The sequence below is a fragment of the Nocardia brasiliensis genome (genome assembly GCF_042691675.1).
Lineage (GTDB): Bacteria > Actinomycetota > Actinomycetes > Mycobacteriales > Mycobacteriaceae > Nocardia > Nocardia brasiliensis_D.
Map to the genome: position 1 here is coordinate 2,785,354 of NZ_CP170507.1, position 57,671 is coordinate 2,843,024.

Annotated in this window: 45 protein-coding genes, 3 rRNA genes and 2 pseudogenes (2 of these 50 only partly in view); 29 read left to right on the top strand and 21 right to left on the bottom strand. The window is 66.4% G+C overall.

Annotated features, from left to right (window positions below; translation table 11 throughout):
* The 4 genes from ACFK0J_RS13000 to ACFK0J_RS13015 form a co-directional block, all read right to left on the bottom strand.
* Positions 1 to 1,006, bottom strand: partial view of an RNA polymerase sigma factor gene (locus ACFK0J_RS13000; RefSeq protein ID WP_378739751.1) — the 5' portion only. The gene continues 224 nt to the left of window position 1, outside the view; 1,006 of the gene's 1,230 nt are visible here — the first part of the coding sequence; it begins with the start codon at positions 1,004 to 1,006; its stop codon lies off the left edge, out of view.
* Positions 991 to 1,347 carry a YciI family protein gene (locus ACFK0J_RS13005; RefSeq protein ID WP_378739753.1) on the bottom strand — a complete coding sequence of 119 codons (357 nt, stop codon included), beginning with the start codon at positions 1,345 to 1,347 and terminating at the stop codon, positions 991 to 993. Before ACFK0J_RS13005 ends, ACFK0J_RS13000 begins: the two co-directional genes overlap by 16 nt.
* Positions 1,348 to 1,655: 308 nt before the next feature.
* Entirely contained in the window at positions 1,656 to 2,426 is a 771-nt protein-coding gene (locus ACFK0J_RS13010; RefSeq protein WP_378739755.1) for an isocitrate lyase/phosphoenolpyruvate mutase family protein, read from the bottom strand.
* Complete coding sequence (locus ACFK0J_RS13015) at positions 2,423 to 3,112, bottom strand: hypothetical protein (protein WP_378739757.1); 690 nt, start codon at positions 3,110 to 3,112, stop codon at positions 2,423 to 2,425. The genes ACFK0J_RS13010 and ACFK0J_RS13015 overlap by 4 nt, the downstream gene beginning before the upstream one ends.
* A 64-nt stretch (positions 3,113 to 3,176) precedes the next feature.
* Between ACFK0J_RS13015 and ACFK0J_RS13020 the strand changes: the two genes are divergently transcribed.
* The gene (locus ACFK0J_RS13020; RefSeq protein WP_378739759.1) at positions 3,177 to 3,938 is read left to right on the top strand and encodes an ArsR/SmtB family transcription factor; all 762 of its coding nucleotides are present in this window, start codon (positions 3,177 to 3,179) and stop codon (positions 3,936 to 3,938) included.
* On the opposite strand, the gene ACFK0J_RS13025 is transcribed toward ACFK0J_RS13020, so the two are convergent.
* Positions 3,889 to 4,089: a hypothetical protein gene (locus tag ACFK0J_RS13025; RefSeq protein WP_378739761.1), complete on the bottom strand. Its 201-nt coding sequence runs from the start codon at positions 4,087 to 4,089 to the stop codon at positions 3,889 to 3,891. The two genes, ACFK0J_RS13020 and ACFK0J_RS13025, sit on opposite strands and share 50 nt — an antisense overlap.
* Before the next feature lie 157 nt (positions 4,090 to 4,246).
* Here ACFK0J_RS13025 and argC point away from each other — a divergent pair, with 157 nt between their 5' ends.
* The 6 genes from argC to ACFK0J_RS13055 all read left to right on the top strand — a co-directional run bounded on the left by argC (position 4,247) and on the right by ACFK0J_RS13055 (position 10,334).
* Positions 4,247 to 5,320, top strand: a complete 1,074-nt coding sequence (argC, locus tag ACFK0J_RS13030; protein WP_378739762.1) for an N-acetyl-gamma-glutamyl-phosphate reductase — start codon at positions 4,247 to 4,249, stop codon at positions 5,318 to 5,320.
* Positions 5,317 to 6,543 carry a bifunctional glutamate N-acetyltransferase/amino-acid acetyltransferase ArgJ gene (gene argJ / locus ACFK0J_RS13035; RefSeq protein WP_378739764.1) on the top strand — a complete coding sequence of 409 codons (1,227 nt, stop codon included), beginning with the start codon at positions 5,317 to 5,319 and terminating at the stop codon, positions 6,541 to 6,543. The genes argC and argJ overlap by 4 nt, the downstream gene beginning before the upstream one ends.
* Positions 6,540 to 7,472 carry an acetylglutamate kinase gene (gene argB / locus ACFK0J_RS13040; RefSeq protein ID WP_378739766.1) on the top strand — a complete coding sequence of 311 codons (933 nt, stop codon included), beginning with the start codon at positions 6,540 to 6,542 and terminating at the stop codon, positions 7,470 to 7,472. The genes argJ and argB overlap by 4 nt, the downstream gene beginning before the upstream one ends.
* The gene (locus ACFK0J_RS13045) at positions 7,469 to 8,692 is read left to right on the top strand and encodes an acetylornithine transaminase (RefSeq protein ID WP_378739768.1); all 1,224 of its coding nucleotides are present in this window, start codon (positions 7,469 to 7,471) and stop codon (positions 8,690 to 8,692) included. The genes argB and ACFK0J_RS13045 overlap by 4 nt, the downstream gene beginning before the upstream one ends.
* Positions 8,689 to 9,663 carry an ornithine carbamoyltransferase gene (gene argF, locus ACFK0J_RS13050; protein ID WP_378739770.1) on the top strand — a complete coding sequence of 325 codons (975 nt, stop codon included), beginning with the start codon at positions 8,689 to 8,691 and terminating at the stop codon, positions 9,661 to 9,663. The genes ACFK0J_RS13045 and argF overlap by 4 nt, the downstream gene beginning before the upstream one ends.
* 167 nt (positions 9,664 to 9,830) lie before the next feature.
* Entirely contained in the window at positions 9,831 to 10,334 is a 504-nt protein-coding gene (locus tag ACFK0J_RS13055; protein ID WP_378739772.1) for an arginine repressor, read from the top strand.
* Positions 10,335 to 10,361: 27 nt separating this feature from the next.
* Here ACFK0J_RS13055 and ACFK0J_RS13060 read toward each other — a convergent pair whose 3' ends face one another.
* The gene (locus tag ACFK0J_RS13060) at positions 10,362 to 10,514 is read right to left on the bottom strand and encodes a hypothetical protein (RefSeq protein ID WP_378739774.1); all 153 of its coding nucleotides are present in this window, start codon (positions 10,512 to 10,514) and stop codon (positions 10,362 to 10,364) included.
* Positions 10,515 to 10,772: 258 nt separating this feature from the next.
* Between ACFK0J_RS13060 and ACFK0J_RS13065 the strand changes: the two genes are divergently transcribed.
* From ACFK0J_RS13065 to ACFK0J_RS13075, 3 genes are read left to right on the top strand one after another with little or no spacing between them, the layout of a single operon-like run.
* Positions 10,773 to 11,975 carry an argininosuccinate synthase gene (locus ACFK0J_RS13065; RefSeq protein WP_378739779.1) on the top strand — a complete coding sequence of 401 codons (1,203 nt, stop codon included), beginning with the start codon at positions 10,773 to 10,775 and terminating at the stop codon, positions 11,973 to 11,975.
* A 50-nt stretch (positions 11,976 to 12,025) separates the two neighbouring features.
* Positions 12,026 to 13,447, top strand: a complete 1,422-nt coding sequence (argH, locus tag ACFK0J_RS13070) for an argininosuccinate lyase (protein WP_378739781.1) — start codon at positions 12,026 to 12,028, stop codon at positions 13,445 to 13,447.
* 15 nt (positions 13,448 to 13,462) lie between these two features.
* Positions 13,463 to 13,786: a multidrug efflux SMR transporter gene (locus ACFK0J_RS13075; protein WP_218476216.1), complete on the top strand. Its 324-nt coding sequence runs from the start codon at positions 13,463 to 13,465 to the stop codon at positions 13,784 to 13,786.
* Between the two features lie 63 nt (positions 13,787 to 13,849).
* Here the strand turns inward: ACFK0J_RS13075 and ACFK0J_RS13080 are convergent, their stop codons facing one another.
* On the bottom strand, positions 13,850 to 14,407 hold the full coding sequence (locus ACFK0J_RS13080; protein WP_378739783.1) for a Uma2 family endonuclease: 558 nt from the start codon (positions 14,405 to 14,407) through the stop codon (positions 13,850 to 13,852).
* A gap of 415 nt (positions 14,408 to 14,822) precedes the next feature.
* On the opposite strand from ACFK0J_RS13080, the gene ACFK0J_RS13085 reads away from it, so the two are divergent.
* From ACFK0J_RS13085 to ACFK0J_RS13095, 3 genes are read left to right on the top strand one after another with little or no spacing between them, the layout of a single operon-like run.
* Entirely contained in the window at positions 14,823 to 15,629 is an 807-nt protein-coding gene (locus ACFK0J_RS13085; protein ID WP_378739784.1) for an ATP-binding cassette domain-containing protein, read from the top strand.
* A 55-nt stretch (positions 15,630 to 15,684) separates the two neighbouring features.
* The gene (locus ACFK0J_RS13090; protein WP_378739785.1) at positions 15,685 to 16,734 is read left to right on the top strand and encodes an ABC transporter permease; all 1,050 of its coding nucleotides are present in this window, start codon (positions 15,685 to 15,687) and stop codon (positions 16,732 to 16,734) included.
* Between the two features lie 30 nt (positions 16,735 to 16,764).
* Complete coding sequence (locus ACFK0J_RS13095; protein ID WP_378739786.1) at positions 16,765 to 17,730, top strand: ABC transporter substrate-binding protein; 966 nt, start codon at positions 16,765 to 16,767, stop codon at positions 17,728 to 17,730.
* Between the two features lie 1,737 nt (positions 17,731 to 19,467).
* Here ACFK0J_RS13095 and ilvA read toward each other — a convergent pair.
* The 3 genes from ilvA to ACFK0J_RS13110 form a co-directional block, all read right to left on the bottom strand.
* Entirely contained in the window at positions 19,468 to 20,697 is a 1,230-nt protein-coding gene (ilvA, locus tag ACFK0J_RS13100) for a threonine ammonia-lyase (protein ID WP_378739787.1), read from the bottom strand.
* Positions 20,698 to 21,042: 345 nt separating this feature from the next.
* Positions 21,043 to 22,212 carry a serine hydrolase domain-containing protein gene (locus ACFK0J_RS13105; protein WP_378739789.1) on the bottom strand — a complete coding sequence of 390 codons (1,170 nt, stop codon included), beginning with the start codon at positions 22,210 to 22,212 and terminating at the stop codon, positions 21,043 to 21,045.
* 162 nt (positions 22,213 to 22,374) lie between these two features.
* Positions 22,375 to 22,725, bottom strand: coding sequence for a hypothetical protein (locus ACFK0J_RS13110; RefSeq protein ID WP_378739791.1), 351 nt, complete (start codon positions 22,723 to 22,725; stop codon positions 22,375 to 22,377).
* Positions 22,726 to 23,023: 298 nt separating this feature from the next.
* Here ACFK0J_RS13110 and ACFK0J_RS13115 point away from each other — a divergent pair, with 298 nt between their 5' ends.
* Entirely contained in the window at positions 23,024 to 23,548 is a 525-nt protein-coding gene (locus ACFK0J_RS13115; protein WP_378739793.1) for a hypothetical protein, read from the top strand.
* On the opposite strand, the gene idi is transcribed toward ACFK0J_RS13115, so the two are convergent.
* Genes idi through ACFK0J_RS13135 form a run of 4 tightly spaced genes read right to left on the bottom strand, consistent with a single transcriptional unit; the run spans position 23,526 to position 27,844 of the window.
* Complete coding sequence (idi, locus tag ACFK0J_RS13120; protein ID WP_378739795.1) at positions 23,526 to 24,098, bottom strand: isopentenyl-diphosphate Delta-isomerase; 573 nt, start codon at positions 24,096 to 24,098, stop codon at positions 23,526 to 23,528. The genes ACFK0J_RS13115 and idi overlap by 23 nt on opposite strands.
* Positions 24,095 to 24,967 carry a geranyl diphosphate 2-C-methyltransferase gene (locus ACFK0J_RS13125; protein ID WP_378739797.1) on the bottom strand — a complete coding sequence of 291 codons (873 nt, stop codon included), beginning with the start codon at positions 24,965 to 24,967 and terminating at the stop codon, positions 24,095 to 24,097. The genes idi and ACFK0J_RS13125 overlap by 4 nt, the downstream gene beginning before the upstream one ends.
* Positions 24,968 to 25,015: 48 nt before the next feature.
* The gene (locus ACFK0J_RS13130; RefSeq protein ID WP_378739799.1) at positions 25,016 to 26,422 is read right to left on the bottom strand and encodes a family 2 encapsulin nanocompartment cargo protein terpene cyclase; all 1,407 of its coding nucleotides are present in this window, start codon (positions 26,420 to 26,422) and stop codon (positions 25,016 to 25,018) included.
* Between the two features lie 15 nt (positions 26,423 to 26,437).
* Complete coding sequence (locus tag ACFK0J_RS13135) at positions 26,438 to 27,844, bottom strand: family 2B encapsulin nanocompartment shell protein (protein ID WP_378739801.1); 1,407 nt, start codon at positions 27,842 to 27,844, stop codon at positions 26,438 to 26,440.
* A gap of 541 nt (positions 27,845 to 28,385) precedes the next feature.
* Here ACFK0J_RS13135 and ACFK0J_RS13140 point away from each other — a divergent pair.
* Both ACFK0J_RS13140 and ACFK0J_RS13145 read left to right on the top strand, forming a co-directional pair.
* Positions 28,386 to 31,370, top strand: a complete 2,985-nt coding sequence (locus ACFK0J_RS13140; RefSeq protein ID WP_378739803.1) for an acyl-CoA synthetase — start codon at positions 28,386 to 28,388, stop codon at positions 31,368 to 31,370.
* A 129-nt stretch (positions 31,371 to 31,499) separates the two neighbouring features.
* Positions 31,500 to 32,102, top strand: coding sequence for a class I SAM-dependent methyltransferase (locus ACFK0J_RS13145; RefSeq protein ID WP_378739805.1), 603 nt, complete (start codon positions 31,500 to 31,502; stop codon positions 32,100 to 32,102).
* 63 nt (positions 32,103 to 32,165) lie between these two features.
* Here ACFK0J_RS13145 and rffA read toward each other — a convergent pair whose 3' ends face one another.
* The gene (gene rffA / locus ACFK0J_RS13150) at positions 32,166 to 33,305 is read right to left on the bottom strand and encodes a dTDP-4-amino-4,6-dideoxygalactose transaminase (RefSeq protein WP_378739807.1); all 1,140 of its coding nucleotides are present in this window, start codon (positions 33,303 to 33,305) and stop codon (positions 32,166 to 32,168) included.
* The gene (locus ACFK0J_RS13155; RefSeq protein WP_378739810.1) at positions 33,295 to 34,389 is read right to left on the bottom strand and encodes a glycosyltransferase; all 1,095 of its coding nucleotides are present in this window, start codon (positions 34,387 to 34,389) and stop codon (positions 33,295 to 33,297) included. The genes rffA and ACFK0J_RS13155 overlap by 11 nt, the downstream gene beginning before the upstream one ends.
* Positions 34,390 to 34,860: 471 nt before the next feature.
* Here ACFK0J_RS13155 and ACFK0J_RS13160 point away from each other — a divergent pair, with 471 nt between their 5' ends.
* From ACFK0J_RS13160 to ACFK0J_RS13175, 4 genes are all read left to right on the top strand, one after another.
* Entirely contained in the window at positions 34,861 to 36,987 is a 2,127-nt protein-coding gene (locus tag ACFK0J_RS13160; protein ID WP_378742817.1) for a hypothetical protein, read from the top strand.
* A 15-nt stretch (positions 36,988 to 37,002) separates the two neighbouring features.
* Positions 37,003 to 39,246 (top strand): hypothetical protein, encoded by a 2,244-nt coding sequence (locus ACFK0J_RS13165; RefSeq protein ID WP_378739813.1) that lies wholly within the window; start codon positions 37,003 to 37,005, stop codon positions 39,244 to 39,246.
* A 152-nt stretch (positions 39,247 to 39,398) separates the two neighbouring features.
* The gene (locus tag ACFK0J_RS13170) at positions 39,399 to 40,010 is read left to right on the top strand and encodes a GtrA family protein (protein ID WP_378739815.1); all 612 of its coding nucleotides are present in this window, start codon (positions 39,399 to 39,401) and stop codon (positions 40,008 to 40,010) included.
* A gap of 10 nt (positions 40,011 to 40,020) precedes the next feature.
* Entirely contained in the window at positions 40,021 to 40,251 is a 231-nt protein-coding gene (locus tag ACFK0J_RS13175) for a Trm112 family protein (protein WP_218476237.1), read from the top strand.
* A 67-nt stretch (positions 40,252 to 40,318) separates the two neighbouring features.
* Here the strand turns inward: ACFK0J_RS13175 and ACFK0J_RS13180 are convergent, their stop codons facing one another.
* The 5 genes and pseudogenes from ACFK0J_RS13180 to ACFK0J_RS13200 all read right to left on the bottom strand — a co-directional run bounded on the left by ACFK0J_RS13180 (position 40,319) and on the right by ACFK0J_RS13200 (position 44,758).
* Entirely contained in the window at positions 40,319 to 40,954 is a 636-nt protein-coding gene (locus tag ACFK0J_RS13180) for a TetR family transcriptional regulator (RefSeq protein WP_378739817.1), read from the bottom strand.
* The gene (locus ACFK0J_RS13185; RefSeq protein WP_378739819.1) at positions 40,951 to 41,745 is read right to left on the bottom strand and encodes an ABC transporter permease; all 795 of its coding nucleotides are present in this window, start codon (positions 41,743 to 41,745) and stop codon (positions 40,951 to 40,953) included. The genes ACFK0J_RS13180 and ACFK0J_RS13185 overlap by 4 nt, the downstream gene beginning before the upstream one ends.
* 76 nt (positions 41,746 to 41,821) lie before the next feature.
* Positions 41,822 to 42,552: pseudogene (locus ACFK0J_RS13190) on the bottom strand (ABC transporter ATP-binding protein).
* Positions 42,553 to 42,642: 90 nt separating this feature from the next.
* The gene (locus ACFK0J_RS13195) at positions 42,643 to 44,166 is read right to left on the bottom strand and encodes a multicopper oxidase family protein (RefSeq protein WP_378739822.1); all 1,524 of its coding nucleotides are present in this window, start codon (positions 44,164 to 44,166) and stop codon (positions 42,643 to 42,645) included.
* A gap of 103 nt (positions 44,167 to 44,269) precedes the next feature.
* A complete protein-coding gene (locus tag ACFK0J_RS13200) occupies positions 44,270 to 44,758 on the bottom strand; it encodes a MarR family winged helix-turn-helix transcriptional regulator (protein WP_378739824.1) in 489 nt (162 codons plus the stop codon).
* A gap of 91 nt (positions 44,759 to 44,849) precedes the next feature.
* Here ACFK0J_RS13200 and ACFK0J_RS13205 point away from each other — a divergent pair, with 91 nt between their 5' ends.
* From ACFK0J_RS13205 to ACFK0J_RS13245, 9 genes and pseudogenes are all read left to right on the top strand, one after another.
* Positions 44,850 to 45,545: an NAD(P)-dependent oxidoreductase gene (locus ACFK0J_RS13205; RefSeq protein WP_378739827.1), complete on the top strand. Its 696-nt coding sequence runs from the start codon at positions 44,850 to 44,852 to the stop codon at positions 45,543 to 45,545.
* A 104-nt stretch (positions 45,546 to 45,649) separates the two neighbouring features.
* Positions 45,650 to 46,816, top strand: a complete 1,167-nt coding sequence (locus ACFK0J_RS13210) for an NAD(P)/FAD-dependent oxidoreductase (protein WP_378739829.1) — start codon at positions 45,650 to 45,652, stop codon at positions 46,814 to 46,816.
* A gap of 100 nt (positions 46,817 to 46,916) precedes the next feature.
* Positions 46,917 to 47,807: an RNA polymerase sigma-70 factor gene (locus tag ACFK0J_RS13215; RefSeq protein ID WP_378739831.1), complete on the top strand. Its 891-nt coding sequence runs from the start codon at positions 46,917 to 46,919 to the stop codon at positions 47,805 to 47,807.
* A 58-nt stretch (positions 47,808 to 47,865) separates the two neighbouring features.
* On the top strand, positions 47,866 to 48,492 hold the full coding sequence (locus tag ACFK0J_RS13220) for a DNA-3-methyladenine glycosylase (RefSeq protein WP_378742819.1): 627 nt from the start codon (positions 47,866 to 47,868) through the stop codon (positions 48,490 to 48,492).
* Positions 48,493 to 48,602: 110 nt separating this feature from the next.
* Entirely contained in the window at positions 48,603 to 49,880 is a 1,278-nt protein-coding gene (gene tyrS, locus ACFK0J_RS13225) for a tyrosine--tRNA ligase (RefSeq protein WP_378739834.1), read from the top strand.
* Positions 49,881 to 50,421: 541 nt separating this feature from the next.
* Positions 50,422 to 51,940, top strand: a 16S ribosomal RNA gene (locus ACFK0J_RS13230).
* Positions 51,941 to 52,279: 339 nt separating this feature from the next.
* Positions 52,280 to 55,416, top strand: a 23S ribosomal RNA gene (locus tag ACFK0J_RS13235).
* 196 nt (positions 55,417 to 55,612) lie between these two features.
* Positions 55,613 to 55,729: ribosomal RNA gene (rrf, locus tag ACFK0J_RS13240) — 5S ribosomal RNA — on the top strand.
* The 16S, 23S and 5S rRNA genes sit together here, the layout of an rRNA operon.
* A 1,416-nt stretch (positions 55,730 to 57,145) precedes the next feature.
* A pseudogene (locus ACFK0J_RS13245) lies at positions 57,146 to 57,671 on the top strand (tetratricopeptide repeat protein); its annotated part runs 464 nt beyond the window's last position; the annotation flags it as partial.

Here is a 57,671-nt window from a genome sequence, read left to right on the forward strand (position 1 = left end):
CGACGGCTCGATGGAGGGACACGATCGGGCTCGGCGCCAGCGCGGACAACTGGTCGTAGAGCCGCACGATCTGCGGCCAGTCGGTGGCCGCCGCGCTCGGCGCGTCCTTGTGTACGGCGTTGATGGCGGCTTGGATCTGATATGGGCCAGGTTGGTTGCGGCGCAGGCACTCTCGGACGATGACGTGGCCCTCCGCGATGAGCTTCCGGTCCCACCGGCCGCGGTCTTGTTCCGGCAGTGGCACCAGAGATCCATCCGTGCTGATGCGAGCGGCCCGGCGTGCCTCGGTCAACAGCATCAGGGCGAGCAGCCCGGCGGCTTCCGGCTCGTCGGGCATGAGCTCGGTGAGCAGGCGACCGAAGCGGATCGCTTCGGCGCACAGGTCGGCCCGGACGAGTCGTTCGCCGGAGGTGGCCGTGTGACCTTCGGTGAAAATCAGATAGATGACGGCGAGTACGGCGGGCAGCCGGGCCGGGAGGTCGGCGTCGGCGGGCACCCGGTAGGGGACGCGGGCGTCCCGAATCTTGCCCTTGGCGCGGACAAGTCGTTGCGCCATAGTCGATTCCGTCGTCAGGAAGGCGCGGGCGATCTCGGCGGTGGTCAGCCCGCCGAGCAGCCGCAGGGTCAGCGCCACTTGCGCGGTGCGGGCCAGCGCGGGGTGGCAGCAGGTGAAGATCAGCCGCAGTCGGTCGTCGCGCACCGCGCCCGCCGCCGGGGGTTCGTTGTCGGCGTGCAGCAACGCGGCCTGTGCGTGCCGGTCGGCACGCGCGGCCTCCCTGCGGAGCCGATCTATCGCGCGGTTTCGTGCGGTGGTGATGATCCAGCCCGGTGGGCTCGGCGGTAGCCCGTCGGCGGGCCAGCGCGCCACCGCGGCCGTGAACGCGTCCTGCACCGCGTCTTCGGCGACACCGATGTCACCGAAGACGCGGATCAAGCTGGCGACCGCGCGGCCGTAGTGTTCGGAGAACACTCCTTCGATCACCGCCGTGGTCACGGGTGCGTGCATACGCCGTCCTGCAGTGGGCGGACCTCGATCGGCAGGGTGATCGCCTCGGCCAGTCGGCGCCCCCACGTCAGCGCCTCGTCGAGATCGGCGGCCTGGATGATGGTGAAGCCGCCGATGTGCTCCTTGCCTTCGACGTACGGGCCGTCGGTGACCAGCACGTCGCCGTCCTTGGCGCGCACTACCGTCGCGGTGCTCGGGGCATGCAGACCCGCCGCGAACACCCAGGCGCCCGCGGCCCGCATGTCGGTGTTGACCGCGTCGACGTCACGCATGATCTCGTCGATATTGTCGGGCACATCGTCGCCGTCGGGCTGGTAGATGCTGAGCAGGTATTGCTTCATCGGTTGCTCCCTCCTCATCCGCGCAGGTAGGTGACGTCGGTCGGAACGGCAGTGATTCTGTCCATGTCTGCTCCTTCGAAAAGGGCGACCCGCTGTCGCCTTCACCCTCTACACGAACCACCCCCCAAAGAATCGACACCTCCCCCCAAACTTTCCACCGATTCCCGAACGGGACATGGACGAGCCGCCTCTCGACGTTTGCCTCGTCCATGTCCCGTACGCGGCTAGGCCTCGGTGGGTTGGGCTGGCGAGCGGGACATGGGGGAGCGTGTTCTGGACGTTTGGCTCCGCCATGTCCCGTTCGTGGGTCAGGTTAAGGCTTGGATTTGGCCGTAGGTGGGGGGTTGGAGGGGGAGGGGTGTGTCGTTGTGGGCGGCGTGGGCGGCTTTGACGGCCGCTGCTAATGCGGTGCGGTACAGGAGGGAGCCGGTGCTTACTCGGCGGACGCCCAAGTCGGTGAGGGTTGCCAGGGATGGGCCGGTCGGCGAGTACAGGATGTTCACGGGTAGCGGGATGGCGGCGACCAGTTGGGCGATTTCGTCGGGATCGGTGAGTCCGGGAACGAAGATGCCGTCGGCGCCTGCCGCGGTGTACTGCTCGGCTCGGGCGAGGGTGGAGTCGGTGTCGAGCTTCAGCCAGTGGGTGTCGACCCGGGCGTTGACGAAGAGTTCCGGCGTGCGCGTCTTGATCGTGGCGATCAGCTCGGATTGGTGATCCGGCTCGGCCAGTGCGGTTTCGGTGCGGCCGTCCTCCAGATTGACCCCGGCGATACCGAGTTCGGCCAACCGGGCAGTGTATTCGCCTACGGAGGTGGGGTTTTCACTGAAGCCACCTTCGATATCGACCGTCACGGGCACCGGCAGCCGGGCGAGCAACCGGGCCAGCGCCAGGGTCGCCTCGCCGGTGACTCCGGCTCCGTCCGGGAGGCCCGCTGCGACGGCAACGCCGAGGCTGGTGGTGCCGATCGCCGGAAACCCTTCGGCCGCAAGAACAGCCGCGGAGCCGAAGTCCCAAGCGTTGGGCAGGACCAGCGGGCGGTCGCCGTGGTGCAGTTCGTGGAAGATCTTCGTCTTGTTCATTTCGACCCCTCGATGATTCCGGCGGCGACGGCAATGGCGTGTTCTCGACCAGGGCAGGCATGCGGACCCACACCGAAACCGAGGCCGGGGTGCCGCATGTCGAGCTCGACGACCTCGCCGTCGACGACCCGTCTGGTGGAGCGAAGCGGCGGGTTCTCGTGCATGGTCCGCGCGATGATCTCCTCGGCGGAGCCGTCCGCGTCCAGCTGTCGAGCATTGGCGACCAGTGCGCTTGTCGCGGCACAAGCCTGCAACAGCAGGCAGATTCGTGCCGCCGCGACGTCGTCGGCCGCACCGCCGCAGGCCGCCACCAATGCCGCCACGGCTTCGTCGGCTGCGGGGTCATCGGGCTCGAACGGCTGATAGTGGGCAGCGACCAGCGCCACCGCATCCACGGAAATGTCTTGCATGCCAATGGCTTCCGCCAATGCACGGACATGGGGCAGCGGGCCGACGGCAGTGCGCGCCCGCTCGCGCAGATCGGCAGGCGAGAGGCGGTCCAGCTCCGCTGTGACCAGTGCGCGCAGCCGCTGGTGCTCGGCCCCATCGCAGAAGCGAGGCACATGGGCGCGCAGCCAAGCGATGCCGACCGGTGCGTCCACCGACGGCACGGCGGGCACCGGGGCGCCGATCAAGGCGGCGCGCACTTGATCGGGATCGGTGATCTCAGGAACTGTCCGATTCATGCCGTGACCGTATCCCCGGGTCGTTTCGGTCGCCGCCGAAACAATCGCGCACCATCATGGGGTGGTGACATCTCGTGGAGCCGAATTAGCCGGTCTGGCAGCCTTGCTCGCCGACCGCACCCGCGCCGACATGTGCCTAGCACTCGTCGACGGCCGCGCCTGGACCGCGGGTGAGCTCGCCCGGCACACCGGCGTCGCCCCCTCCACCGCGACCGAACATCTGAACCGCCTCCTCGACGGCGGCCTGCTCATCGAACGTCGGCAGGGCCGCCACCGCTATGTCCAACTGGCGGGCCCGCGGGTGGCCGAACTGCTGGAGTCGATGGTCACCCATCTCGACCCACCCCGTCCGGTCGTGACCAACCTCCGGACCTCGACCGCCGCCGCGGCTTTGGCTCGCGGCCGCACCTGCTATGACCACTTGGCGGGTCGCCTCGGCGTCGCCATCACCGACGCGATGACAAATCGGGCGCTGCTGGACCAAGACGGCGGTTTCGCACTCACCGAAGCGGGCCTGGCCTGGCTCACCGGTCCACTGGGCGTCCGGCCCGCCGCCTTGCGCACCACCCGCCGTCCCCTCGCACGCCCCTGTCTCGACTGGACCGAACGCCGCACTCATCTCGGCGGTGCCGCCGGAGCACAGCTCTGCCGCCGCCTCCACGAACTCGACTGGATCACCCGCGTCGGCACCGGCCGCGCCGTCCGCGTCACCCCGAAGGGCGAATCCGGTCTGCATACCCTGCTAGCCATCGAACCGTCCGAACTCCAACTCGGCGCTACGCCAGATCCCGCAACTGCCGAAGCCGATAAGCCACCCGTCCGATGAGCCCCGCCAGCATCCGCGCCCCCGACTCCAGCCGATCCAACAGATCCACCAACTCTTCCTCGGTAGCCCGCGAAACGTCGAGCCCGCGCAGCCCGGCGATCGCCCGCTCCAGGGCGCTGACCTGCTCCTCAAAGGCTCCGTTCGAACGCATGTTCTAATGATAGCGCATGGCGGCCGCGCAGCCGAGACGGTGTTTGCGGCCCGCCTGCTCGGGTATCAACGCCGGGAAGCGTTGGGTTTTCGCCGTGCGACCGAATCATGGGGGACCGGCTTGTGAATGAGCTTGCATAGTCGTGCATAATCATCACATGGTTGATTCGGTGCACGCGCCGGAACCGACCGGGCCCGCGCTGCGGGTCGCGGTGGCCGGGGCGAGTGGGTACGCGGGCGGGGAAGTGTTGCGTCTGCTGCTGGGGCATCCGGCGTATCGCGCGGGGCGCCTGGTGATCGGGGCGTTGACGGCGGGCGCGAATGCGGGCAGCGCGCTCGGCGAATTGCAGCCGCAGCTGCTACCACTGGCGGACCGCGTGCTCGCGCCGACGAACATCGACGAGCTGGCTCGGCACGATGTGGTGTTTCTCGGCCTGCCGCACGGTCAGTCCGCCGCCATCGCCGCGCAGCTCCCCGCGTCGACGGTGATCATCGACTGTGGCGCCGACTTCCGGCTGACCGACGCGCAAGCGTGGGAGAAGTACTACGGAAGCGCGCACGCGGGCAGCTGGCCGTACGGCCTGCCCGAGCTGCCCGGCGGCCGGGAGAAGCTGCGCGGCGCCACCCGGATCGCGGTGCCCGGCTGCTATCCGACCGTGGCCAGTCTCGCGCTCGCCCCCGCCGTCGCGGCGGGAATCATCGAACCGAACGTGAATGTCGTTGCGGTGAGCGGTACTTCGGGTGCCGGTCGGAAGCTCGACGTCGGCCTGCTCGGCTCCGAGGTGATGGGTTCGGCGCGGGCGTACAGCATCGCGGGCGCGCACCGGCACACGCCGGAGATCGCGCAGAACCTGAAGGCCGCCGGTGGGCTGGACGTCGCCGTGTCGTTCACCCCCGTGCTGGCGCCGATGCCGCGCGGCATTCTGGCGACCTGCACCGCACCCGTCGAAGTGGACGCCGAGCAGGCCCGTGCAGTCTACGAAAAGGCTTACGCCGACGAACCTTTCGTGCACCTACTGCCGGAAGGCGCGCTGCCGCAGACCGGTGCGGTGCTCGGTTCCAACGCCGTCACTTTGCAGGTGGCGGTGGATGCCGCCGCGGGCCTGCTCGTGGTGATCGGCGCGATCGACAACTTGACCAAGGGCACCGCGGGCGCCGCGGTGCAATGCATGAATCTGGCCGTCGGATTCGACGAGACCGCAGGACTTTCCACCGTAGGAGTGGCACCGTGACAACATCCGCCGCGACATCGAGCGACACCGGCAAGCTGGTGCGGAACCAGGGCGTCACCGGCCCGCTCGGCTTCCGTGCGGCGGGCATCGCCGCGGGCATCAAGGCCAGCGGAAAGCCGGACCTGGCACTGGTTTTCAACGAAGGCCCGGAGTACGCGGCGGCGGGCGTATTCACCCGCAACAAGGTGAAGGCCGCCCCCGTGCTGTGGTCGCAGCAGGTGCTGACCGGCGGACGGTTGCGCGCGGTGATCCTCAATTCCGGTGGTGCGAACGCGTGCACCGGGCCGGGCGGTTTCCAGGACACGCACAAGACCGCCGAAGAACTCGCTGCCGCACTGAGCAATTGGGGTTCGGAGACCGGCGCCGGTGAGATCGCCGTCTGCTCAACGGGTTTGATCGGCGACCGGTTGCCGATGGACAAGCTGGTCCCCGCGATCACCGAGATCGTGCACGAGATGGGTGGCGGCCTGTCCGGCGGACTGGACGCGGCCCACGCCATCATGACCACCGACACGGTGCCCAAGGAAGCGGCGTTCCACCATCGCGACAAGTGGAACGTCGGCGGCATGGCCAAGGGCGCGGGCATGCTCGCCCCGTCGCTGGCCACCATGTTGGTGGTACTGACCACCGACGCCGCCGCCACCGCCGACCAGCTGGATCAGGCGCTGCGCAACGCGTCGAAGCGCACCTTCGACCGGCTCGACGTCGACGGCTCCTGTTCCACCAACGACACCGTGCTACTGCTCGCCAACGGCGCCAGCGAGGTCACCCCGAGCCAGGCCGAGCTCGACGCCGCCGTCCTCGCGGTCTGCGATGACCTGGCCGACCAGCTGATGGCCGACGCCGAGGGCGTCACCAAGCGGGTGCTGGTTACCGTCGCGGGTGCGGTCAGCGAAGACGAGGCGGTGGCCGCCGCGCGCACCGTCGCCCGCGACAGTCTGGTCAAGACAGCGCTTTTCGGCTCCGATCCGAACTGGGGCCGGGTGCTGGCCGCGGTCGGCATGGCACCGGTCACCCTGGATCCGAATCGGATCTCGGTGTCGTTCAACGGAAACCCGGTGTGTATCGACGGCGTCGGCGCACCGGGCGCCCGGGACGTCGACCTGTCCGGCGCCGACATCGAGGTGCTGATCGACCTGAACGTCGGTGACGCCGCGGCCACCATCCGCACCACCGACCTCTCGCACGGCTATGTCGAAGAGAATTCGGCCTACAGCTCATGACAAGTCAACTCGGCCACGAGCTTTCGGCGCTGGACAAGGCACACGTCCTGGCCGACGCGCTGCCCTGGCTACAGAAGTTCCGGGACAAGATCGTGGTCGTGAAGTTCGGCGGCAACGCGATGGTCGACGCGGAACTCGAGCGGGCGTTCGCCGCCGATATGGCGTTCCTGCGCACCGTCGGCGTGCACCCGGTGGTGGTGCACGGCGGCGGCCCGCAGATCAGTGCCATGCTGAAAAGGCTCGGCCTGCAAGGAGAATTCCGCGGCGGCTTCCGGGTGACCACGCCGGAGGTGATGGATGTCGTGCGCATGGTGCTGTTCGGGCAGGTCGGTCGCGAGTTGGTCGGACTGATCAACGCGCACGGCCCCTACGCGGTCGGCATCTCCGGTGAGGACGCGGGCCTGTTCACCGCGACCCGTCGGATGGTCGAGGTGGACGGCGAGCCGACCGACATCGGCCTGGTCGGCGACGTCACCGAGGTGAACCCGGACGCCGTCCTCGACCTGATCGGCGCCGGCCGCATCCCGGTGGTGTCGACCATCGCGCCGGATGTCGACGGGGTGGTGCACAACATCAACGCCGACACCGCCGCCGCGGCGCTCGCCGAGGGCATCGGCGCCGAGAAACTGGTGGTGTTGACCGACGTCGAAGGTCTCTACACCAACTGGCCGGACCGGTCCTCGCTGATCACCCGCATCGATACCGCCGCGCTCGCGGAGTTGCTGCCCCGTCTCGATGCGGGCATGGTGCCCAAGATGGAAGCCTGCCTGCGCGCCGTACAAGGCGGGGTGCCGACCGCGCACGTCATCGACGGGCGCGTCCCGCACGCCGTGCTGCTGGAACTGTTCACCGGAGAAGGAATCGGAACGATGGTGACGCCTGTCCCGTCCTCGAATGGGGCAGGCTCGCTGGACGGAACGCGACAATGAGCACAGACCAAGAACTGCGGAAACGGTGGTCCGCCGCCATGATGAACAACTACGGCACCCCCAAGATCGCGCTGGTGCGCGGCGCGGGCGCGGTGGTCTACGACGCGGACGGCAACCGCTACCTCGATTTCCTCGGCGGCATCGCGGTCAACAGCCTCGGTCACGCGCACCCGGCGATCCTGGCGGCTGTCACCCAGCAGCTCGGCACGCTCGGCCACGTCTCCAATCTCTATGCCAACGAACCGGTCATCGAATTGGCCGAGCGGCTGCTCGCGCACTTCGGCGACGGTTCCTCCGCGGCCGGACACAGCGGAAGGGCCTTCTTCTGCAACTCCGGCACCGAAGCCAACGAGGCCGCGTTCAAGATCGCGCGGCTGACCGGACGGCGCAAGATCATCGCCTGTGACGAGGCGTTCCACGGCCGGACCATGGGCGCACTCGCACTCACCGGACAGGCGGCGAAGCGGGCGCCGTTCGAACCGATGCCGCCCGGCGTCGTGCACGTGCCCTACGGTGACGCCGCCGCGCTGGAAGCGGTGGTCGACCAGGACACCGCCGCGGTCTTCCTGGAGCCGATGATGGGCGAGAGCGGCGTCGTCGTCCCGCCGTTCGACTACCTGGCCAAGGCCCGTGCGATCACCGCGCGGCACGGCGCGCTGCTGGTGCTCGACGAGGTGCAGACCGGCATCGGCCGGACCGGAAAGTTCTACGCGCACCAAGCCGTCGGCATCGTGCCCGACGTGATCACCCTCGCCAAGGGCCTCGGCGGTGGGCTGCCGATCGGCGCGGTGCTGGCCACCGGCCAGGCCGCCGAACTGCTCACACCCGGCCTGCACGGCACCACCTTCGGCGGCAACCCGGTCTGTGCTGCGGCCGCGCTCGCGGTGCTGCGCACCATCGACGAGCAGGATCTGCTCGCACACGTGGAGTCGGTCGGCAAGCGGCTCAGCGACGGTATCGAACTGCTGGAGCACCCGTTGATCGATCAGGTGCGCGGGGCCGGGTTGCTGCTCGGGATCGTGCTCACCGACGACGTGTCGGCCCAGGTCGAAGCGCGGGCGCGGGCCGCGGGATATCTGGTGAATCCGGCCAAGCCCAACGTCATTCGGCTGGCGCCGCCGCTGATCCTCACCGAAACGCAAGCCGACAATTTCGTCGCCGATCTGCCGGAAATTCTGGACGCGGCGACCCAAGATGCGAAGGAGGCTGCGGCGCAATGACTTCAGCACACAGTGCGGGAACTTCAGCGCCGGTAGTCCGGCATTTCCTCCGCGACGACGATGTGAGCCCGGCTGAGCAAGCCGAAATCCTCACCATCGCAGCCGAACTCAAGCACGCGCCGTTCTCGCAGCGCCCGCTGGAGGGCCCGCGCGGCGTCGGGGTGATCTTCGAGAAGAACTCCACCCGCACCCGGTTCTCCTTCGAGATGGGCATCGCCCAGCTCGGCGGGCACGCGGTGGTAGTGGACGGACGCGACACCCAGCTCGGCCGCGAGGAAACCCTCGGCGACACCGGCCGGGTGCTGTCGCGCTATGTCGACGCGATCGTGTGGCGCACCTTCGAGCAATACCGGCTCGACGAAATGGCCGTTACCGCAACGGTTCCGGTGGTGAACGCGCTGTCCAACGAGTTCCACCCGTGCCAGGTGCTCGCCGACCTACAGACTCTCGCCGAGCGCAAGGGAAACCTGGTGGGGCGCAACCTCACCTACTTCGGTGACGGCGCCAACAACATGGCGCACTCGCTGCTGCTCGGCGGCGTCACCGCGGGATTGAACGTCACCATCGCGGCGCCGGCGGGTTTCGAGCCGCTGCCGTGGATCGTGGAAGCGGCCCGCAAGCGCGCCGCCGAGACCGGCGCCACCATTACGTTGACCGACGATCCGGTCGCGGCGGCCGATGGCGCGGACGCACTGGTGACCGATGCCTGGACCTCGATGGGCCAGGAGAACGACGGCCTGGACCGGGTGGGCCCGTTCCGCCCGTTCCAAGTGAACAGCGCCCTGCTCGGATACGCGCAGCCGGACGCCGTCGTGCTGCACTGCCTGCCCGCGCATCGTGGCGAGGAGGTCACCGACGAGGTGCTCGACGGTCCGCACAGCGTGGTGTGGGACGAGGCGGAGAACCGCCTGCACGCGCAGAAGGCGCTGCTGGTGTGGTTGCTGGCCAAGAGAAGTGATGGTGGGGCGTGAGCGAGGTGGAGTCGTGAGTGAGCGTAGCGAGCGAACCATCGACGCAGTGTGCGCACGTACGACGGAGCCGAGTGTTAGCGAGGTGGAGTCGTGAGTGAGCGTAGCGAGCGAACCATCGACGCAGTGTGCGCACGCACGACGGAGCCGAGCGTTAGCGAGGCGGAGTCGTGAGTGAATCGGGCAAGTCCGGTCCGGAGATCGCCCGCACACGGGCCGGGCGGCAGTCTCGCATTGTCGAGTTGCTGACGGCGCACGCGGTGCGCAGCCAAACCGAGCTGGCGGCGCTGCTGTCCGCGGAGGGCATCGAAACCACCCAGGCCACCCTCTCGCGCGACCTCGACGAGCTCGGCGCGGTGAAGCTGCGCGCCGCCGACGGTGGTGCGGGCGTCTATGTGGTTCCCGAGGACGGCAACCCCATCAGGGGTGTCACCGGCGGCACCGATCGCCTCGCCAAGCTGCTCGGTGACCTGTTGGTGTCCACCGACGCCAGCGGCAATATTGCCGTGCTGCGCACGCCGCCCGGTGCCGCACACTACTTGGCGAGCGCACTGGACCGGGCCGCGCTGCCGTACATCGTCGGCACCATCGCGGGTGACGACACCATTGCCGTCATCGCCCGCGAGCCGCTGACCGGGGCCGAACTGGCCGCCAAGATCGAAGAGATCGCCTGACGGTGGTCGTGCGGCCGCCGCATCGGGTCAGGAGAACGGGTAATCCCCGCCGCCACCGGGCCGGTTGTTGCGTGGCGTGCTCAGGTCGATGGCGTCCTGGATGAGGTCGACGATCGCGCGGCCGATGTCGAGGACATCGTTGGCGAGGATGCTGAATTCTCCCGCGATGAGTTGCACCATGGTGTCCGTCCTTCTGCCCGCCCCGAAGGTTTCCGCTCTCAGGGTCGCATAACCGAGAGGGCTCGCCAAGGGTGTAATTCGCTTGATGGGCAGTGACTTTCGCGAACGATTCGCGGCGCGCGGGTGCCCCGGCGGACCCCCGTTGTGAATGGGCTTGCATCATCATGCATAATCATTTGTAGGACGCGCGGGCCGCTGTGGCGGGAAGCCGGTCCGTACTTTCGTAGTCAAGCATCGAAACCGAGGAGCACACAGACCATGTCCGAACGCGTCGTACTCGCCTACTCAGGTGGGCTGGACACCTCCGTGGCGATCAGCTGGATCGGCAAGGAGACCGGTGCCGAGGTGGTGGCCGTGGCCATCGACCTGGGCCAGGGCGGCGAGGACATGAACGTGGTGCGCCAGCGAGCGCTGGACTGCGGCGCTGTCGAGGCGATCGTGGTCGACGCGCGCGACGAGTTCGCCAACGACTACTGCCTGCCGACCATCCAGGCGAACGCGCTCTACATGGGCCGCTACCCGCTGGTCTCGGCGATCAGCCGCCCGCTCATCGTCAAGCACCTGGTCGAGGCCGCCAAATTCCACGGGGCGAGCACCGTCGCGCACGGCTGCACCGGCAAGGGCAACGACCAGGTGCGCTTCGAGGTCGGCATCGGCGCGCTCGCCCCGGACCTGAACGTGATCGCCCCGGTCCGGGACTATGCGTGGACCAGGGAGAAGGCCATCGCCTTCGCCGAGGAGAACGCGCTGCCGATCAACGTCACCAAGAAGTCCCCGTTCTCGATCGACCAGAACGTGTGGGGTCGCGCGGTGGAAACCGGCTTCCTCGAGGACCTGTGGAACGCGCCGACCAAGGACGTCTACGACTACACCGCCGACCCGACGGTCAACTTCGAGGCGCCGGACGAGCTCATCGTCACCTTCGAGAAGGGCATTCCGGTCGCCATCGACGGCCGCCAGGTCAGCGTGCTGGAGGCGATCGTCGAGCTGAACCACCGGGCCGGACGGCAGGGCGTCGGCCGCCTCGACATGGTCGAGGACCGGCTCGTCGGCATCAAGAGCCGGGAGATCTACGAGGCGCCCGGAGCCATGGCCCTGATCACCGCGCACCAGGAGCTCGAGGCCGTCACCGTCGAGCGCGAGCTCGGCCGGTACAAGCGGCAGGTCGAGCAGCGCTGGGGCGAGCTGGTGTACGACGGCCTGTGGTTCTCCCCGCTCAAGCGCGCGCTGGACGCGTTCGTCGGCGAAACCCAGGAGCACGTCTCCGGTGACATCCGGATGGTGCTGCACGGCGGCAACGCGGTCGTCAACGGCCGGCGCTCGGAGCAGTCGCTCTACGACTTCAACCTGGCCACCTACGACGAGGGCGACACCTTCGACCAGTCGCTGGCCAAGGGCTTCGTCCAGATCCACGGCCTGTCCTCCAAGGTCGCCGCGCGCCGGGACCTGAACCAGAAGTAGGCAAGTGCAGCGCCGTCACTGATGACCGCAATCCGAGGAGACAGCACACGATGACGCAGAGCGGCAGCACGAATACCGGTGCGCTCTGGGGCGGGCGATTCGCGTCCGGACCGGCCGAGGCGATGGCGGCGCTGAGCAAGTCGACGCAGTTCGACTGGGTGCTGGCGCCGTACGACATTCGCGCGTCCAAGGCGCACGCGCGGGTGCTGCACAAGGCCGGGCTGCTCTCGGAGAGCGACCTCGCCGCGATGCTGGCGGGGCTGGATCAGCTTGCCGCGGACGTGGATTCGGGCGCGTTCGCCCCCGCCGACTCCGACGAGGACGTGCACGGCGCGCTGGAGCGTGGCCTGATCGAACGGGTCGGCGCGGAGCTCGGCGGGCGGCTGCGGGCCGGACGTTCCCGGAATGATCAGGTGGCCACGCTGTTCCGGATGTGGCTGCGCGACGGTGTCCGCCGGGTCGCGGTCGGCGTGCTCGACGTGGTGGACGCGCTGGTCGCGCAGGCGGCCGCGCATCCGGATGCGGTGATGCCGGGCAAGACGCACCTGCAGGCCGCGCAGCCGGTGCTGCTGGCGCATCATCTGCTGGCGCACGCGCATCCGCTGCTGCGCGATATCGATCGGCTGCGTGATTTCGACAAGCGGGCGGCGGTGTCGCCGTACGGTTCCGGTGCGCTGGCCGGTTCGTCGCTCGGGCTCGATCCGGAGGCGATCGCCGCGGAACTGGACTTCGACGCGGCCGCGGCGAATTCGATCGACGCCACCTCCTCGCGCGATTTCGCCGCGGAGGCCGCGTTCGTGCTGGCCATGATCGGCGTCGACCTCAGCCGCATGGCCGAAGAGGTGATCCTGTGGAGCACACCGGAATTCGGCTATATCACGCTCGCCGACGCCTGGTCTACCGGCTCCTCGATCATGCCGCAGAAGAAGAATCCGGACGTCTCCGAGCTCACCCGTGGCAAGGCGGGCCGGCTCATCGGCAACCTGACCGGCCTGCTGGCCACTTTGAAGGCGCAGCCGTTGGCCTACAACCGTGACCTGCAGGAGGACAAGGAACCGCTGTTCGACTCGGTCGCGCAACTGGAACTGCTGCTGCCCGCCATCGCGGGCCTCGTCGCCACGCTCACCTTCCACACCGACCGGATGGCCGAACTCGCGCCCGCCGGTTTCACCCTCGCCACCGACATCGCCGAATGGCTCGTCCGCCAGGGCGTTCCATTCCGGGTGGCGCACGAGGCGGCCGGTGCCTGTGTCCGTGCCGCCGAATCCCGCGGCGTCGGCCTGGCCGAACTCACCGACGAGGAATTCGCCGCCATCGACCCGGCTCTCACCCCGAAGGTCCGCGAGGTCCTCACCGTCCAGGGCTCCATCGCCTCCCGCAACGCCCGAGGCGGCACCGCAGGCACCCAGGTAGCCCACCAACTCACCGAAATCGCCAGCACCACAGCCGAGCTCCGCGCCTGGCTGCGCTGAAGCTACGCTGCCGCCATGACCCTGCTTCTGCTGGCATTTGCCATTGCGTCCGAGGTGACCGCAACTGTTTCGCTGAAGATTTCCGACGGATTCACCAAGCTCGTTCCGTCGATCATCGTGGTCATCGGCTACGGGGCCGCGTTCTGGTTCCTGTCACAGGCGTTGAAACGCGGCATGCAGATCGGTGTCGCGTACGGCATTTGGTCGGCGGTCGGTGTTGCCGCCATCGCGATCATCGGAGTGTTGTTCCTGGACGAGCGACTGACCTTGATTCAGGTCGGTGGGATCGGTTTGGTGATCATCGGGGTGCTCGCGCTGGAGCTCGGCGGCGAGCACTGACCGAACGGGTGTGCCGATGTTACCGAGAGCGGTCGGCACACCCGAATGCCGTCTAGATCTGGATCAGAGGAACTCGCTGGTATCCAGATCGAAATCGAATGGCGGTGGAAGCCGCAACGACGCACCGAACTTGGCGGTGGCGTTGTGTCGGTATTCGCCGTCGGCAGGTTCCCAGTAAATCATCACCTCGCCTCGGTGGCGGTCGACGAGCAGGTACGCAGGGATGGCTCCCTGCGCGTAAGCATCGCGCTTCGCTATGCGATCGACATCCGCGTCGCGTTCGCGGCCCGAGGTGACTTCGACGATCATCAGCACTCCGGCCGGATCGGACCATGGCGGCTGGTCGCGGAAGTACCCGCGAGGTGCGACCGCGCCGTCGACGCGAGCGCGACTTTCGCGGTAGGCGGGAATGCGCAAGCCCCTCTCATGCAGCAATCGCAGATCCGGGCAGTGGTCGCGAACTTGATCGCCGATGATGCGGGCGTACTCGTCGTGCTCGCCATCCGGGACCGGAACCACGTAGACCCTTCCATCGATCAGCTCGACGTCGACTTCCTCGGACGATGCGCGCTCCAGCACCTCGAACTCCGCGAGGGTCACATCGGCGTCCATGCTGCTCATAACCCCAGGGTAGCGAGGTGGCGCGGGTTCGGTCTGCTGGTCGTCCACCAACAGATGTCGCGCGGCGGCGTGCGGGCTCATCTGCGGCCCGGGTCCGGTTTCGCGCTCGTACGGTCCACTCGGTAACTCCTTCTACTCGACGACAGGATGGTTGTGCATTTCCTTTGACGTGAGACGGGGCACGGTGGTTCCCGCGAAACTGCACAACTTTCAGACCTGAAACTGGAGCACTGATGATCCACTACCCGACGAGCTGCCGACGCGGGCGTTCAGTGCATTGTTTTCCTGCCCCAGAAGGCCGGGTTCCGTTGCACCGTCCGCATTTTGCCGAATACGTCCCTCGGGCGCCGGGCCGAACGTAGCATCGGGCGATGGACTGGACATTTGCTCAGCTGTGCGTGCGCGGATGTGGCCGATGACCTCGGACGATGCCGCAACCCAAGCCGATTCGACGAGCGGATCCGCCGTCGCATTGCAGGCCGATGGACTGGTGAAGCGCTATGGCGGCGTCGAGGCGTTGCGCGGCGCGAACTTTCAGGTGAGTGCCGGTGAAGTCGTTGCCTTGATCGGTGACAACGGGGCGGGCAAATCCACCCTCGTGAAATGCCTTTCCGGTGCCGAACAGCCCGATTCCGGTCGAATTCTGCTGGACGGCAAGCAGGTGGTGCTGAATACGCCGACGGCCGCGCGAAAACTCGGCGTGGAAACCGTGTATCAAGATCTCGCGGTGGCCCCCGACCTCGACCCGGCCGCGAACCTCTTCCTCGGCCGCGAGCTGGTGCGCAAGGGTTTGGCGGGCAAGCTCGGGATGCTGGACCGGACCGCCATGCGAGCCCAAGCGGTCGAACACTTCCGGCGTCTCGGCGTCACTCTGCAGAGCGCGGACGTGCCGATCGGTTCGCTGTCCGGTGGGCAGCGCCAGAGCGTCGCCGTGGCCAGGGCGGTGATGTGGGCGAGCAAGGTCGTATTCATGGACGAGCCGACCGCCGCGCTCGGCGTGGTCCAGCGCGAGCGGGTGCTCGAGGTGATCCGCCGGGTCCGTGACCAGGGCATCGCGGTGGTGCTGATCAGCCACAACATGCCGGAGGTATTGGCGGTCGCGGACCGCATCGAGGTGCTGCGGCTCGGCAGGCGGGTGGCTCGGTTCACCGCGGCCGATGCCACGCTCGAGCAATTGGTGGGCGCCATGACCGGCGCGCTGTCACAGGAGGGGTCGGCATGAGCCACCAGCGCGCCGCGCTCATCGCCTCGAACTACCGCAAGACACAGGATGTCGCATGAGTGAGGTCAAGTCTGTCGAGGTCAACGGCAATGGCGGGTCGGAGTTGCCCGAACGCACTGCCCTGCAACGGCTTCTGGGTGCGAGTACCGTGTGGATCGGGGTCGTTCTCGTCGCATTGTGCGTCGTGTTCAGCGTCATTCGGCCCGACGCCTTTCCCACCCGGTTCACCTTCCAGACGTTGTTGATCGAAACCTCGGTGCTGCTGGTGCTTTCGGTGGGGATGACGTTCGTGATCATCACCTCCGGCATCGATCTGTCGGTGGGCATGGTGCTGATCTTTTCCGGCGTGATCGGCGCGAAATCCATGGAGTGGCTGAGCCCGGACCAAGATGCCACCGGCGCGGGCTGGGGGATTATCGGCATCGGATTCCTGCTTTCCGTTGCGGGAGGCGGTGTTTGGGGGCTGCTCAACGGATTGTTGGTGGCCAAGGCCAAGATTCCGCCATTGATCGTCACGCTCGGCTCGTTCGGCGCCGCGCTCGGCGCCGCCCAGCTGATCACCGGTGGCGTCGACACCCGGACGGTGCCCGAAAACCTCCGTGACACACTCGGTTTCGGCACCACGCTGGGCGGCGTGCCGAACCTGGTGCTGGTCGCCACCGTGGTCACGGTGGTCGCCGCGTGGGTACTGCACACCACCCGTTTCGGCCGCTACACCTACGCGATCGGCTCCAACGAGGAGGCCGCCCGCCGCTCCGGCATCGCGGTCACCCGGCATCTGGTGACGGTGTATCTGCTCACCGGTGTGCTCGCCGGGCTGGCGGGTTTCATGAACCTGGCCTACTTCGGCACCACCACCATCGGCGGGCATACGACCGACAACTTGGACGCGATTGCCGGCGTAGTGATCGGTGGCACCAGCCTTTTCGGCGGAGTCGGCTCGATCGTCGGCACCGTGATCGGCGTGTTCATCCCGTCGGTGCTGAAGAAGGGTTTCGTCATCGCGCAGGTGCCGGTGTTCTGGCAGCCGATCGCGGTGAGCGTTGTCCTCGTCGCGGCGGTCTGGTTCGACCAGCTTCGCCGCCGGGCCCGCGATCGGAAATAGGAAACAACACACTATGGCGGAGGTAGCCAAATGAAGCGGACCGCGATGATGATCGGCACGGTGGTGTCGGTCGGCGCGCTGCTGGTCTCGTGTAGTGGGCAGGTGGGGGATTCGGGTGGCAATGACAGCAAGAAGCTGGTGTTGATTCCCGGTGTGGCCGACGAGCCGTTCTACATCTCGATGCAGTGCGGTGCGCAGGAACAAGCGGCGAAGCTCGGCTACAAATTGGATACGCAGGCGCCGACCAAGTTCGATGCCGGATCGCAGACACCGGTGTTGACCGGTGTGGTGGCGAACAAGCCCGGCGGCATCCTGATCGCGCCGACGCACGCCACTGCCATGGCCAATCCGATCAAGCAGGCCAAGGACTCCGGCATCAAGATTGTCGAGGTGGACACCGCGCTCGACGACACTTCCATTGCGGTGGCGTCGATTTCGTCGGACAACAGGAAGGGCGGCGAACTCGCGGCACAGACCCTGGCGAAGCTGGTGGGGGAGAAGGGGCCCGTGCTGGTGATCAATACGAAGGCGGGCACGTCCACCACGGACGCGCGTGCGCAGGGCTTCGAGGATGCGGTCAAGAGCTACCCCGGCATCCGCTCGCTCGGCGTGCAGTACAACAACAACGAAGCGGCCCAAGCGGCGTCGATCGTCACCGCGACGCTGGCCGCCCACCCCGACCTGGCAGGCATCTTCGCCACCAACCTGAGCTCGGCCGAGGGCGCGGCCACCGGCCTGCGCAACGCGAACAAGCTCGGCCAGGTCAAACTGGTCGGCTTCGACGCGAGCCCCAAACAGGTCGAAGACCTGAAAGCCGGTACCGTGCAAGCCCTTATCGCCCAAGACCCCGCAGGCATCGGCGCCAAGGGCGTCGACCAGGCCGCCGCCGCCATAGAGGGCAAACCGGTCACCAGAAAAATCCAGACCGACATGATCGCAATCACCCAGGCAGACATGGAACCCAACTCCAAGTACTTCTACAAGCGCAAGTGCTAACAGCCGAATGAGGGGTGCCCGACCGCGACAACCGCCCCGGTCAACCCTTCCCCCAACCCTTCGCCCACCGGGCCATCACGGCACCCCCACCTGACGTTTGCCGCAACCCTGTCCCGTTCGGCGCAGGTGACGTGGCTGAGCGGGACATGACGGTGCGTCTACTCGGTGTTTGCCACAGCCATGTTCCGCTCGGTGCAGATGATGCGGCCGAGGGGGACATGACAGCGCAGCCACTCGACTTCGCCGTCACGTCCCGTTCGGTGCAAACAATGTGGCTGAGCGGGACATGACGGTGCATCCACTCGATGTTTGCCGCAGCCATGTCCCGTTCGGTGCGGGTGATGTGGCCGGGCGGGACATGATGGTGTGCCTACTTGATGTTTGCCGCAGGCGTGTCCCGTTCAGTGCAGGCAATGTGTCCGAGCGGTACATGACGGCGCAGCTACTCGACGTTTGCCGCAGCTACGTCCCGTCCGGTGTAGATGGTGTGGTTGAGAGCGGCACGACGGTGTGCGCACTGGATGTTGGTGCAGCCGAGTCCGGTTCGATGCGGGTGGTGTGGCCGAGCGGGAGGTGGCGGTGTAGGTACTGGATGTTCGGCGCTGCTGCTACCCCGTCGGTACAGGCGATGTGGCCGAGCGGACAATGTGGATGCAGGTTATGTGGATGTGGCCGAGGGGGCATGACGGTGTGCGCACTGGATGTTTGGCGTAGCCGCGTCCGGTTCGATGCGAGGGGGTGCGCCTACTTGATGATTGGCGCAGCCACGTCCCGTTCGGCGGAGGTGATATGGCTGAGGGGGACATGATGGTGCGCCTACTTGATGTTTCGCGCTGCCATGTCCCGTTCGCTGGAGGTGATGTGGCCGATGGGGACATGGCGGCGCAGCTACTCGATGTTGGCGCAGCTACGTCCCGTTCGGTGTGGGTGATGTGGCTCGGGCGGGACATGGTGGTGCGCTCACTCGATGTTTGCCGCTGCCATGTCCCGTTCGGTGTGGGTGATGTGGCTCGGGCGGGACATGATGGTGTGCTTACTCGATGTTTGCCGCTGCCATGTCCCGTTCGGTGTGGGTGATGTGGCTCGGGCGGGACATGGTGGTGCGCATACTCGATGTTTGGCGCAGCCACGTCCCGTTCGGTGGAGGCGATGTGGCCTAGGGGGACATGACGGTGTGCCTACTCGATGTTTGGCGCAGTGATGTCCCGCTCGAGGTTGTAGCCGGGGGTTAGTCCTCTATGCCGAGGGGCATGACAGCGCAGCACTCGATGTTTGGCTCCTCCGACCCGCTCGGTGCATGTGATGTGGCCGAGGGGGAGATGGCGGCGCAGCTACTTGATGTTTGGTGCGGCCATGTCCCGTGCGGTGGAGGTGATGTGGCCGAGGGGACATGATGGTGCGCTTACTCAAGCGTTGCTGCGGCCATGTCCCGTGCGGTGCAGGTGATGTGGCCGAGGGGACATGACGGTGCGGTTACTCGATGTTTGGCGCAGCCATGTCCCCTTCGGTGCAGGTGATGCGGCCGAGGGGGACATGACAGCGCAGCCACTCGACGTTTGCCACTGCCACGTCCCGTTCGGTGTAAGTGATGTGGCCCGGGCGGGACATGATGGTGCGCTTACTCGATGTTTGGCGCGGCCATGTCCCGTTCGGTGTGGCTGATGTGGCTGCGCGGGACATGACGGTGTGCCTACTCGATGTTTGGCGCGGTGATGTCCTGCTCGAGGTTGTAGGGGGTTAGTCCTCTACTCGGACGGAGTAGCCGGCGTTGGCGAGGGCGGTTAGGACGTCGTCGCGGTGGTTGGGGCCGCGGGTTTCGAGGGTTAGGGAGACTTCTACCTCGTCTAGGGCGAGCCAGGTGCCGGTGCGGGAGTGGGAGACGTCGACGACGCTGGCGCCGGTTTTGCCGACTACGGCGAGGAGGGCGCTCAGGCCGCCTGGTCGGTCGGAGATGGTCACGCGGACTGCGAGGTAGCGGCCTGCGGCGCTCAGACCGTGGCCGATCAAACGGGTGAGCAGCAGGGGGTCGATGTTGCCGCCGGACAGTACCGCGCAGACCGGGCCCTTCAGGTCGAGATCGGTTGCGGCGCAACTCATCAGCGCGGCGACCGCTGCCGCGCCCGCGGGCTCGACGATCAGCTTTGCCCGCTCCAGGCACAACAGCAGCGCCTTGGACAGGGAATCCTCGTCGACGGTCAGCATTGCCGGGACGTGTTCGGCGACGTGGACGAATGGCACCTGACCCGGCTGCCCCACGGCAATACCGTCGGCCATGGTCGACATCCGCCCGACCCGCACCGGCTTGCCCGCGGCCAGCGAGCCGGGCCAGGCCGCGGCCTCCGCCGCCTGCACCCCGATCACCCGAACCTGCGGTGCCAGATGATGCATCGCCACCGCGATGCCCGCGATGAGCCCGCCACCACCGGTCGGCACGATCACCGTGCCGACGTCGGGGACCTGCTCCAGGATTTCCAGCGCCACCGTCGCCTGCCCGGCCACGATGTCCGGGTGGTCGAACGGATGGATCAGCGTCGCGCCGGTGCGGTCGGCGAACTCGAGGGCCGCGTCCAACGCCTCGTCGATGGTCTCGCCTACCTGCCGCACCTCGGCCCCGTACGCCTTGGTGGCGGCCAGCTTCGGCAGCGAGGCACCCACCGGCATGTACACCGTCGAGGTGATCCCCAATGACGCCGCCGCCCAGGCCACCCCCTGCGCGTGGTTGCCCGCACTCGCGGCAACCACTCCGCGAGCGCGGTCCTCGGCGGGAAGATTGGCAATCCGGTTATAGGCACCGCGCGGCTTGAACGACCCGGTGCGCTGCAAGTTCTCGCATTTCAACGTCACCTCCGCGCCCGCACGTTCCGACAAAACCCGCGACGCCACGATCGGCGTCTTCCGAATCACCGGCTCCAGCAACTCCGCAGCCGCCCTGATCCGTTCCATCCCGACCAACTCCATGCCGCCCATGCTGCCATCCCACCCCCAATACGTCCCACGATTCCCCGCCGGAACCCTTTCCGCACCCAACCACCCCTACCCGCGCCCCGCACGGGACATGACCGAGCCGCCACTCGCAACACCCCTCGGCCGTGTCCCGCCCGCCCGGGTTGGGCCGTCGAACGGGACATGACCGAGCCGCTACTCGCAACACTCCTCAGCCATGTCCCGCCCCGGGTTATGCGCCCACGCACGGGACATGACGGAGCCGCTACTCGCAACATCCCTCGGCCATGTCCCACCCCGGGTTATTGCCGTCGAATGGGACGTGACGGAGCCGCTACTCGCACGATGGCGCGGCCATGTCCCGTTCGGTCAAGATGCCTTGGCGAGGTTGTGGGCGAGGGCGCCGAGGCGGGCTAGGCGGGCGTCGCCGAGGGGGGTGAGGCGGCCGCCGAGGCGGTTGGTGACGAAGCCGAGGGACATGCCGGTGGCGGGGTCGGCGAAGGCGCCGGAGCCGCCGAGGCCGAAATGGCCGAAGGCGGAGATGGGGTCGGCTTTGGAGGGTTTCATGGGGACGGCGTGGTAGCCGAGGGCCCAGGGGATGCGCAGGGCGAGAACGTAATCGGGGGTGAAGATCTGGCGTTCGCTGATGGCGGTGATGGTTTCGGGGCGAAGCAGCTGGTAGCCGTCGAGTTGTCCGCCGTTGGCGAGTGCGCCGTAGAGGCGGGCCAGCGAGCGGGCGGAGAAGACGCCGTTGACGCCGGGCATCACCGAATCATGCAGGCGCGGATCGGAAACCAGTTCGGCGAAGCCTTTCGGGGTGGTGTCCATGGCGGCCGAGAACCTGGTCCTGCCGAGCAGCCGGGAGCTGTTCTCCCAGCTCATTCCCGCGACGGTGAGCCGGGGAAAGTTGGTGGCGATGCGGTCGCGCTCGGCCTCCGGTACCCGGAACCAGAGTTCTTCCGCCGCAAGCGGTTCGGCGATCTCGGTGCGCAGTACCTCGGTGAATTCGGTGCCGGTGACCTGATGGATCAGCTCGGCGACCAAGTGCCCGAAGGTGATTCCGTGATAGCCGCTGGTAACCAGGCGTCGCGGATCCGGCTCCGCCGCGGCCAGCGCCGCCGTCACGGCCGCGTCGTCGAAGAACCGATCGAACGCACCCGGCAGCAGGCCCCGCAGCCGATGCAATCCCGCACGGTGGGTGAGCAATTCGCGAACAGTGATGCGCTCCTTGCCCGCGGCCCCGAATTCCGGCCAGTACGTCGCGACCGGTTCGTCGTAGGCGACCTTGCCTTGCTCGGCGAGCCGGTGCAGCACAGTGCTGGCCACACCCTTGCCGGTGGAATAGGCCATGGCCACGGTGTCGCGCGCCCACGGCACCTGCGGCCGCGCGTAACCGGCCCAGACATCGACTACCGGCTCGCCGTGCAGGTAAACGGCGAGCGCTCCGCCGCCGTCGGTGGGTCGCCGGAAGAGCCGGTCGAACTCGGCGACCAGAGTCGCGAACCGGCGATCTACGAACTGTGCTGCCGAAACCGTCATCGGAAACTCTCTGTAGTACGTATCCCGATCCAGAATCGCACGTCGTGCCGAGGGCTCGTGAATACCCGGCCACGCGACGGCCGGTTCTAGGAGAGACTTTTCCGGAGCGTCACACACCTGACCGATCTAGCCGTCAGGCATGGTCCGATCGGCAGCGTGAATTCACGCCGCGACGGCGGTCTTCAGCGTCTGGAGTGCGGCATCCGGATCGTCGACATCGACGACGATCCGGGTCAAGTCGGTACCGGCCAATTCGATGCGCAGCGCGCGCCCGTCGAATCGGGTGTCCCAGAACTCTTTACGGCCCTTGCCGCGGAATGTTCCCGCGGCGATGACGCCGGGGAAGAAGGTGCCGGGCGCCCGAACCCACGGCGGACGCCGATCGACCTCGGCCCTAGTCACCGCCGTGATGTTCGCCAGATCGAAGGTGAGGTGCTCACGCAAAGCAAGCACCTGGTGCCCACCGAGCACCCGGATCGTCACGGTCGTACCGGTGACTTCGACTTCGACCATTGCGCACCTCACTTCGCCGCGAATCAACACCTCCCACAATGCAAGGCCGACCTGGTCGTAGCCTGTGCCGTTCCTATGAGTTCTCTCAGGATTTCTTGCATGTCACTACGTAGATATGCGCATTAAAACACGCGGGCGCGATTTCAAATCCCGACCCACCGACAAGTGTGTCGGACCAAAACGAGCAAGGACGGTATGGGATTCTCACCCTGCTCGGCTCCACCCGTTCCCGCAGGTCCTCGCTAGCGGCTACCCGCAGGTCGCTCGACAGGGCCCGCCCGCGAGAAGAGGTACCGGAGTGTTGAAGCTGGGAAAGGTCGCCGCAACCACGGCCGTATTTGCGGCAATCCTCGTCCCGTTCGACATCGGTGCGGCATCCGCCTTACCGCCCGGAGGCAGCTGCGCGAACGGTGAGTTCCGCTGGACCGCGGTGGACGGCGCGATCGACATGACGCCGCGCGAGCTCACGTTCACCTCCGTCGGCGTGCTCCGCGACTGCACGGGCGGCCCCGACGGCATCACCGGCGGCACCTTCACCGGCACGCACATCGCGAAGTCGCACTGCATGTTTCCGGCGGACGGCCCGATCACCGTCGATGTGCTCTGGTCCAACGGCGAGACGAGCAGGTTGTGGGGCCCATGGCCGGTGACCACCCAGCAGCCGACGGTCGGCACGTTGGACGTGATCGCAGGTCTCGGCCAGGGCAGCCGTGTCTTGATCACCGCCGACTACGAGATGACGACCCCGGCGATGATCGGTGGCTGCCTCGGCCCTGGCGTCCGCACCGGCGTCGGTCGGCTCAGCGCGGCGACCGTTCGGTGAGCGCCTGCTCGGCGAGGTCGAGGACGCCGGACAACCACGGCGTGTAGGCGTCCGGATCCTCCGCCAGCGCGTCCCGCAATGCGTCCGGCTGGATCCACACGTAGTCGGCGACCTCGTCCGGATCCGGCCGCGGGGCACCGGCGGCGAGCTCGCCGACGAGAACGTGGTCCCATTCGAACTCGACGCGCCCGGTCGCGGCATCCTCGGCGTGATAACGGTAGACGCCCACCTCGGTGAGTGCCGTGGCCAATCCCATCTCCTCGGCGAGGCGGACGGTGGCCGCCGCCAGGACGGGTTCGCCCGGTGCGGGATGGCCGCAGCAGGTGTTGGCCCACTGCGACGGGAAGCGGGTCTTGACCGCGGCACGCTGCTGCAACAGCACTCGCCCAGTGTCGTCGAACAGCAGCACCGAGAACGCGCGGTGCAGTTGTCCCGGCGACTGATGTGCCTGCGACACCGGGCAGGTGCCGATCGCGTTGCCCTCGTCGTCGACGAGTTCGACGGGCAGGGCTTCGCGATCGGTGATCGGCTGGGCGAGAGTGTCGGTCACCTGCCCACCTTATCGGCGGCGATCAGCAGGTATTGGAAGCTGCCCTCCTTGTAGGCGGTCAGGAACGGCCGCTCGACGCCGGTCGCCAGCTCGGATTTCGTGCGCAGCTCCCAGTAGGGGATGGTGGCCGCGGTGAGGTCGGTCACGTCGACCGGTACCAGGTTGTTCTCGGCCATCGCGCGAAAGTATTCGCTGCGCGGATGGATCATGCAGCCGTAGTGCGCGTCGATCCAGCTGACCGAGGACGAGCGGCCACCGGTCACGTCGTTGGAACAGCCGGTGACGCACACATAGCGGCCGCCGGGTTCGAGCAGTCGGGCGAATTCGTGAAACAGGTCGAACAGGTCGACGTACATGGTGGTCTCGTTGGTCCAGATGCCGCGCATCGACCACGGCTCGAACCCGGTTTCCAGCATGTTCCGGAAATGGAACCGCACCTTGTCGGCCACGCCGCGCTGGGCGGCTTGTTCGTTGGCGAAGCGGACCTGATATTCGGAGATGGTGACACCGTCGACCTGGCAGCCGAAGCGCTGGTTGGCCATGAAACTGGTGCCGCCGCGGCCGGAGCCGCCGTCCATCAGCCGGTCGTCGGGGCGGATGTCGCCGAGGTGGTCGAGCAGCAGCTCGGCCTGGGCGGTTTCCAGTCGGTGCAGTTCCTTGACGATTCGCTCCTGACGGGTCTCTTCCGGCCCGGTCAGCACAGAGGGGTCGGGCGCGCCGATGCCGTAGTGGTGATGGTAGAGCCCGTCCACTTCGCCGAGTTTGGTATTGACCCGGTCGTCGTTGGGGTTGTTGTTCCAGTACGCGGCAACGGCCTTCTGGTAGCTGGTGCGGAGCACGGCATCGGTGCCCGAGTCGAGCGTGGTCATCGGAGATCATCCCCTCTCGTCGCGGTGGTACTCAGGTTGCGGTGCTGCTCAATGCGATTCGTTGTAGCGTTTGCTGTCCGCGTGCCAGGCGCGGTTGCCGCCCATCCAGGCCCACAGGCCGCCGAGGAAGCGGCGTAGTTCGGGGGAGCCCGCCGCGGCCAGCGGGGCCGCTTCGGTTTCGAACCGGTGCACCAGTTCGTCGTGCACGGCGGCGGTGTGTAGTACCGCTTCGCGCCGCGAGCAGCGCTCTTCGGCGGCAAGCACTGTCGGCAGATTGAATTCCCTTCCGTCCGACCGATCTTCGCGCGCCATCGAGTAGAGGTCGTTCACCATCTGGCTGGCCAGCGCTGCCGTGGTGACGACCCGGCGGACCCGTGGATCGGTGTATTCGGCGGCCTGCAGCTCATATCCGCCGACCACGTCGATCGGCGCCATGCACGGCAGGAAACTGTGCGGCTGGCGGTTGGTGAGGTACTCCCACACCGGCGGCATTCGCCCGGCGGTTCGCCAGCCCGCCTCCGCGCCCAGCGCGATGAACCAGCCCGCGATCTCGGTGCGCAGCCGAGCCAGCTGGGCCGGGGTCGCGTAGTGCGCGAGGTGTTCGAAGGAGGTACGGAAGGCCCGTAGGATCGGATCCGCGTCCAGCGCCTGCTCCAGCTGTGCGGCGTAGCGCACGGGGAGATGAACGGGATCTATTGCGGCGGCGGCCAATTCCAGTCGCGGCCCCAACTCTGCTTCCGCACTCGACGGCGTCCCGTCGGGCGCTCGATCGTCGGCATCCTCCTCGCAGTAGTAGTCGTCCACCGACCATTCGGACACCGCGCATTTGGCTGCCGCGAGCAGCCGATCCGGATCCCCGCAATCCGGATGCGCGAGCATGATCAGGCGGCCGAAGTCCGCGTCCCGTAACTCGTCCAGCCGCCCCTCGTAGAGTCCGATTTCCTTCGCCCACGCCACGATTCCGTCGTTGACCGCCTGCGCGAGTACCGGGTCGTCACGCAACGGCGGGGGACAATATAGCGGTGGAATCGGTGCTTCGGCGCGCTGGAAGTAGTACGACGTGGTGCCCAATCCCGTAGGCCCGAACGGGATTCGCGCCGATTCGGTGGCCGCAGGCGGATCCGAGGCAGGGTGCGGCGACGTGCTCTGGGGGACCGGCGAAGTTTGCTCCTCGGTGAGGATCGGCGTTGTCTTACGGACGAATGCCGAAGCCGTGCCCAATCCGGTGGGCCCCGACGGTATGCGGGCCCCCTGCGCTGTCCCGACGGAAACGGCTTCGGTATCGGCTACTGCCGCAGTGGATGAAACCGCCTGTACGGCAGTGTCTTCCGCGTACGACTGATCCCCGAATGGCTGGCGCGGCGCGGTGGTGCGCAGGTCTGTCAGGAGCGCGGCGACGGCGGCGGCCACCTCGTGGGTGGCCGGTGGTGCGGCCGCGCGGGAGAGCACCGACATGGCTCATCCCCCCGGTCAGTCCGCTTGCCGGGCTACCAGGACATTGTCGAGCACGCCCAACGCGTCGGGCACCAGCACCGCCGCCGAGTAATAGCAGCTGACCAGGTAGGACATGATCGACTGGTCATCGATGCCCTTGAACCGGACGTTGAGGCTCGGCTCGTATTCGTCGGGTATGCCGGTCTGGTGCAGGCCGACCACGCCCTGGTCCTTCTCGCCGGTGCGCATGGCCAGAATCGACGTGGTCTGTTCTTCGCTGACCGGAATTTTGCCGCAGGGGAAGATCGGCACGCCCCGCCACGCGGGCACCCGATGCCCGTCCACGTCCACCGGGTCGGGATAGAGGCCGCGCTTGTTGCATTCACGCCCGAACGCGGCGATTGCTTTCGGATGTGCGAGAAACAGTTTCGTGCTGCGCCGCATGCTCAGCAGCTCGTCCATGTCGTCCGGCGTCGGCGGTCCCGACTGCGAGTAGATGCGCTGATTGAGATCGCAGTTGCGCAGCAGCCCGAAGTCCGGATTGTTGACCAGATCGTTCTCGCGCCGCTCGTAGAGCGCCTCGATGGTCAGCCGGAGTTGCTGCTCCACCTGGTTCATCGGGTCGTTGAACAGGTCGGCGACGCGGGTGTGCACGCGCAGCACGCTCTGCGCGAGGCTGAGTTCGTATTCTCGTGGGGCGCTGTCGTAGTCGACGAAGGTCCCGTCCAGCTGCGGTTCGCCGGTGTGCCCCGAGGAGATCTGGATGTTCGCCTCGCCGTGCTTGTTCTGCGGCGGGGTCGGCGCGGCGGCGACTCGCGCCAAGTGTTCGCGCAGCGACGGCATGGCGTCGAGCGCTTGATCGAGCGCGTGCTTGGGCAGCACCAGCAGGGTGGTCGGGGTGGTGGTTTTGAGGGTGACCGGCCAAATGGCCGACCCGTCGGTGAGGGTGGCGCCGCCGAAATAGTCACCGTCGGCGAGCTGACCGACCACTGTTTGTTCGCCGTAGTGTCCGGAACCGATCTTGTTCAGCTTGCCGTGCGCGATCAGGATGAGCTGATCCATCGGATTGCCGAACTCGGCGATCACCGTTCCGGGTTCGTGATCGCGCTGTTCGAAGCGGTCCGCGAGGGAATGCAGCGCGTCCTCGTCGTCGAAGCCGCGTAGCTGCGGAATTTCGGTGAGTTCCCGGGGAATAACGCGGCATTTCCCACCATTGATGGCGAAGGTGACGGTGCCGTCGCCGACGACGTAGGTCAGGCGCCGGTTCACTCGGTAGACACCACCGTTGACCTGCACCCATGGCAGTGACCGGGTAAGCCACCGCGAGGTGATGCCCTGCATCTGCGGTTCGGTTTTGGTGGTGGTCGAAAGCTGATGGGCCGCCGTGGTACTGAGGCTCTTACGGCCGTTGGTTTGCGCTTGAGCTGACGTTTCGATGGTCATGCGACGTCCTCACCTCGAGATTGTCACCGAGCCGGTCGATGGTGTGATGTTCAGCGTCGACAGTTGTGCACGACAAATAGACAGGCTGTGTGCGGCCTGCGGAGCCTACTGTTTCGAGCGAATTGCGTTACGCGACAGTGCGTTCCAGATGTCATTGATGGTAGGCCGCGAAACCGGGCTTCCGCAGCGGAATTTGGAAGATCACGCGGACATGATCGCGACACGCCGCCGGATCGGCATAACGGCGACAGCGTCCTTATCGGGTGAGGTGTCGGCGCGGCTCGCGGTCCGCGGCTAGGGCCGGATACCGACCAGCCGGTTGTCCGGCAATGTCGGCCATCCGCCGAGGGCTACTACCTGCCGGTAATTTTTGACGTCGGCGGACGCATGGATCGTGTCACAGCGGACACATAATGGATAGGCGGTATGGGAAGCTCGTCTGAAACATCGTGGCGTACCTCTCGGGGGCCGGAAGGGCATTCCCTTCGGCGGAGTACGCGGAGGATGAGGATCACGTTCTAGGGTAGGGCCAGGAGCGACTTTGAAGTTCAATGCGAAGGATTTGGTCGGATCGGTGCAGCGGTTGATGGCAACCGCGCAGAACGGCCTGGAGGTCATCCGCTTCGGCGGGTTGACCCACGATGTCGAGTCGTCTCCGTTCGAGATCGTGGAGCGCAGGCGGATGTACCGGCTGCGGCATTACTTCCCCGACGACATCGTCCCGGGGCGACCCGTCGTGCTGCTGGTGCCGCCGCTGATGGTGAACGCCGACATCTGGGACGTGAACGCCGAGGACGGCGCCGTCGGCATCCTGCATCGCGGCGGAATCGATTGCTGGGTAGTCGATTTCGGCTCACCCGCCAGCGAGGAGGGCGGCTGGGAGCGGGACCTCGCCGACCATGTCCTCGCGGTGAGCAGCGCGATCGACGCGGTGACCGAGGCGACCGGCAGCACGGTGCACCTGATGGGCTACTCGCAGGGCGGCATGTTCGCCTACCAGGTCGCGGCCTACCGGTCCGGCAAGGGTGTGCGCAGCATCGTGACCTTCGGCAGCCCCGTCGACATCGTCGCGGGCATGCCGTTCGGCCTGCCCTACGGGATGGTCTCCGACGTGGCCGACTTCCTGGCCGATCACGTCGTCACCCGGCTGCCGATCACCGATTCGATGGTGCGAATCGGCTTCCAGCTGCTCGACCCGATGAAGACCGCCAAGGCCAGGATCGATTTCCTGCGCCAGCTGCACGACCGCGAGGCACTGCTGCCCAAGGAGCGGCAGCGCCGGTTCCTCAACAGTGACGGCTGGGTCGGCTACGCGGGTCCGGCCGCCGCGGATCTGCTCAAGCAGTTCGTGGCGCACAACCGATTGATGTTGGGCGGCTTCGTCATTCGCGATCAGCCGGTCTCCCTGGCCGAGCTGAAGTGCCCGATTCTCGCGTTCGTCGGCGAGGTCGACGACATCGGCCAGCCCGCGGCGGTGCGCGGCATCGTGCGGGCCGCGCCGAACGCGGAGGTCTACGAGGCGGCCCTGGTCGCCGGGCATTTCGGTCTGGTGGCGGGCAGCACGGCGACCAACCACACCTGGCCGCTGGTGCGTCAGTGGGTCGACTGGCTCGACCGCGATGAGCCGCTGCCGCCGGAGATCTACCCGATGGCCGAGCACGTCGACGCCAACCGGCCGCGCTCGGCGGCCACCCGCGTCGTGCACACCGCCGCGACCCTGGCCGAGGCGGGCGCGGGCGTCGGCAAGGCGCTGGAAGGCATCGCCAACAACACCATGCGCGGTTCGGTGGAACTGGTCGGCGAGGCCGCGCGGGCGCTGCCCCGACTGACCCGGCTCGGCATGATCCAGCCGCACACCCGCATCTCGCTGGGCCGGCTGATCGCCGAACAAGGCAGGCGCGCCCCGCTGAAGGACCTGTTCCTGTTCGAGGATCGGGTGCACACCAATGCGGCGGTCAACGTTCGCATCGACAATGTGGTGCGCGGGCTCGTCTCGGTCGGCATCCGTCCGGCGATGCGGGTCGGCGTGATCATGGAGACCCGCCCGAGTGCGCTGGCGACGGTCGCGGCGCTGTCCCGGCTCGGTGCGGTGGCGGTGCTGCTCGCCCCGGGCAGCGAGCTCGCGCGTGCCCTCGAACTCACCGGCGTCGACACCGTCGTCGCCGACCCGGAGAACCTGCGGCACGCGGTGACCACCGGGGCGCGGGTGCTGGTGCTCGGCGGCGGCGATACCCGCACCCTCGACATCCCGTTGAGCGATCAGGTGATCGACCTCGAGCAGATCGATCCGGCTCAGGTGAAGCTGCCCGGCTGGTATCGGCCCGATCCCGGGCTGGCGCGCGAGCTGGCGTTCGTGCTCGTCACCGGCACCGGCGACCGGTTGGAGACCAAGTACATCACCAACCACCGCTGGGCGCTGTCCGCCTTCGGCACCGCCACCACCGCCGACCTGGACCGCCGGGACACGGTGTACTGCCTTGCGCCGCTGCATCATTCGTCCGGTCTGCTGGTGAGCCTCGGCGGAGCGATCGCGGGCGGCAGCCGGATCGCGCTGGCGCGTTCGCTGGATCCGGCGCAGTTCGCCGAGGAGGTGCACCGCTACGGCGTCACCGTGGTCACCTACACCTGGACGATGCTGCGCGACATCCTCGACGCCGAGGTGTTCCCGGTCGGGCACCGGCACCCGATCCGGTTGTTCATCGGCTCCGGCATGCCCGCCGGGCTGTGGCGGCGCACCACCGAGCAGTTCGACCCGGCCCGGGTGGTGGAGTTCTACGCCTCCATCGAGGGTGACGTGGTGCTGGCCAACGTGAAGGGCGCCAAGCGCGGCTGCAAGGGCCGGCCGGTGCCGGGCACCGCCAGGGTGGAATTGGTCGCCTACGACCCGATCACCGAGCAGATCCTGCTCGACGACTCGGGTTACGCGCGGCGGTGCGCGGACAACGAGGTCGGGCTGCTGCTCGGCAAGGCTTCCGAAGGAGTGGACATTTCCGCGGGCGGCCTGCGCGGGGTCTTCGCGCCCGGCGACTCGTGGATGCCGACGGAGAATCTGTTCCGCCGTGACAGCGACGGCGACTACTGGCTGATCGACCGCAAGGACACCGTCATCCGCACGCCGCGCGGGCCGGTGTTCGGGCAGCCGATCGTCGATGTGCTCAACGACATCACGGCGGTCGACATGGAGGTCGCCTACGGTCTCGAGGTGGGTGAGCGCCCGGGGACGGCAGCCGGCGGGGTCGGTAAGTATTGCATCGCCGTTGCCGCGGTCAGCGTGCGCAAGGGTTTCCGGCTGGAGCCCAAGGATGTGACCGAGGCGTTGCGCGCGCTCGACCCCGCCCAGCGGCCCGATCTGGTCTATGTGGTCGACGAGATCCCGCGCAGTTCCTCCTACCGCCCGTCCACCCGCGCAGTGCAGGCGGCGGGTCGGCCCGAGCCCGGCCCCGACACCTGGTGGTACAACCGGGAGACCGATACCTACGAGGTGTTGACCGAAGAAGACGCGCCCAAGATCCTGGGCGACAGCTGACGCATCGAATCAGGTTGCCGAACCGCCGGATTCACCATGTCCGGCGGTTCGACCCGGTCGCGCGCGCACGCCGGCTGCGCCGTAGCATCCCACGCTGACGTTGCTGTCCGAATTGTTCAGGGGAACTTGGTGCGTACGAGCCTTATCTACCGCAACGCCACCGTCTACGAGTTGCTGATCCGCGCGCTGTACGGCAGGCACTACACGGCTCGGTATCGCGCTGTCGAAGCGCTCGTGCCGGTGGGGGCGAGTGTGGTCGATCTGTGCTGCGGGCCGGCCACGTTGTACACCCGCTATCTGCGCCGCAAGTCGGTCGACTACACCGGCCTGGATCGCAACGATGGCTTCGTCGCCAAGCTCAGCAGGGCGGGCGGGCACGGCAAGGTGTGGGACCTGCATTCCGACACCCCGCTGCCCGAGGCCGATTATCTGGTGATGCAGGCGAGCCTCTACCACTTCCTGCCCGATCCCGCGCCCGTGCTCGACCGGATGCTGGCCGCCGCCCGCAAGCAGGTGATCATCGCGGAACCGGTGCGCAACATGGCCACCAGTGACAATCGCGTGCTCGCCACGATCGGTCAGCGTTTCACCAACGCCGGCGACGGTGTCCAGGCGCACCGGTTCACCGAGGCCACGCTGGACGACTTCGTCCGCCGCTACGAATCGCGCGTGGTGCGGCGGTCGCTGATCGCGGGCGGCCGGGAGAAGCTGTACGTGCTCGACGCGACGTGAGCGACCGGCGGCCCGCGTACCGCCAGTCGAAATCGGCGTACCGCCAGTCGAAGTCGGCCGAGGTCAGACGGTGAACTCGGTGACGGCCTCGACCACGCGCGCGATCTGCGCGTCGGTGAGGTCCGGCCACAATGGCAGGCGCACAACGGTTCCCGAGAATTCGGCACTGCGCACACACGGCCGCGGGGTCCGGCCGAGCTTGAGTCCGGCCGGGCTGGAATCCAGCGGCACATAGTGGAACGGCGCCGAGACGCCGCGCGCACGCAGGTGGGTGATCAGGTCGTCGCGGCGTTCCTCGGTGGGGGTGCGCAGGTAGTACAGGTGCGCGGTATGTTCGCGGTCGGCGGGCACCGTCATCAGCCGGACATCGTTGCGGGCGGCCCACTCCGGCAGCGCGGCGGCGTAGGCGTTCCACACCCGGTGCCGTCCGGCCTGGATGGTGTCGAATTCGTCGAGTTGAGCGTCCAGCACGGCCGCGTTCAGCTCGCTGGGCAGATAGCTGGAGCCGATGTCCTGCCAGGAGTACTTGTCCACCGCGCCGCGCAGGAAGCGGGCCCGGTCGGTGCCCTTCTCCCGGATGATCTCCGCCCGCGCCATCAGGATCTCGTCGGTGAGCAGCAGCGCGCCACCCTCACCGCAGTGCACGTTCTTGGTGTCGTGGAAGCTGAGCGTGCCGAGCGTCCCGATGGTGCCGAGCGGGCGACCGCGCCACCGGCCGCCGAGGCCGTGCGCGTTGTCCTCGACGATGGCGAAGCCGTGCGTGTTGGCCAGCGCGAGCAGCCGGTCCATGTCCGCGGCGACGCCGCCGTAGTGGATGACCACCACGGCTTTGGTCCGTTCGGTGACCGCGGCCGCTACCGACTCCGGGTCCAGATTGCCGGTTTCCGGGTCGATATCGGCGAACACGCAGGTGGACCCGCGCAGCGCCATGGCGGTCGCGGTGGAGGTGAACGCGAAGCTCGGGACGATCACCTCGTCGTCCGGGCCGAGTTCGAGCAGCAGCCCCGCCATCTCCAATGCGGAGGTGCACGAGGTGGTCAGCAGCGCGTGTGGCGCGCCGGTGATGGCCTTCAGCTTCGCGGTCGCGGCCGCGGTGAACGGTCCGTCGCCGTGACTGTGATCGGAGCCGAGCACGGCTTCCAGATTGGCCAATTCGCGGCGGGCCCGGAACGGGCGGCTGAAAATGACACGGTCAGTGCTCAACCCGGTCGTTCCCCCTGTCAGTGGTGGTGGTCAGTTCCCGGGCCGTCGCCGTGTTTTCGGCGGGTCGCGGCGTCGGCGAATCGACGGTCAGATACAGCGGTTTACCCACGAGGATATGCAACGCCACCCCGAGGTATTCGGCGATCAGGCCGAGCGAGAACAGGATCGCGCCGGAGACCAGCAGCAACACCACGATCATCGACGCCCAGCCTTCCGGCGCCCAGTTGTCGGTGGTGAGGGCCTCGTACACGATGACGGCGGCGATCAGCCCGCCGACCAGCGCCAGCGTGACGCCGAGCAGGCTGACCAGTCGCAGGCCGCGAGTTCCGCTGCACAGCACCATCTTCCAGAACAGCGAGAACAGGCGGCGATAGTTGTAACCGGATTCCTCGCGGCCCTCGGCGCGCAGCACCACCGGCACCTGGGCCACCGAGCCGACCACCCAGGTCAGCGCGACATCGAGATACACCCCGTTGGAGGCGACCTCGGCCAGCTGACGGCCGATGGCGCCACGAATCAACCGGTAGCTCTCGAACCGGGTGGAGTCCGGGAACGCGAACACCGTCGCCAGCACCAGCTTCGCGCCGCGTGAGGTGAGGTTGCGGAGGAAGCCGTGCGGGCGGGTGTTGCTCGGCTTGGAGTAGACCAGTTCGGCGCGCTCGGCCAGCGCCGCATCCAGGAAGACGCCGATGAACCGGGGATCGTGCTGGCCGTCCTCGTCCATGGTGACGATCCAGTCGCCGCGGGCGGCCGACATGCCCGCGATCGTCGCGGCGTCCTGGCCGAAGTTGCGGCTCAGCCAGATGGTGCGTACTTCGGGGTAGGCCTGTTCCAACTCCTGCAACACCACATCGGACCGGTCGGGGCCGTGATCGTGGACCAGGATGATCTCGTCGACCGCGAAGGTGGTGCCGCCGGGGGTCACGGTGGGGCGGGTCAGCTCGTGCAGTTCGGCGACGAGTCCGCCGATGGTGTCCTCGCCGCGATAGATCGGCACGACCACGGACACGACGTGCGACCGGTCGGGCCGGCCGTTCGAGGTGACCGCGTCGGGGCGGGGCGTGCGGGTGGAGGGAATCGGCATCAGCTGGATCGACTTTCGATGACGGTGCGTGCCGGTACTCCCCGCTGGACAGCAGGGCCCGAGCCGCCCAGAACTTTAGCATGGTGCGGGTTGCGTAATCCGGGCGCGCGCATCACCCCATCTTCACCGCGTCGGTGGCCGGATGCCAAGCGCCACACTGCTGTGTAGGGTTTGGAACTCGTGACGGAAAGTGCAGGGTCGAGGGTGGCGCTCCCAGGGTCCGCCGAGGTCACGAGGGCCGGTGCGGCGGAGGTCGTGGCGGATACCGGGCCGGACGGGGCGGCCGTGGTCACCAGGCCCGCCGTCGAGGCCGACGCAGCTACCGAGACCGACGCTGGTGTGCGGGCCGACGCGTCCGCTGTCGCCGAGACCGACGCTCCGGTCGAGCAGGGGGATGCCGCCGAGCCCGATGCTCCCGCCGACGCAGCGCGGCGCGACGTATACCGCTGGGGACTGATCACCGCGGTCGGCGTGGTTTTCGGATACCTCGCGGTGCTGCTCGCCAACGCCAGGCACTTCTACACCGACGACACCGAATCCCAGTACACCGGACTGTGGGTCGGCCTCGGCGACGCCCTGCGGGACGGCACCTTCCCGGTGCTGGTGCCCGAACGGTGGATGTCGGGCAACAACACGATGGACGACGCGGGCCTGTTCAACCCGCCGCAGCTGCTGATCGATCTGATCGCGCCGTCGGTCGACAACATGGCGGTCTATGCCACCGTCGTCAAACTGATCTTCGCGATCATCGCCGCGCTCGGCGTCTACCGCATCTGCCTCGCCTACGGCGGCAAGCCGGCGTGGTCGGCGGTGGCGGGTGTGGCGTTCCCGCTGTCCGGATTCTTCCTGTTCTTCGACGAGGCCAGCTGGATGACCGCGCTCACCGGCACCGCGTGGCTGGTGCACGCCTGGGCGTCGTCGGTGCGCTACACGCGCGGGCAGGGCGGACCGATCCCCGTCTTCGTCTTCCTGTACCTGACCATCTCCACCCAATACATCTTCCCGGCGGTCGAGGCGGCGCTGATGCTGCTCGCGGTCGCGGTGGGCGAGATTGTTTACCAACGCAAATGGCTGCCGGTGGCGCGGCTGGCCATCGCGGGCGGCTGCGCCGGGTTGGCCGGGCTGCTGACCTTCCTGCCGAGCATGCTGTCGGCGAAGGTGACCTGGCGCGGCACCATGGAGATCAACAACGACCAGTTCCTGACCGTGCCGTGGTCGGAATCGCTCAACGCCAGCCTGCCGAGTTCGCTGCCCGCGTTCACCTCCTGGTGGGGGTATGTGCAGCCGATGCCGGTCACCTACATCGCCTGGTTCCTGATTCCGGCGCTCGCCTTCATCGATTGGCGGCGGGCCAAGGACAGCTGGCGGGAACTGTCCGGCGTCGCGTTCTTCGCGGTCATGATGCTGATGTGGGCGGCCGGGCCGGGTTCCATCGGTCCGCTGCGCTGGCCGGTCCGGGTGCTGCCGATGCTCGCCATCGGACTGCTGGTGCTGGTATGTGTGCTGCTCGGGCGTTACGGCACGACCCGGGACCTGAAGAATCGCGGTATCGCCGCGGGAGTGCTGATCCTGCTGCTGTGGGTGCGGTCGTTCTCCGCCGACCCGCACGACGTGATCTGGCATGTGCTCGCGGCCGCCGCGATCGTCGCGCTCGGTGTCGCGGTGGTGTGGCTCGACCGCACCAAGGGTGTCGCCATGGCCTGCGTGCTGGCGATCGTCGCGATGTTCCCGATCGCCTTCCTCCAGGTGCATGCGGCGCAGCCGACACCCATGACGTGGAACCTGCCGACGAACCGCTCCGAGGCCAAGGCCGCCTTCCCGGACTTCCCCGGCACCACGCTGCAACTCGCCGAGCGCGGCCTGCTCCAGCCGGGGGACAACAGCCTCGAAGGTGCCTACGGTTCCCTGGTTTTCGGCAACTACGCCAAATCGTTGGAACTGAGCTACGTCAACGGCTACACCCCGACGGGTCACTTCTACTTCGGTGAGCTGTTGTGCATGCGCTGGGACAGCAGCGTCTGCCCGGACGCGTACCGGCGGATGTTCGCGCCGGAGCCGACCACCGGGCGCACCCTGGTCGACCTGATGAAACTGGATCGCGTGGTGCTGCAACGCGCACTGTTCCCGGACGTCCGCAACCAGCCCGCGCCGGACGGCTGGAAATGGGTCGACTACCCGGGCCATGAGAAGTACATCTGGGTGCTGGAACGGGTGGACGGCCTGATCTCCACCGTCAACGGCCGGGTCGCGGACGCGAAGAACGTGACCGCGACGTCGATCTCGGAGACCGACACCACCAGCCGGGTGCGGGTGAGCGCACCGAACGGTGGGCGCGTGGTGTTCTCCCGGCTCGGCTGGCCCGGTTACCGCGTCACCATCGACGGCAAGCAGGTCCCGATCACCACGGTGGCGAAATCTTTTGTCGCCGTTGATATTCCCGCTGGCACGCAGAATGCCGAGCTGGTGCTGACCTGGCGTCCGCCGGGGTGGAAGATCGGCATCGGCGCGGCCGCCGCCGGACTGGCGGGCATCGGTGTGCTGCAGTGGCTCGCGGTGCGGTCGCGGCGGCGTGCGCCGGAGCAGCCCGCCGCCGGGTAGGGTCTGGAACTCGTGGTGGAAAGCAGCGCCCTCGCCCGGCGGGACGTGTACAAGTGGGGCTTCATAACCGCACTCGGTGTGATTGTCGGCTATCTGGCCGTTCTGCTGGCCAATGCCCGGCACTTCTATACCGACGACACCGAGTCGCAGTACGCCCCGCTGTGGGTGATGCTCGGGAATCGCCTGCGGGACGGGCAGTTTCCGGCGATGATCCCCGAGCACTGGATGGCGGGTAACTACGCCATCGAAGAGGCGGGTCTGCTGAATCCGCCGCAGCTGCTGATCGATCTGATCGCGCCCTCGGTGGACAACGTCGCGCTCTACGCCACGGTGGTCAAGCTGATCTTCGCGATCGTCCTCGGCCTCGGCGTATACCGGATCTGCCTGGAATACGGTTCCAGCGCGCCGTGGGCCGCGGTGGCGGGCATCTCGATTCCGTTCACCGGCTGGCTGCTGTTCTTCGACGAAGCCAGTTGGTACACCGCCTTCGTCGGCACCGCGTGGCTGGCGCACGCCTGGGCCTCCGGTGTTCGCTACGCGCGCGGCCGCGGCGGTCCGATCCCGACCTTCGTGTTCCTGTACCTGGCGATCTCGGTGCAGTACATCTTTCCGGCGGTCGAAGCCGGTCTGATGATCGGCGCGGTGGCCGTGGGCGAGGTTGTCTACCAACGCAAGTGGGCGCCGTCGCTGCGGCTGCTCGCCGCCGCGGGGTTCGCCGCCCTGGCGGGACTGGCCACCTACCTGCCGAGCATGCTGTCGGCGAAGGTGACCTGGCGCGGCACCGCGCAGATCAACAACGACCAGTTCCTGACCGTGCCGTGGTCGGAATCGCTCAATGCCAGCCTGCCGAGCACGCTGCCCGCCTATAACTCCTGGTGGGGCTATGTGCAGCCGATGCCGGTGGTGTACATCGCCTGGTTCCTGATTCCGGCGCTGGCCTTCATCGATTGGCGCAAGGCGCGCGAGAACTGGCGGGAATTCAGCGCGATCGCGCTCTTCGCGATCATGGCGCTGATGTGGACCGCGGGGCCCGGCACCATCGGCCCGCTGCGCTGGCCCGCCCGGGTGCTGCCGATGGTGGCGCTCGGACTGCTGGTGCTGGTGTGCGTGCTGCTCGGTCGCTACGCCACCTTCGACGGCTGGCGGCGCCGTGGCGTCGCGGCGGGTGTGCTGATCGGATTGTTGTTCGTGCGTTCGTTCTCGGCGGCGCCGCACGAGCTGGGTTGGCATGTGGTCGCGGCGGTTTCGGTGGCGGCGCTCGGTGCGGCGGTGGTGTGGCTCGGCCGGACCAAGGGGATGGTCGCGGCCTGCGTGCTGACGCTCGTCGCGGTGTTCCCGATCGCCTACATCCAGGTGCGCGCCGTGCAGCCGACGCCGATGAGCTGGAACCTGCCGGAGAAGCGGTCCGAGATGAAGGCCGCCTTCCCGGACTTCACCGGCACCACCTTGCAACTCGCCGACCGCGGGCCGATCCCGCCCGCGCAGAAGAACCTGCAGGGGGCCTACGGTTCGCTCGTCTTCGGCAACTACGCCAAGGATCTGGAGCTCACCTATGTCAGCGGCTACACCCCGAACGGACACTTCTGGTTCGGCGAGATGCTGTGCATGCTGTGGGACACCAGCGTGTGCCCCGACGCGTTCCGCCGGGCTTTCGCGGTCGAACCGACCACCGGGAGAACGATCGTCGACCTGATGAAGGTCGACCGGGTCGTGCTGCAACGCGCGCTGTACCCCGACGCGCGCAACCAACCCGCGCCGAACGGCTGGAAATGGGTCGACTACCCAGGGCACGAGCAGCAGATCTCCGTGCTGGAACGGGTGGACGGGCTGATCTCGACCCGCAACGGCCGGGTCGCCGACGCGGCGGGCGTCACCGCGACCTCGGCGTCGGAAACCGATTGGACCAGCCGGGTTCGAGTGAGTTCGGCGACCGGGGGTCAGGTCGTGTTCGCGCGGCTCGGCTGGCCCGGCTACCAGGCCACCCTCGACGGCCGCGAAATCCCGACCAGGCTCGTCGCGAAAACGTTTGTCGCGGTGGATATCCCGGCCGGTACCAAGGACGGTGAGCTGGAGTTGAGCTGGCGTCCGCCCGGCTGGCAGCTCGGCGCCGCGTCGGCGTTGCTCGGTGTGGTCGGTGTCGGCGTGCTGCAATGGGCGTTCTTGCGGGGACGGCGTCGTGGGGATGACGGGCCGGACTCGGCGGCGGACGCCGGTGAACCGACTGGGCCGGAGTCCGACCTCGTGGATACGAACCGTTGACTTCGCCCCGCCGCACCGCGACCCGGTCCGCGGCGGTGAGCCGTCGAGTTCGCGTGCACCCGCTCCGTCGCGAAGGTACGTTCGGTGCGCCCGCCGATCAGCCGGGCGATGAGGACGATAGAGTGCCTGTCGCGACTGGAGGTGGGCGCCTGGTGGAATTCGACGATGACCAAAGCAAGGCGTTTACGGGCACCGATGAGGCGGTGGTGACCCGAGCTTCGCGTTCGGTGCGCGAGGCCGACGGGCAGGCTGGGCGGGCCGTGGGTGCCGGTGAACGGACCGGCGATCCGAGCGATCCCTCGGACACCCTGGGGTCCACCGAACAGGCCAAGCCCGGACCGCTGCTGCGGCTGGTGCGCCGCCAGGAGGTCGCGTTCGCGGCGGTCGGCGGCTTCAACACCGCCATGGGCATCGGGATGACCGTGGTCTGGCTGGCGGTGCTCGGTGACAATGTGCCGCCGTCGGTCGCGGTGGCCGCCGCCTACGGTGTCAGCATCGTGGTCGCGTTCGTGCTGCACCGGACGTTGGTGTTCCGGGTGCGCGGGCATCTGCTGCGCGACTTCCTGCGGTTCCTCGCGGTCAATTCCGGTGGGCTGCTGCTGAATATGGCGCTGCTCGAGCTCGCCGTTTCGGTCTGGCACTTCCCCGACAAGCCGGCGGCGGTCGTGGTGATGGGTCTGGTCGCCGTCGCCAGCTACTTCGGTCACCGCCACATCTCGTTCCGCCGCCGACCGCCGACCGAGCCGGACCCCATCATCGGGTAGGTTCTCGTTCATGCCGGAGCACACCACCTTGGACGCCACGCTGTTGAGCCTGCTGGCCTGCCCCCAGGACAAGGGCCCGCTACTGCTGGTCCGCGCCACCGAAGGCACCGTCCTCTACAACCCACGCCTGCGCCGCGCATACCCCATCGACAATGGCATCCCCGTCCTGCTGATCGACGAGGCCCGCGACGTCACCGACGCCGAACACGCCGACTTCATCGCCCAGTCGGCCGAAGCCTGACCCGCGGCGAGCGGGACATCTTGGAGCCGCCACTCGGTGTTTGCCTCGCTGATGTCCCGCTCGCTGATCAGGTTGGGGGAGTGGGTAGTTCGCCGGTGAGGTAGCGCTGGAGGGTGGGGGCTACCGCGGTGACCAGGTCTTCGATCGTGGCTGACGGGATCGGTTCGAGTTCGACGATTTTGCGGGTCATCAGGAGGCCGACCATCTGGGAGGCGACCAGGGCCACGCGGAGGCGGCCGTCGTCCGCGGGGGTCGCGATGCGCTGGCGGACTCGTTCGAGGACGATCTCCAGCAGGAACGAGCGGGCCAGTGCGGTGTCGCCGCCCGCGATGATGCTGCGGACCATCGCGACGATGCCCGCGCCCGCCGGGGAGTCCCACACGCCGAGGACGGCCCGCAGAATGGCTGCACCGAGTCGGTCGAGTGGTGCGGAATCGACTGCCCTGAGGGTGATTTCGGGATCCATCGGCAGCTGGACCACCGCGGCGAACAACTCCTGTTTGGTGCCGAAGTAGTGGTGGACCAGCGCGGGGTCGACGCCCGCGTCGCCGGCGACGGCGCGGATGGACGTCTTGTCGAAGCCCGCCTCCGAGAACCGGGCCCGGGCCGCCCGCAGAATCGCCTCGCGCGCGCCGGACCGTCCCGGCCTGCGTCCGGTGCGGGCAGGGCGACCCGCCGCCTGCGATCCGTTGCCCGCCGTCACGGGGTGCGCCGCCGTAGCGTTGCCGCGCCGAGGCATAGGGCGACCACCGCGAAGCCCGCGACGACGGCCAAGTCGCGCCACATCGCGCCGGTAGCATTCGGGTGCATCGAAACCTGTTGCAGCGCATCGACGGCGTAACTCAGCGGCAGCACATTGCTGATCGCCTCCAGCCAGCCGGGCAGCTCCCCGCGCGGAACAAGCAAGCCGCACAGGAAGATCTGCGGTGCGACCACCACCGGCATGAACTGCACCGCCTGGAACTCGGTGCGCGCGAAGGCACTTGCCAACAGACCCAACGCGACCCCGCACACCGCGTCGACCACCGCGATCAGCACCACCCAGCCGGGATTACCCGCCGAGTCGAGGCCGAGCAGGCCGAACGACACCAGGCAGGCCACCGCCGCCTGCGCCGCCGCGGCCAGCGAGAACGCGGTGCCGTAGCCGCCGAGCAGATCGAGTTTCGCCAGTGGCGTGGTGAGCAGCCGCTCCAGCGTGCCCGACGTGCGTTCGCGCTGCATGGCGATGGCGGTGATCAGGAACATCACGATGAACGGCAGGATGCCGAGCATGCTGATGCCGACCCGGTCGAACAACGGCACCGGATTCAGCGGGTTGGTCGGTGTGTCTCGATAGATGAAGTACAGCAACGTCATCAACAGCGCGGGGACGACGAGGATCATCGCGACGGTGCGGTGGTCGTTGCGCAGTTGGCGCAGGATCCGGGTGGTCGTCGCCACGTACGGACGCAGCGTGGGGCTCCGCCGGGTCGGCGACTCGAGTGTGCTGGTCATGCTTCCTGCCTGGTATTCGACGACGCCACGGCGTCGGCACGGTTTCGGGGTGGTCGGCTGAACACGGTGTCGATGTTCATGCCGCACGTCCGGTGGTGATCAGCGCGAGGAAGGCACGTTCGAGGTTCTCCTCGCCGGTTTCGGCGCGCAATTCGTCGGGGCTCAGCTGGGCGAGCAAGCTGCCCTCGCGCATGAGCAGCAGCCGGTCGCAGTGCTCGGCCTCGTCCATCACATGGCTGGACACCACCAAAGTGGTTCCACCGGCGGCCAATTCATGAAACTTCTGCCACAGATCCACGCGCAGTACGGGATCGAGGCCGACCGTCGGTTCGTCGAGAACCAGCAGCTCGGGCTCGGCGACCAGCGCGCAGGCCAGCGAGGCGCGGGTCTTCTGCCCACCGGAGAGTTCGTCGCCGCGCTGATTCGCGTGCTCCATCAGGCCGACCGCGTTGATCGCGTCGTCGGTCGCGGCGCGCTCGCGACCGTAGAGCGCGGCGAAATACGCGACGTTCTCGTACACGCTGATATCGGAGTAGATGCTGGGCGCCTGGGTGACATAGCCGATGCGACGGCGCAGCTCCGCCGACCCCGCGGGCAGGCCCAGCGCCGAGATCTCCCCGGATTCCACGATCTGGGTGCCGACAATGCTGCGCATCAGCGTCGTCTTCCCACACCCGGACGGACCGAGTAACCCGGTGATCGAGCCGCGCGGATCGTCAACGAAACATCATGCAGCACTTCACGTCCGCCGCGCCGCACGGTCAGGTTCCGCACCTCGACAGCGGGCGATGAGCTTGCTCGCGACATGGTCGCCTCAATTCATCGAGTGTTGAATTCACTGTGCGATGAATTTAGCCGGAGCGTGCCCGAGTGGCAAGAGGAAGTTCGAGTGCTGGCTCAGTGGCCGTGGAGGCGGGGTGGTGTTCCGGCGGCTCCGCCCGGCTCGACCACGACAAATTGGCCCATCATGCCCTGGTCCTCGTGCCACAGCAGGTGGCAGTGGTACATGTAGGGGACATCCGGGTCGGCGGGCCCGTCGAAGCGCAAGGCCAGCTTCACGGCGGCGTCGGGCGGTAGGAAGACGGTGTCCTTCGGGCCGGTGAGTTCGGCGGGTGGCGGGCCGTCGTTTCTGGTCAGCACCCGGAATTGCACATCGTGGATGTGGAAGTTGTGCGGCATGCCGTCGTTGTTGTGCACGATCCAGGTTTCGGTGGTGCCGCGGGTGACGGTGAGATCGATCCGGTCCATCGCCATCGGTTTGCCGTTGATGCCCGCGAGATTGATCTCCAAGCGGCGTTCCCGGACCGCGTCGGAGCCGTCCGGCGTGGACGGAAGCGCAAGTGCCGCAGGAAGTTCCGGTGCGGGTCGGAGTGTATCGTCGGCGCGCAGTTCGAGGACGTCGAAGGTGTCGTCGCCGCCCGCGAAACGCTGGGTCCAGAAGCCGAGTCCGGCGTCGAGCTTGTTGCTGCGCAACACCGTTCGCTCACCCGCCCGCACGCGCACCACGATCTCGGCCCGCTCGCCCGGCGAAAGCTGCAACCGGTCGAGCGCGATCGGGCGCTCCAGCAAGCCGCCATCGGTGGCGATGAACGAGAACTGCCGCTGGTCGGCGAAACCGAAGGTGTAGGTGCGCGCGGTCGAGGCGTTGAGCAGGCGCAGCCGGACCAGTTCGTCGCCGACCGTGCGGTACGGCGTCAGCGTCCCGTTGACCATGGTCTGATCCCCGAGAAACCCGACATCGCGGAAGATCGCATGTGACGAATCGAGCTCGGCGCCACGGAACTTGACGTCCTGGACGATGACCGGCAGGTCGTCGACGCCGTAATTCCTCGGCAGCGGCAGGGCTTCGGATACCTCGTCATCGAGCAAGAACATTCCCGCGAGCCCGCGCCGCACGTGATCTTCGGTCGCGCCGTGCGGATGTGGGTGATACCAGAGCGTGGCGGCGGGCTGGTCCACGGTCCACTGCGGGGTCCAGGTGGCGCCCGCCCGCACCATCTGGTGCGGCCCGCCGTCCATCGCCGCGGGCAGATGCATGCCGTGCCAGTGCACGGTCGAGGCTTCCGGTAGCTGATTGCGGACGGTGACCGCCACCTTCTCGCCGCGCCTGGCTCGCAAGGTCGGACCGAGGTAGGCACCGTTGAACCCCCAGGTCTCCGTAGCCTGTCCCGGCCGGAATTCCGTTCTCCCCGAACGCATCTCGAGCTCGAATTCGCGCGTCCCGTCCGGTCGCAGCCGCGACGGAGCCAGCGGCGGAATGGCGAGCTCATTGCTGAATTGCGTACTGCCGACCGTCGACACGGCCGCATTCACATACACCAGGCCGACACCACCGCCGATCGCGAGCGCGAGCAGCGCCACGAACGCGACAAGAACGATGAACAACCGCCGCCACCTGCGCGGCCGGGTAACCGAGACCATCCTCAGACGGTAGAAATCAGCACGGCCTCAACACATCCGGGAGTGTCCCCATTTCGCCCCTGGCTCAACCCTTGACTTCCGTGCTGCCGCACGGGGGCGGGTGTCACGCACCGCCGAGTTCGGTGGCCGAATCATGTCCTGCCACCGCGGTGCGCCGCAGGAAGTCCGCGATCAGCTCCAGTTCGGCGTCGGTGTACCGGTCGCAGAGTTCGTCCATCCGGTTGTTCATTCCCGCGAGCATCCGATAGAGCTCGGCATTGCGCTCGCGGGTGGCCCGAATGGTGACCGCCCGGCGGTCGGTGGCCGCCGGATCGCGCTCGCGAATGATCCAGCCGCCGCGCTGCAGGCGGTCGAGCACGCCGGTCATCGTCGCCGGGTGCAGCCCGGCGCGCCTGGCAAGGGCGCTCGCCGTGAGCGGTCCGTGCCGGTCGACCAGGTCGAGGCAGTTCCAGTCGGCGTCCTTGAGCTCGACCTGGGCGCCGAACTGCCGGTTCAGTAGCGCCAGTTGGGTGTTCAGGTCGCGCAGCGACTCCTTGACCGCGTTGGCGGAGCGACGATGTCGGCGGGCATCCGCCTTTGTTACGTCGTTCATATTGTATGACTCTCGTATTAGTTGATATGGTTCTCATATGATACGGCGTCCGGATGAACGGGCGGCGCGACACTCTCGAGAAGGAATCCTCATGCGCATCGTCGTTTTCGGAGCCAACGGACCCACCGGCCGCCTGCTCACCGGTCGAGCACTCGCCGCAGCTCACGACGTCGTGGCCGTCACCCGCCGACCGGGCGAGTTCCCGATCGAACACGACCGGCTGACCGTCTTCGGTGGCGATGTGCGGCAGGCGGATTCGATAGACGTCGCCGTCGCGGGTGCCGACGTGGTGCTCTCCACGCTCGGCGTTCCCTACAGCAAGGAGCCGATCGACACCTACTCTGTCGGTGTCGCCAATATCGTTGCCGCGATGCACCGCAACGACATCCGGCGCATCGCTGTGGTTTCGTCCAGCGCGGTAGCTCCGCAGCGCTACGCCGACGCGGGGTTTCTGTTCAATCGCGTGTTGCAGCCGTACATCACGCGCGTGCTGGGCAAGACCCTGTACGACGACATGCGGCGCATGGAATCTCTGCTCGCCGCAACCGATCTCGAGTGGACCATCGTGCGCCCGGGTGGGTTGTACGAGCTCCCGGCCGTCACCGACTACACGATGGTCGAAGGGCAGGCGGACCGGCGCTACACCGCGCGCATCGACCTGGCGGCGAGTCTGCTGCGGTTGGCGGAGGAGGGCGGGTTCGTGCGCAAGATCGTCAGCGTCGTGACCACGACGGACAACCCGAGCCTGCTTCAGCTGATCCGCACCGAGGCGCTGGGAAAGAGCTGACGGTGCTGTGACTCGGATCACATCAGTGGCCTGTCACGTCCGCCGCGGGCCGGTTGTCCCATGGTCGTCACCAACCGAGGTGACCGGACCATTGGAGCAACACCATGAACACCGAACATCGGATCGTCATCCTCGGCGCCGGCTACACCGGCATGCTGACCGCGGTACGGCTGGCTCGGCGCACGCGCAAGCTGAACGTGCGCATCACCATCGTCAATCCGTCGGCGCGATTCACCGAACGCCTGCGCATGCATCAGATCGCCGCCGGTCAGGACCTGGCCGACCACCGCATCACGGACATCCTGACCGGCACCGGCGTCGAATTCGTCCAGGGCTGGGTCACTTCCCTGGATCCGGCCGCCCAGCACGTGGTGGTCGACGACACGGTCACCCTGCCCTACGACGAGCTGGTGTACGCCCTCGGTAGCAGCACCGACACCAGCATCGTCCCCGGCGCGGCCGACCACGCCTGGACCCTCAACGACCCGCGCACCGCGCACCAGTTCGCCGAACGCCTGAATGTTATTGCGGCCCATGGCGGTTCCGTCGCGGTCTGCGGCGGCGGACTCACCGGCATCGAGGCGGCGACCGAAATCGCCGAGGCCAACCCGGGATTGCGCGTCACCCTGATCAGCACCGGCGAGCCCGGCGCCATGATGGGCGACCGAGCACGCGCCTATCTGAATCACGCACTTGATAGTCTCGGTATCACCAGGCAGGTCGGGCAAGCCGTCACCAAGGTGCTGCCCGACGCGGTGGAATTGGCCGACGGGGAACTGATACCCGCGGATCTGACGCTGTGGACCACCGGCGTGTGCGTTTCCCCGCTCGCCGCACAGGCGGGCATCGCCACCGACGCACGCGGACTGATCACCGTCGACGCCACGCTGAAGTCGGTGTCGCACCCCACCATTCACGCGGTCGGTGACGCCGCCGCCGTCCGCATGAATTGGGGGCAACTGCACGGCACCTGCCAGAGCGGCATGCCGACCGCCGCCTACACCGCCGATGTCATTGCCCGCCAGTTGCGCGGGAAGCCGGTGCGTCCGTTCCGGTTCGGCTACTTCCATCAGCCGGTGGGCCTGGGTCGCAAGGACGCGGTCATCCAGTTCACCAGGTACGACGAAACGCCGCGCCGGTTCTACCTGTCCGGGCGGGTGGCCGCGATCTACAAGGAGAGCGTCAGCAAGAGCCCGCTGCCGGTCTTCCGGCTCAGCAAGAAGATGACCGTCTCGGTCACGCCGTCGAAAGGCGGCCGTGCCACCGCGTGACACCGCGGCCGCTGGGTCGGCACCGCCGGACCCGGCGGCCCGGAACGCCCGCTGACATCCCGGAAGACACATACCCACGAAAAACTGAGAGCATGAGCCGATGGTTGACGTAACAGCTCAGCAGGATCCCTTCCTCGAACACCGGCGACTCCTGTTCGCCACCGCGTATCGGATGCTGGGCACCGTCACCGACGCCGAAGACGTCCTTCAGGACACCTGGCTGAAGTGGAACGAGACCGATCAGACGACGGTGCAGTACCCGAAGTCCTACCTGGTGCGCACCGTCACCAACCTGTCGCTCAACCGGCTGACCTCGGCCCGCGCCACCCGCGAAAGCTATGTCGGGCCTTGGCTGCCCGAACCCCTGCTCACCACGCCGAATATCGCCGAGGAGACCGAATTGGCCGACACCGTCTCCACCGCGATGCTGGTGGTGCTGGAAACCCTGAGCCCCATCGAACGCGCGGTCTTCCTGCTGCGTGAGGTCTTCGGTTATACGCACGCCGAGATCGCCGACACTCTGGACCGCCCCGAACCGACCATCCGCCAGATCGCACACCGCGCCCGCGCGCACGTGCAGTCCCGCCGCCCGCGCTTCGACACCGACAAGGCCGCCCGCGAGCACATCACGGCGCAGTTCATGGCCGCCTGCTCCGGCGGTGACATCAATGCGCTGATGGATATGCTCGCCCCCGACGTGACCGCGTGGTCCGACGGCGGCGGTGTGGTGACCGCGGCCCGGCGCCCGCTGCACGGCCCCGATCATGTGGCCCGCTGGATCCTCGGTGTGCTCGCCAAGCCGATCGCGGCGGGTTTCGTGCTCCAGCCCGCGCACATCAACGGCGAACTCGGCGCGCTGGCCCTCATCGACGGAAACCCGATCGCCACGTTCACCTACGACCTCGTCGACGGTCGCATCCAGAACCTGCGTTTCCAGGTGAACCCGAACAAACTAAAGGGTCTCTACCTGGGACCCGACGCGCTCGGCTGATGCTCACCGCAGCAGCCTGAAACGGTCGGAGCGGGGGATGTCGGAGCCGTCTTGGACAATGGCGGGTGTGTGTGCCGATGAACTAGCCGTGGAGCCGCCCGTTGCCGCCCGTCGATTGCTGGGTTCCATTCTGTGGTCCGGGCCGGTCGGCGTTCGGATCGTCGAGGTCGAGGCCTACGGAGGTGATCCGGCCGGGCCGTGGCCGGACCCGGGGTCGCATTCCGGGCGCGGGCGAACCAAGCGCAACGCGGTGATGTTCGGCCCGGCCGGGGTGCTGTATGTGTACCTCAGCTACGGCATGCATACCTGCGTCAATGTCACGAGCGGGCCGGACGGGGTGGCCAGCGCCGTGCTCATCCGATCCGGTGAGGTCGTGGCCGGGATGGACGAGGCGCGGGCACGGCGCCGCACCGCGCGCACCGATACCGACCTGGCCAAGGGGCCGGGAAATCTGGGTAGTGCGCTGGGAATTTCGTTGAGCGACTACGGGACTCCGCTGTTCGACGCAGCCTCGCCGATCCGGCTCGAACTCGGTGACGCCGTCGCCGCGAAGCAGATCGCGAGCGGCCCACGGGTCGGCGTGAGTGCCGCGGCGGATGTGGCGTGGCGGTTCTGGCTGCCGTCGTCACCCGCGGTCTCCACCTACCGGCGCAGTCCGCGCGCCCCCCGCGCCGAGGCTTCCTGAGACTTCGCCGCCGCCTGGGCCGCCGCGAATTCGCTCGACCCGCGGGCAGAACGCCGACACACTGAGGCGCACTCGAGGCACCTACTACCCGTGCGGAAAGATGGGACACCGTGAGCGGCGACATCATCGACGAATTGACCTGGCGCGGACTGATCGCGCAGTCCACCGACCTGGACGCCCTGCGCGCGGCCCTGGACGCGGGACGGTTGACCGTCTATGCCGGATTCGATCCCACCGCGCCCAGCCTGCACGCCGGACATCTGGTGCCGCTGCTGGCATTGAAGCGGTTCCAGCGCGCGGGCAATCGGCCGATCGTGCTGGCCGGCGGTGCCACCGGACTCATCGGCGACCCGCGCGACGTCGGCGAACGCACCATGAACTCGTCCGACACCGTGCAGCAATGGGCGCAGCGCATCCGCTCGCAGCTGGAACGGTTCGTCGACCTCGACGATTCGCCGACCGGCGCGGTGATCGCCAACAACATGGAATGGACCGGGCAGCTGTCCACGGTCGACTTCCTGCGGGATGTCGGCAAACACTTCTCGGTGAACGTGATGCTGGCGCGCGACACCATCAAGCGGCGCCTGGACGGTGAAGGCATCTCCTACACCGAGTTCAGCTACATGCTGTTGCAGGCGAACGACTACCTGCAGCTGCGCCGCAACTACGACTGCACGCTGCAGGTCGGCGGCTCCGACCAGTGGGGCAACATCATCGCCGGTGTCGAATTGAACCGGCGGGTCGACGGAGCGTCGGTGCACGCGCTCACCGTTCCACTGGTGACTTCGGCCGACGGCAAGAAGTTCGGCAAGTCGACCGGTGGCGGCAGCCTGTGGCTCGATCCCGAGATGACCAGCCCGTACGCCTGGTACCAGTACTTCGTGAACACCGCTGACGCCGATGTGATGCGGTACCTGCGCTGGTTCACCTTCTTGTCTCGCGAGGAACTGGCGGAACTGGAAGTGGCCACGGCCGAGCGCCCGCACGCGCGAGAAGCGCAGCGCAGGCTGGCGGCGGAGATGACCACGCTGGTACATGGCGAGGCGAACACCCGCGCGGTGCAGTTGGCCAGCCAGGCGCTGTTCGGTCGCGGTGAGCTGCGCGAATTGGACGAGCCGACGTTGGGTGCGGCGCTGCGCGAAGCCGCGGTGGCCGAACTGGCGGTGGGGGAGCCGAACACGATCGTGGATCTGCTCGTCGCGACCGGACTCAGCGAAAGCCGTGGCGCGGCCCGGCGAGCGGTGAACGAGGGTGGGGCCTCGGTGAACAACGAGCGGGTCTCGGATTTGGATTGGACCCCCGCCGACAGCGACTACCTGCACGGACGCTGGCTGGTTTTGCGGCGCGGCAAGAAGAACCTCGCCGGGGTACTGCGGGCAGGTGCGTGAAGATCGCGGTGGCTTGAGTCACATCCATGTGATTCAAGCCCGCCGCGGCTCCGAATCCGGCGCTCTGACCTGGGGAAACACCAGCTCGAACAGCGGATTTGACGTAGCGTTATCCGCCGCGTAACTTAGTTCGAGTCAGAGCGACACGGACACCGACCCGGAGCCGAGAAGCCCAGCGGAAACGCTGAGCGGATGGACCGGGAAACGAGGTAGTACGGGGAGCGCCTGGCCACCAGCAAGATCTTGGACAACTGATGCGGATTTGACTCTGCGCAGGAGGCCGGTTAGGCTGGAAAAGTTGCCTCACGGACGAACCGGTTAGCGCCGGGGGTGAAGTGTGTGCGTGTGTTCTTTGAGAACTCAATAGTGTGTCGATGAATGTCAGTGCCAATTGTTTTAATTGGTTCCGGCCTCTCATACCCCCCGGTTGATGAGGTCGGACATTTAGTCAGCAAATTCTTTTTGCTGGCGTTTTGTTTTGCTAGGTTTTCGGACTCTAGTTTAGATCTGATTGCACCCTTCGGGGTGTGGTTGTGAGTCTTCAACGGAGAGTTTGATCCTGGCTCAGGACGAACGCTGGCGGCGTGCTTAACACATGCAAGTCGAGCGGTAAGGCCCTTCGGGGTACACGAGCGGCGAACGGGTGAGTAACACGTGGGTGATCTGCCTCGCACTTCGGGATAAGCCTGGGAAACTGGGTCTAATACCGGATATGACCTTCCAGTGCATGCTGGTTGGTGGAAAGATTTATCGGTGCGAGATGGGCCCGCGGCCTATCAGCTTGTTGGCGGGGTAACGGCCCACCAAGGCGACGACGGGTAGCCGACCTGAGAGGGTGACCGGCCACACTGGGACTGAGACACGGCCCAGACTCCTACGGGAGGCAGCAGTGGGGAATATTGCACAATGGGCGAAAGCCTGATGCAGCGACGCCGCGTGAGGGATGACGGCCTTCGGGTTGTAAACCTCTTTCGACAGGGACGAAGCGAAAGTGACGGTACCTGTAGAAGAAGCACCGGCCAACTACGTGCCAGCAGCCGCGGTAATACGTAGGGTGCGAGCGTTGTCCGGAATTACTGGGCGTAAAGAGCTTGTAGGCGGTCTGTCGCGTCTTCTGTGAAAACTTGGGGCTCAACCTTAAGCTTGCAGGCGATACGGGCAGACTAGAGTACTTCAGGGGAGACTGGAATTCCTGGTGTAGCGGTGAAATGCGCAGATATCAGGAGGAACACCGGTGGCGAAGGCGGGTCTCTGGGAAGTAACTGACGCTGAGAAGCGAAAGCGTGGGTAGCGAACAGGATTAGATACCCTGGTAGTCCACGCCGTAAACGGTGGGTACTAGGTGTGGGTTTCCTTCCACGGGATCCGTGCCGTAGCTAACGCATTAAGTACCCCGCCTGGGGAGTACGGCCGCAAGGCTAAAACTCAAAGGAATTGACGGGGGCCCGCACAAGCGGCGGAGCATGTGGATTAATTCGATGCAACGCGAAGAACCTTACCTGGGTTTGACATACACCGGAAACCTGCAGAGATGTAGGCCCCCTTGTGGTCGGTGTACAGGTGGTGCATGGCTGTCGTCAGCTCGTGTCGTGAGATGTTGGGTTAAGTCCCGCAACGAGCGCAACCCTTGTCCTGTGTTGCCAGCGCGTAATGGCGGGGACTCGCAGGAGACTGCCGGGGTCAACTCGGAGGAAGGTGGGGACGACGTCAAGTCATCATGCCCCTTATGTCCAGGGCTTCACACATGCTACAATGGCCGGTACAGAGGGCTGCGATACCGTGAGGTGGAGCGAATCCCTTAAAGCCGGTCTCAGTTCGGATCGGGGTCTGCAACTCGACCCCGTGAAGTTGGAGTCGCTAGTAATCGCAGATCAGCAACGCTGCGGTGAATACGTTCCCGGGCCTTGTACACACCGCCCGTCACGTCATGAAAGTCGGTAACACCCGAAGCCGGTGGCCTAACCCCTTGTGGGAGGGAGCCGTCGAAGGTGGGATTGGCGATTGGGACGAAGTCGTAACAAGGTAGCCGTACCGGAAGGTGCGGCTGGATCACCTCCTTTCTAAGGAGCACTTCTACGCAACGCTGTTCGAACAGTCGAATGAGAATGCGTCAGAGACCGTTTGTGTCCCCAATCGTGGGACCGCGGACGCTCATGGGTGGAACACTGACAAGCTTCATCGCAGTGGTCGGGGCTCAATGCTTCGGTCGCGGTGGATATATCGGCACACTGTTGGGTCCTGAGAGAACACGCGAGTGTTTGTCTCTAGGGATAGATAACGACAAGATCTGGTGGTCACGCAGACCGCATTGCCTCGGTTGGGGTGGTGGGCGTGGTGGTGATCGAAGCCAGGTTTTGTGTGTTGTTTGAGAACTGCACAGTGGACGCGAGCATCTTTGTTAGTAAGTGTTTAAGAGCGTACGGTGGATGCCTTGGCACCAGGAGCCGATGAAGGACGTAGGAGGCTGCGATAAGCCTCGGGGAGCTGTCAACCGAGCTGAGATCCGAGGATTTCCGAATGGGGAAACCCAGCACGAGTGATGTCGTGTTACCCGCATCTGAATATATAGGGTGTGTGGAGGGAACGTGGGGAAGTGAAACATCTCAGTACCCACAGGAAGAGAAAACAATTGTGATTCCGTGAGTAGTGGCGAGCGAAAGCGGATGAGGCTAAACCATGTACATGTGATACCCGGCAGGGGTTGTGTATGTGGGGTAGTGGGGCTCATTTTCTTGGTTCTGCCGAGCCAAGCGGGAGTCAGAAACCGTTGGGTTAGTCGAAGTGGTCTGGAACGGCCTGTCGTAGAGGGTGAGAATCCCGTAGACGAAAACTCAGCGGCTCTTGTAGTGAGTACCCGAGTAGCAGCGGGCCCGTGAAATCTGCTGTGAATCTGCCGGGACCACCCGGTAAGCCTGAATACTCCCTGGTGACCGATAGCGGACTAGTACCGTGAGGGAAAGGTGAAAAGTACCCCGGGAGGGGAGTGAAATAGTACCTGAAACCGTGCGCTTACAATCCGTCAGAGCCTGCGAGTCGTTTGGTCGGCTGTGGGTGATGGCGTGCCTTTTGAAGAATGAGCCTGCGAGTTAGTGGCATGTGGCGAGGTTAACCCGTGTGGGGTAGCCGTAGCGAAAGCGAGTCCGAATAGGGCGTTTCGAGTCGCATGTTCTAGACCCGAAGCGGAGTGATCTACCCATGGCCAGGGTGAAGCGACGGTAAGACGTCGTGGAGGCCCGAACCCACTTAGGTTGAAAACTGAGGGGATGAGCTGTGGGTAGGGGTGAAAGGCCAATCAAACTCCGTGATAGCTGGTTCTCCCCGAAATGCATTTAGGTGCAGCGTCACGTGTTTCACGCCGGAGGTAGAGCTACTGGATGGTCTAGGGGGCCTACAAGCTTACCGAAATCAGCCAAACTCCGAATGCCGGTGTGTGAGAGCGTGGCAGTGAGACTGCGGGGGATAAGCTTCGTAGTCGAGAGGGAAACAGCCCAGATCGCCGGCTAAGGCCCCTAAGCGTGTACTAAGTGGAAAAGGATGTGAAGTCGCGAAGACAACCAGGAGGTTGGCTTAGAAGCAGCCACCCTTGAAAGAGTGCGTAATAGCTCACTGGTCAAGTGATTTTGCGCCGACAATGTAGCGGGGCTCAAGTACACCGCCGAAGCCGCGGCATTCATACTTAACACCGGCACATTCCTGCGGGGGTGTGTCCAGTGGTGTGGATGGGTAGGGGAGCGTCGTGTCACCATGGAAGCAGCGGTGTGAACCAGCTGTGGAGGTGACGCGAGTGAGAATGCAGGCATGAGTAGCGAAAGACGAGTGAGAAACTCGTCCGCCGAATGACCAAGGGTTCCTGGGCCAGGTTAATCCGCCCAGGGTGAGTCGGGACCTAAGGCGAGGCCGACAGGCGTAGTCGATGGACAACGGGTTGATATTCCCGTACCCGTGTATCCGCGCCCATGATGAATCAGTTGTGCTAAGTGTCCAAAAGCGGATGGACTCCCTTCGGGGAGCCGGATGTGGCTGCACACGACCCCGGCTGGTAGTAGTCAAGCGATGGGGTGACGCAGGAAGGTAGCTGGGCCAGTCAGTGGTTGTACTGGTGTAAGCCTGTAGGGCGAACGGTAGGCAAATCCGCCGTTCATACAGCCTGAGAGGTGATGCGTAGCCGATTGAGGCGAATTCAGTGATCCTATGCTGCCGAGAAAAGCCTCTAGTGAGTTGGTACACGGCCCGTACCCCAAACCGACACAGGTGGTCAGGTAGAGAATACTAAGGCGATCGAGAGAACTGTGGTTAAGGAACTCGGCAAAATGCCCCCGTAACTTCGGGAGAAGGGGGACCACAACCGGTGACGGGACTTGCTTCCTGAGCTGGGGGTGGTCGCAGAGACCAGAGAGAAGCGACTGTTTACTAAAAACACAGGTCCGTGCGAAGTCGTAAGACGATGTATACGGACTGACGCCTGCCCGGTGCCGGAAGGTTAAGAGGACCGGTTAGCCACTTCGGTGGCGAAGCTGAGAATTTAAGCCCCGGTAAACGGCGGTGGTAACTATAACCATCCTAAGGTAGCGAAATTCCTTGTCGGGTAAGTTCCGACCTGCACGAATGGCGTAACGACTTCTCTGCTGTCTCAACCACAGACTCGGCGAAATTGCATTACGAGTAAAGATGCTCGTTACGCGCGGCAGGACGAAAAGACCCCGGGACCTTCACTATAGCTTGGTATTGGTGTTCGGTACGGTTTGTGTAGGATAGGTGGGAGACTGTGAAGCGGGCACGCCAGTGTTCGTGGAGTCATCGTTGAAATACCACTCTGATCGTATTGGACTTCTAACCTCGGACCATGATCTGGTTCAGGGACAGTGCCTGGTGGGTAGTTTAACTGGGGCGGTTGCCTCCTAAAATGTAACGGAGGCGCCCAAAGGTTCCCTCAGCCTGGTTGGCAATCAGGTGTCGAGTGCAAGTGCACAAGGGAGCTTGACTGTGAGAGCGACAGCTCGAGCAGGGACGAAAGTCGGGACTAGTGATCCGGCACCGGCAAGTGGAAGCGGTGTCGCTCAACGGATAAAAGGTACCCCGGGGATAACAGGCTGATCTTCCCCAAGAGTCCATATCGACGGGATGGTTTGGCACCTCGATGTCGGCTCGTCGCATCCTGGGGCTGGAGTAGGTCCCAAGGGTTGGGCTGTTCGCCCATTAAAGCGGCACGCGAGCTGGGTTTAGAACGTCGTGAGACAGTTCGGTCTCTATCCGCCGCGCGCGTCAGAAACTTGAGGAAGGCTGTCCCTAGTACGAGAGGACCGGGACGGACGAACCTCTGGTGTGCCAGTTGTTCCGCCAGGAGCACCGCTGGTTAGCTACGTTCGGAAGGGATAACCGCTGAAAGCATCTAAGCGGGAAGCCTGTTCCAAGATGAGGTTTCTCACCACCTTCGAGTGGTTAAGGCCCCCCACAGACCATGGGGTTGATAGGCCAGAACTGGAAGCCCGGTAACGGGTGTAGGTGACTGGTACTAATCGGCCGAGGACTTACCAACAAAGAAGCTACGCGTCCACTGTGCAGTATCTGAAACAACACACACCTATCCGTGACCACGGGTTGAGAGTGAGGATTTCAGAGGCTCGCGCCCCTGAACTCATCCCGCTCACATCGGGTGGGGTTTCAGGGGCCGCAGGCCCCTGAGAATCTCTCTGGTGAACCTGGGACATGGAGTGTGGACAGTTTCATAGAGTTACGGCGGCCATAGCGGCAGGGAAACGCCCGGTCCCATTCCGAACCCGGAAGCTAAGCCTGCCAGCGCCGATGGTACTGCACTCGACAGGGTGTGGGAGAGTAGGACACCGCCGGAACATCCTTCACGATAGGGGACCCAGATTCTGGGTCCCCTATCGTCGTTTCAGCACCTTGCCGTGCCGGACGACATCGCCGTGTCAGTGCCCCCACCATGACACGTGATTCAATTTGTGGGGCCCCCGACCACCTCTTGCGGACCTCAGAAAGGGATCACCGTGTCGGAACAGAACGACGACCGGAAGTCCTTCCGGCGCGGCGAGGGATCCGATCGCCCCTCTCAGGGCAGCGGTGGAGCCGGCGGCGACGCGTCCAAGAACCGCCCCGACCGCGAAAGCGGCCCGCGCGGCGGAACCAGCGACCGCGGCGGATTCAAGCGAAACAACGACTCCGGCGACCGCGGCGGATCGGACCGTCGCGGCGATTCCGCCCAGCGCGGCAGTTCAGGCGACCGCTCAGGCTCCGCCGAGCGCGGTGGATACCAGCGCCGCGAGGGTTCCGGCGATCGCGGCGGTTCCGGTGGCGGGTTCAACCGCCGTAGCGATGCCGACGCTTCAGGCGACGTAAACCGCGGCGGCGACGCGGGCACCCGTGGCGGTTTCAACCGCGGCGGCGGCTCAGGCGACCGTGGTAGTTTCAACCGTGGCAGTGACTCCAGCGATCGCGGCGGTTTCAACCGTGGCAGTGACTCCCCTGAGCGCCGCGGTGCCGACCGTGGCAGCGATTCGGGTAGCCGTGGCGGTTTCAACCGTACTGGCGGCTCCGGTGAGCGCGGTGGCTTCAAACGTGAGGGTGCCTCCGGTGACCGTGGCGGTTTCAACCGTGGCGGCGATTCGGGTGGACGCAGTGATTCCGGCCGTGGTGGTTTCAACCGTGGTAGCGGTTCGGGTGGGCGCAGCGACTCTGGCCAGCGCGGAAGTTCCGGTGAGCGTGGCGGTTTCAACCGCAGCGGCGGTTCCGCTGCCCACGGTGGTAGCTCGGGTGAGCGTGGCGGTTTCAATCGCGGCGGTGGCTCTGACGACCGCAGTAGCTTCAACCGCGGCGGCAAATCGGACGAGCGTGGTGGCTTCAACCGTAGTGGCGGCTCTGCTGAGCGCGGCGGTTTCAAGCGCGGTGGCGAGTCGGGCGGTTCCGGCGATCGCGGTGGATTCAATCGCGGTGGCGACTCCGGCGGTTCCGGTGAGCGTGGCGGCTTCAACCGCAGCGGTGGCTCCGGTGACCGCGGTAGTAGTTCGGGTCAGCGTGGCGGCTTCAACCGCGGCGGCGGCTCCGGTGACCGTGGTGGATTCAGTCGCGGTGGCGACTCCGGCGGTTCCGGTGAGCGTGGCGGATTCAATCGCAGCGGTGGCTCCGGTGACCGTGGTGGATTCAGTCGCGGTGGCGACTCCGGCGGTTCCGGTGAGCGTGGCGGTTTCAACCGCAGCGGTGGCTCCGGTGACCGCGGTGGTAGTTCGGGTGAGCGTGGCGGCTTCAACCGCGGCGGCGGTTCCGGTGAGCGTGGGGGATTCAATCGCGGCGGTAGTTCGGACGAGCGTGGTGGCTTCAATCGCAGTGGCGGCTCTGCTGAGCGCGGTGGTTTCAAGCGCGGCGGCGATTCGGGTGGTTCCGGCGATCGGGGCGGTTTCAATCGAGGCGGCTCGGCTGATCGCGGTGGTGATTCCGGCCGTGGGGGGTTCGATCGCAACGATTCGCGGGGCAGCGGGCCGGACGATCGGCGTCGTGGCGGCGAAGGGGCGCGTAGCGGTGCCGGTGGCGATCGGTCGCAGGACCGGCGTCCGCCGCGTCCCGAGGAACCCGACCTTCCCGATGACGTGCAGCCCGCCGACTTGGAGCCTGCGGTCCGGCGTGACCTGCTGAGCCTGGACAAGTCCAACGCGGAAGCAGTGGCCCGCCACCTGGTGATGGCGGCCAAACTGATCGACGACGACCCACGCCTGGCTCTCGCCCACGCGCGCGCCGCGCGGCAACGTGCGGGCCGCATCGCCGTGGTTCGCGAAACCG

What these genes read in the sequence shown, in the direction of transcription:
- ACFK0J_RS13110 (WP_378739791.1), bottom strand. Translation starts at nt 22,725, where the DNA reads ATGGTCGAAGTCGAAGTCACCGGTACGACCGTGACGATCCGGGTGCTC.
- ACFK0J_RS13220 (WP_378742819.1), top strand. Translation starts at nt 47,866, where the DNA reads ATGGCGGGTGTGTGTGCCGATGAACTAGCCGTGGAGCCGCCCGTTGCC.
- ACFK0J_RS13090 (WP_378739785.1), top strand. Translation starts at nt 15,685, where the DNA reads ATGAGTGAGGTCAAGTCTGTCGAGGTCAACGGCAATGGCGGGTCGGAG.
- ACFK0J_RS13005 (WP_378739753.1), bottom strand. Translation starts at nt 1,347, where the DNA reads ATGAAGCAATACCTGCTCAGCATCTACCAGCCCGACGGCGACGATGTG.
- ACFK0J_RS13185 (WP_378739819.1), bottom strand. Translation starts at nt 41,745, where the DNA reads ATGACCAGCACACTCGAGTCGCCGACCCGGCGGAGCCCCACGCTGCGT.
- ACFK0J_RS13065 (WP_378739779.1), top strand. Translation starts at nt 10,773, where the DNA reads ATGTCCGAACGCGTCGTACTCGCCTACTCAGGTGGGCTGGACACCTCC.
- ACFK0J_RS13105 (WP_378739789.1), bottom strand. Translation starts at nt 22,212, where the DNA reads ATGACGGTTTCGGCAGCACAGTTCGTAGATCGCCGGTTCGCGACTCTG.
- ACFK0J_RS13075 (WP_218476216.1), top strand. Translation starts at nt 13,463, where the DNA reads ATGACCCTGCTTCTGCTGGCATTTGCCATTGCGTCCGAGGTGACCGCA.
- ACFK0J_RS13195 (WP_378739822.1), bottom strand. Translation starts at nt 44,166, where the DNA reads ATGGTCTCGGTTACCCGGCCGCGCAGGTGGCGGCGGTTGTTCATCGTT.
- ACFK0J_RS13015 (WP_378739757.1), bottom strand. Translation starts at nt 3,112, where the DNA reads ATGAATCGGACAGTTCCTGAGATCACCGATCCCGATCAAGTGCGCGCC.
- ACFK0J_RS13175 (WP_218476237.1), top strand. Translation starts at nt 40,021, where the DNA reads ATGCCGGAGCACACCACCTTGGACGCCACGCTGTTGAGCCTGCTGGCC.
- argF (WP_378739770.1), top strand. Translation starts at nt 8,689, where the DNA reads ATGACTTCAGCACACAGTGCGGGAACTTCAGCGCCGGTAGTCCGGCAT.
- ACFK0J_RS13095 (WP_378739786.1), top strand. Translation starts at nt 16,765, where the DNA reads ATGAAGCGGACCGCGATGATGATCGGCACGGTGGTGTCGGTCGGCGCG.
- ACFK0J_RS13155 (WP_378739810.1), bottom strand. Translation starts at nt 34,389, where the DNA reads ATGCCGATTCCCTCCACCCGCACGCCCCGCCCCGACGCGGTCACCTCG.
- ACFK0J_RS13045 (WP_378739768.1), top strand. Translation starts at nt 7,469, where the DNA reads ATGAGCACAGACCAAGAACTGCGGAAACGGTGGTCCGCCGCCATGATG.
- ACFK0J_RS13010 (WP_378739755.1), bottom strand. Translation starts at nt 2,426, where the DNA reads ATGAACAAGACGAAGATCTTCCACGAACTGCACCACGGCGACCGCCCG.
- ACFK0J_RS13080 (WP_378739783.1), bottom strand. Translation starts at nt 14,407, where the DNA reads ATGAGCAGCATGGACGCCGATGTGACCCTCGCGGAGTTCGAGGTGCTG.
- ACFK0J_RS13205 (WP_378739827.1), top strand. Translation starts at nt 44,850, where the DNA reads ATGCGCATCGTCGTTTTCGGAGCCAACGGACCCACCGGCCGCCTGCTC.
- ACFK0J_RS13200 (WP_378739824.1), bottom strand. Translation starts at nt 44,758, where the DNA reads ATGAACGACGTAACAAAGGCGGATGCCCGCCGACATCGTCGCTCCGCC.
- argH (WP_378739781.1), top strand. Translation starts at nt 12,026, where the DNA reads ATGACGCAGAGCGGCAGCACGAATACCGGTGCGCTCTGGGGCGGGCGA.
- argB (WP_378739766.1), top strand. Translation starts at nt 6,540, where the DNA reads ATGACAAGTCAACTCGGCCACGAGCTTTCGGCGCTGGACAAGGCACAC.
- ACFK0J_RS13135 (WP_378739801.1), bottom strand. Translation starts at nt 27,844, where the DNA reads ATGACCATCGAAACGTCAGCTCAAGCGCAAACCAACGGCCGTAAGAGC.
- ACFK0J_RS13215 (WP_378739831.1), top strand. Translation starts at nt 46,917, where the DNA reads ATGGTTGACGTAACAGCTCAGCAGGATCCCTTCCTCGAACACCGGCGA.
- ACFK0J_RS13125 (WP_378739797.1), bottom strand. Translation starts at nt 24,967, where the DNA reads ATGACCACGCTCGACTCGGGCACCGATGCCGTGCTCCGCACCAGCTAC.
- ACFK0J_RS13085 (WP_378739784.1), top strand. Translation starts at nt 14,823, where the DNA reads ATGACCTCGGACGATGCCGCAACCCAAGCCGATTCGACGAGCGGATCC.
- ACFK0J_RS13025 (WP_378739761.1), bottom strand. Translation starts at nt 4,089, where the DNA reads ATGCGTTCGAACGGAGCCTTTGAGGAGCAGGTCAGCGCCCTGGAGCGG.
- ACFK0J_RS13210 (WP_378739829.1), top strand. Translation starts at nt 45,650, where the DNA reads ATGAACACCGAACATCGGATCGTCATCCTCGGCGCCGGCTACACCGGC.
- argC (WP_378739762.1), top strand. Translation starts at nt 4,247, where the DNA reads ATGGTTGATTCGGTGCACGCGCCGGAACCGACCGGGCCCGCGCTGCGG.
- ACFK0J_RS13130 (WP_378739799.1), bottom strand. Translation starts at nt 26,422, where the DNA reads ATGTCGGTGCTCTCCCGCGCGGCCGCACCACCGGCCACCCACGAGGTG.
- ACFK0J_RS13060 (WP_378739774.1), bottom strand. Translation starts at nt 10,514, where the DNA reads ATGGTGCAACTCATCGCGGGAGAATTCAGCATCCTCGCCAACGATGTC.
- ilvA (WP_378739787.1), bottom strand. Translation starts at nt 20,697, where the DNA reads ATGGGCGGCATGGAGTTGGTCGGGATGGAACGGATCAGGGCGGCTGCG.